This is a genomic window from uncultured Microbacterium sp. (assembly GCF_937927635.1).
Lineage (GTDB): Bacteria > Actinomycetota > Actinomycetes > Actinomycetales > Microbacteriaceae > Microbacterium.
Window position 1 is genome coordinate 1 of record NZ_CALBRW010000024.1, and the last position, 54,022, is coordinate 54,022.

64 protein-coding genes and 1 pseudogene (1 of these 65 cut by a window edge) are annotated in these 54,022 nt (G+C 68.8%); 36 read left to right on the forward strand and 29 right to left on the reverse strand.

The window, feature by feature from the left end:
• Window positions 1-464 precede the first annotated feature (464 nt).
• From Q0568_RS11555 to Q0568_RS11600, 10 genes are all read left to right on the forward strand, one after another.
• The gene (locus Q0568_RS11555) at window positions 465-1,109 is read left to right on the forward strand and encodes a hypothetical protein (RefSeq protein WP_298866607.1); all 645 of its coding nucleotides are present in this window, start codon (window positions 465-467) and stop codon (window positions 1,107-1,109) included.
• A gap of 105 nt (window positions 1,110-1,214) precedes the next feature.
• A complete protein-coding gene (locus tag Q0568_RS11560; RefSeq protein ID WP_298866609.1) occupies window positions 1,215-1,691 on the forward strand; it encodes a hypothetical protein in 477 nt (158 codons plus the stop codon).
• A gap of 148 nt (window positions 1,692-1,839) precedes the next feature.
• Window positions 1,840-2,286, forward strand: a complete 447-nt coding sequence (locus Q0568_RS11565) for a hypothetical protein (protein ID WP_298866611.1) — start codon at window positions 1,840-1,842, stop codon at window positions 2,284-2,286.
• A gap of 149 nt (window positions 2,287-2,435) precedes the next feature.
• Complete coding sequence (locus Q0568_RS11570; protein ID WP_175627525.1) at window positions 2,436-2,609, forward strand: hypothetical protein; 174 nt, start codon at window positions 2,436-2,438, stop codon at window positions 2,607-2,609.
• 58 nt (window positions 2,610-2,667) lie between these two features.
• The gene (locus Q0568_RS11575) at window positions 2,668-3,012 is read left to right on the forward strand and encodes a hypothetical protein (protein ID WP_298866618.1); all 345 of its coding nucleotides are present in this window, start codon (window positions 2,668-2,670) and stop codon (window positions 3,010-3,012) included.
• Window positions 3,009-3,491, forward strand: coding sequence for a hypothetical protein (locus tag Q0568_RS11580; protein ID WP_298866620.1), 483 nt, complete (start codon window positions 3,009-3,011; stop codon window positions 3,489-3,491). The genes Q0568_RS11575 and Q0568_RS11580 overlap by 4 nt, the downstream gene beginning before the upstream one ends.
• Before the next feature lie 145 nt (window positions 3,492-3,636).
• Window positions 3,637-4,197, forward strand: coding sequence for a hypothetical protein (locus Q0568_RS11585; protein WP_298866622.1), 561 nt, complete (start codon window positions 3,637-3,639; stop codon window positions 4,195-4,197).
• Window positions 4,198-4,339: 142 nt separating this feature from the next.
• Complete coding sequence (locus Q0568_RS11590) at window positions 4,340-5,347, forward strand: DUF4192 family protein (RefSeq protein ID WP_298866624.1); 1,008 nt, start codon at window positions 4,340-4,342, stop codon at window positions 5,345-5,347.
• A gap of 665 nt (window positions 5,348-6,012) precedes the next feature.
• Window positions 6,013-6,765: a hypothetical protein gene (locus Q0568_RS11595; RefSeq protein ID WP_298866626.1), complete on the forward strand. Its 753-nt coding sequence runs from the start codon at window positions 6,013-6,015 to the stop codon at window positions 6,763-6,765.
• Window positions 6,766-6,890: 125 nt separating this feature from the next.
• Window positions 6,891-7,097 (forward strand): hypothetical protein, encoded by a 207-nt coding sequence (locus tag Q0568_RS11600; protein ID WP_298866628.1) that lies wholly within the window; start codon window positions 6,891-6,893, stop codon window positions 7,095-7,097.
• A 60-nt stretch (window positions 7,098-7,157) separates the two neighbouring features.
• On the opposite strand, the gene Q0568_RS11605 is transcribed toward Q0568_RS11600, so the two are convergent.
• On the reverse strand, window positions 7,158-7,742 hold the full coding sequence (locus Q0568_RS11605) for a hypothetical protein (RefSeq protein WP_298866630.1): 585 nt from the start codon (window positions 7,740-7,742) through the stop codon (window positions 7,158-7,160).
• Window positions 7,743-7,892: 150 nt separating this feature from the next.
• Between Q0568_RS11605 and Q0568_RS11610 the strand changes: the two genes are divergently transcribed.
• Complete coding sequence (locus Q0568_RS11610; RefSeq protein WP_298866632.1) at window positions 7,893-9,128, forward strand: hypothetical protein; 1,236 nt, start codon at window positions 7,893-7,895, stop codon at window positions 9,126-9,128.
• Window positions 9,129-9,292: 164 nt separating this feature from the next.
• The gene (locus tag Q0568_RS11615) at window positions 9,293-10,216 is read left to right on the forward strand and encodes a DNA-processing protein DprA (protein WP_298866634.1); all 924 of its coding nucleotides are present in this window, start codon (window positions 9,293-9,295) and stop codon (window positions 10,214-10,216) included.
• 104 nt (window positions 10,217-10,320) lie between these two features.
• Here the strand turns inward: Q0568_RS11615 and Q0568_RS11620 are convergent, their stop codons facing one another.
• The 3 genes from Q0568_RS11620 to Q0568_RS11630 form a co-directional block, all read right to left on the reverse strand.
• On the reverse strand, window positions 10,321-11,184 hold the full coding sequence (locus Q0568_RS11620; RefSeq protein WP_298866636.1) for a hypothetical protein: 864 nt from the start codon (window positions 11,182-11,184) through the stop codon (window positions 10,321-10,323).
• Between the two features lie 169 nt (window positions 11,185-11,353).
• Window positions 11,354-11,719 (reverse strand): hypothetical protein, encoded by a 366-nt coding sequence (locus tag Q0568_RS11625; protein WP_298866638.1) that lies wholly within the window; start codon window positions 11,717-11,719, stop codon window positions 11,354-11,356.
• 98 nt (window positions 11,720-11,817) lie between these two features.
• Window positions 11,818-13,107 carry a hypothetical protein gene (locus Q0568_RS11630; protein WP_298866640.1) on the reverse strand — a complete coding sequence of 430 codons (1,290 nt, stop codon included), beginning with the start codon at window positions 13,105-13,107 and terminating at the stop codon, window positions 11,818-11,820.
• 163 nt (window positions 13,108-13,270) lie between these two features.
• On the opposite strand from Q0568_RS11630, the gene Q0568_RS11635 reads away from it, so the two are divergent.
• From Q0568_RS11635 to Q0568_RS11705, 15 genes are all read left to right on the forward strand, one after another.
• Window positions 13,271-13,618 carry a hypothetical protein gene (locus Q0568_RS11635; protein WP_298866642.1) on the forward strand — a complete coding sequence of 116 codons (348 nt, stop codon included), beginning with the start codon at window positions 13,271-13,273 and terminating at the stop codon, window positions 13,616-13,618.
• Between the two features lie 230 nt (window positions 13,619-13,848).
• Entirely contained in the window at window positions 13,849-14,595 is a 747-nt protein-coding gene (locus Q0568_RS11640) for a DUF1524 domain-containing protein (protein ID WP_298866646.1), read from the forward strand.
• Between the two features lie 2 nt (window positions 14,596-14,597).
• Window positions 14,598-15,077, forward strand: coding sequence for a hypothetical protein (locus Q0568_RS11645; protein WP_298866648.1), 480 nt, complete (start codon window positions 14,598-14,600; stop codon window positions 15,075-15,077).
• Between the two features lie 221 nt (window positions 15,078-15,298).
• Window positions 15,299-16,090 carry a hypothetical protein gene (locus Q0568_RS11650; protein WP_298866650.1) on the forward strand — a complete coding sequence of 264 codons (792 nt, stop codon included), beginning with the start codon at window positions 15,299-15,301 and terminating at the stop codon, window positions 16,088-16,090.
• 572 nt (window positions 16,091-16,662) lie between these two features.
• Window positions 16,663-17,091 carry a DUF4113 domain-containing protein gene (locus tag Q0568_RS11655; protein ID WP_298866652.1) on the forward strand — a complete coding sequence of 143 codons (429 nt, stop codon included), beginning with the start codon at window positions 16,663-16,665 and terminating at the stop codon, window positions 17,089-17,091.
• A gap of 137 nt (window positions 17,092-17,228) precedes the next feature.
• Window positions 17,229-17,762, forward strand: coding sequence for a hypothetical protein (locus Q0568_RS11660; protein ID WP_298866654.1), 534 nt, complete (start codon window positions 17,229-17,231; stop codon window positions 17,760-17,762).
• Entirely contained in the window at window positions 17,759-18,001 is a 243-nt protein-coding gene (locus Q0568_RS11665) for a hypothetical protein (protein WP_298866656.1), read from the forward strand. Before Q0568_RS11660 ends, Q0568_RS11665 begins: the two co-directional genes overlap by 4 nt.
• A 179-nt stretch (window positions 18,002-18,180) precedes the next feature.
• Window positions 18,181-18,693, forward strand: coding sequence for a hypothetical protein (locus tag Q0568_RS11670; RefSeq protein ID WP_298866658.1), 513 nt, complete (start codon window positions 18,181-18,183; stop codon window positions 18,691-18,693).
• Between the two features lie 2 nt (window positions 18,694-18,695).
• On the forward strand, window positions 18,696-18,974 hold the full coding sequence (locus Q0568_RS11675; RefSeq protein ID WP_298866660.1) for a hypothetical protein: 279 nt from the start codon (window positions 18,696-18,698) through the stop codon (window positions 18,972-18,974).
• A gap of 175 nt (window positions 18,975-19,149) precedes the next feature.
• Complete coding sequence (locus Q0568_RS11680; RefSeq protein WP_298866662.1) at window positions 19,150-19,809, forward strand: type IV toxin-antitoxin system AbiEi family antitoxin domain-containing protein; 660 nt, start codon at window positions 19,150-19,152, stop codon at window positions 19,807-19,809.
• Complete coding sequence (locus Q0568_RS11685) at window positions 19,802-20,377, forward strand: nucleotidyl transferase AbiEii/AbiGii toxin family protein (protein ID WP_298866664.1); 576 nt, start codon at window positions 19,802-19,804, stop codon at window positions 20,375-20,377. Before Q0568_RS11680 ends, Q0568_RS11685 begins: the two co-directional genes overlap by 8 nt.
• Before the next feature lie 66 nt (window positions 20,378-20,443).
• On the forward strand, window positions 20,444-22,108 hold the full coding sequence (istA, locus tag Q0568_RS11690; RefSeq protein WP_298866667.1) for an IS21 family transposase: 1,665 nt from the start codon (window positions 20,444-20,446) through the stop codon (window positions 22,106-22,108).
• Window positions 22,105-22,929: an IS21-like element helper ATPase IstB gene (gene istB, locus Q0568_RS11695; RefSeq protein ID WP_298866669.1), complete on the forward strand. Its 825-nt coding sequence runs from the start codon at window positions 22,105-22,107 to the stop codon at window positions 22,927-22,929. Before istA ends, istB begins: the two co-directional genes overlap by 4 nt.
• Before the next feature lie 83 nt (window positions 22,930-23,012).
• Window positions 23,013-23,555: a GNAT family protein gene (locus Q0568_RS11700; protein ID WP_298866672.1), complete on the forward strand. Its 543-nt coding sequence runs from the start codon at window positions 23,013-23,015 to the stop codon at window positions 23,553-23,555.
• Window positions 23,556-23,625: 70 nt separating this feature from the next.
• The gene (locus Q0568_RS11705; protein ID WP_298866674.1) at window positions 23,626-24,528 is read left to right on the forward strand and encodes a ketopantoate reductase family protein; all 903 of its coding nucleotides are present in this window, start codon (window positions 23,626-23,628) and stop codon (window positions 24,526-24,528) included.
• Between the two features lie 300 nt (window positions 24,529-24,828).
• Here Q0568_RS11705 and Q0568_RS11710 read toward each other — a convergent pair whose 3' ends face one another.
• The 5 genes from Q0568_RS11710 to Q0568_RS11730 form a co-directional block, all read right to left on the reverse strand.
• Window positions 24,829-25,188 carry a thioredoxin family protein gene (locus Q0568_RS11710; protein ID WP_298866676.1) on the reverse strand — a complete coding sequence of 120 codons (360 nt, stop codon included), beginning with the start codon at window positions 25,186-25,188 and terminating at the stop codon, window positions 24,829-24,831.
• A 54-nt stretch (window positions 25,189-25,242) separates the two neighbouring features.
• Window positions 25,243-25,698: a heavy metal-responsive transcriptional regulator gene (locus tag Q0568_RS11715; protein ID WP_298866678.1), complete on the reverse strand. Its 456-nt coding sequence runs from the start codon at window positions 25,696-25,698 to the stop codon at window positions 25,243-25,245.
• 161 nt (window positions 25,699-25,859) lie between these two features.
• Window positions 25,860-26,006, reverse strand: a complete 147-nt coding sequence (locus Q0568_RS11720; protein ID WP_298866680.1) for a hypothetical protein — start codon at window positions 26,004-26,006, stop codon at window positions 25,860-25,862.
• Window positions 26,007-26,291: 285 nt separating this feature from the next.
• Entirely contained in the window at window positions 26,292-28,757 is a 2,466-nt protein-coding gene (locus tag Q0568_RS11725) for a cation-translocating P-type ATPase (protein ID WP_298866694.1), read from the reverse strand.
• Window positions 28,754-29,011, reverse strand: coding sequence for a heavy metal-associated domain-containing protein (locus tag Q0568_RS11730; RefSeq protein ID WP_298866696.1), 258 nt, complete (start codon window positions 29,009-29,011; stop codon window positions 28,754-28,756). Before Q0568_RS11730 ends, Q0568_RS11725 begins: the two co-directional genes overlap by 4 nt.
• A 414-nt stretch (window positions 29,012-29,425) precedes the next feature.
• On the opposite strand from Q0568_RS11730, the pseudogene Q0568_RS11735 reads away from it, so the two are divergent.
• Window positions 29,426-29,605: pseudogene (locus Q0568_RS11735) on the forward strand (helix-turn-helix domain-containing protein); the annotation flags it as partial.
• Window positions 29,606-29,689: 84 nt separating this feature from the next.
• Here the strand turns inward: Q0568_RS11735 and Q0568_RS11740 are convergent.
• Window positions 29,690-30,007: a VOC family protein gene (locus Q0568_RS11740; protein WP_298866698.1), complete on the reverse strand. Its 318-nt coding sequence runs from the start codon at window positions 30,005-30,007 to the stop codon at window positions 29,690-29,692.
• Window positions 30,008-30,120: 113 nt separating this feature from the next.
• On the opposite strand from Q0568_RS11740, the gene Q0568_RS11745 reads away from it, so the two are divergent.
• From Q0568_RS11745 to Q0568_RS11755, 3 genes are all read left to right on the forward strand, one after another.
• Window positions 30,121-30,696, forward strand: a complete 576-nt coding sequence (locus Q0568_RS11745; RefSeq protein ID WP_298866701.1) for a nucleotidyl transferase AbiEii/AbiGii toxin family protein — start codon at window positions 30,121-30,123, stop codon at window positions 30,694-30,696.
• Between the two features lie 87 nt (window positions 30,697-30,783).
• The gene (locus Q0568_RS11750; RefSeq protein WP_298866703.1) at window positions 30,784-31,140 is read left to right on the forward strand and encodes a DUF3846 domain-containing protein; all 357 of its coding nucleotides are present in this window, start codon (window positions 30,784-30,786) and stop codon (window positions 31,138-31,140) included.
• Window positions 31,137-31,571, forward strand: coding sequence for a hypothetical protein (locus tag Q0568_RS11755; RefSeq protein ID WP_298866705.1), 435 nt, complete (start codon window positions 31,137-31,139; stop codon window positions 31,569-31,571). The genes Q0568_RS11750 and Q0568_RS11755 overlap by 4 nt, the downstream gene beginning before the upstream one ends.
• Before the next feature lie 7 nt (window positions 31,572-31,578).
• Here the strand turns inward: Q0568_RS11755 and Q0568_RS11760 are convergent, their stop codons facing one another.
• The 17 genes from Q0568_RS11760 to Q0568_RS11840 form a co-directional block, all read right to left on the reverse strand.
• Entirely contained in the window at window positions 31,579-32,181 is a 603-nt protein-coding gene (locus Q0568_RS11760; RefSeq protein ID WP_298866707.1) for a hypothetical protein, read from the reverse strand.
• A gap of 2 nt (window positions 32,182-32,183) precedes the next feature.
• Complete coding sequence (locus Q0568_RS11765) at window positions 32,184-32,723, reverse strand: hypothetical protein (RefSeq protein ID WP_298866709.1); 540 nt, start codon at window positions 32,721-32,723, stop codon at window positions 32,184-32,186.
• Window positions 32,723-33,532: a hypothetical protein gene (locus Q0568_RS11770; protein WP_298866711.1), complete on the reverse strand. Its 810-nt coding sequence runs from the start codon at window positions 33,530-33,532 to the stop codon at window positions 32,723-32,725. The genes Q0568_RS11765 and Q0568_RS11770 overlap by 1 nt, the downstream gene beginning before the upstream one ends.
• Entirely contained in the window at window positions 33,529-34,071 is a 543-nt protein-coding gene (locus Q0568_RS11775) for a DUF6611 family protein (RefSeq protein WP_298866713.1), read from the reverse strand. Before Q0568_RS11775 ends, Q0568_RS11770 begins: the two co-directional genes overlap by 4 nt.
• Window positions 34,071-34,235, reverse strand: a complete 165-nt coding sequence (locus Q0568_RS11780; RefSeq protein WP_298866715.1) for a hypothetical protein — start codon at window positions 34,233-34,235, stop codon at window positions 34,071-34,073. The genes Q0568_RS11775 and Q0568_RS11780 overlap by 1 nt, the downstream gene beginning before the upstream one ends.
• Window positions 34,235-34,807, reverse strand: coding sequence for a hypothetical protein (locus Q0568_RS11785; RefSeq protein WP_298866717.1), 573 nt, complete (start codon window positions 34,805-34,807; stop codon window positions 34,235-34,237). The genes Q0568_RS11780 and Q0568_RS11785 overlap by 1 nt, the downstream gene beginning before the upstream one ends.
• Before the next feature lie 4 nt (window positions 34,808-34,811).
• On the reverse strand, window positions 34,812-35,105 hold the full coding sequence (locus tag Q0568_RS11790; protein ID WP_298866720.1) for a hypothetical protein: 294 nt from the start codon (window positions 35,103-35,105) through the stop codon (window positions 34,812-34,814).
• 21 nt (window positions 35,106-35,126) lie between these two features.
• Window positions 35,127-36,173 (reverse strand): hypothetical protein, encoded by a 1,047-nt coding sequence (locus tag Q0568_RS11795; protein WP_298866723.1) that lies wholly within the window; start codon window positions 36,171-36,173, stop codon window positions 35,127-35,129.
• 99 nt (window positions 36,174-36,272) lie between these two features.
• Window positions 36,273-38,714, reverse strand: a complete 2,442-nt coding sequence (locus Q0568_RS11800; RefSeq protein ID WP_298866725.1) for a DNA translocase FtsK — start codon at window positions 38,712-38,714, stop codon at window positions 36,273-36,275.
• Window positions 38,715-39,015: 301 nt separating this feature from the next.
• Window positions 39,016-39,531, reverse strand: coding sequence for a hypothetical protein (locus tag Q0568_RS11805; RefSeq protein WP_298866727.1), 516 nt, complete (start codon window positions 39,529-39,531; stop codon window positions 39,016-39,018).
• 177 nt (window positions 39,532-39,708) lie between these two features.
• Entirely contained in the window at window positions 39,709-40,878 is a 1,170-nt protein-coding gene (locus Q0568_RS11810) for a M23 family metallopeptidase (RefSeq protein ID WP_298866729.1), read from the reverse strand.
• Window positions 40,878-42,884, reverse strand: a complete 2,007-nt coding sequence (locus tag Q0568_RS11815; protein WP_298866731.1) for a hypothetical protein — start codon at window positions 42,882-42,884, stop codon at window positions 40,878-40,880. Before Q0568_RS11815 ends, Q0568_RS11810 begins: the two co-directional genes overlap by 1 nt.
• A complete protein-coding gene (locus Q0568_RS11820; protein ID WP_298866733.1) occupies window positions 42,881-45,448 on the reverse strand; it encodes an ATP-binding protein in 2,568 nt (855 codons plus the stop codon). Before Q0568_RS11820 ends, Q0568_RS11815 begins: the two co-directional genes overlap by 4 nt.
• 5 nt (window positions 45,449-45,453) lie before the next feature.
• Window positions 45,454-46,047 carry a hypothetical protein gene (locus Q0568_RS11825; RefSeq protein ID WP_298866735.1) on the reverse strand — a complete coding sequence of 198 codons (594 nt, stop codon included), beginning with the start codon at window positions 46,045-46,047 and terminating at the stop codon, window positions 45,454-45,456.
• A gap of 33 nt (window positions 46,048-46,080) precedes the next feature.
• Complete coding sequence (locus tag Q0568_RS11830; RefSeq protein ID WP_298866736.1) at window positions 46,081-46,314, reverse strand: hypothetical protein; 234 nt, start codon at window positions 46,312-46,314, stop codon at window positions 46,081-46,083.
• 23 nt (window positions 46,315-46,337) lie between these two features.
• Entirely contained in the window at window positions 46,338-47,363 is a 1,026-nt protein-coding gene (locus tag Q0568_RS11835; RefSeq protein WP_298866738.1) for a conjugal transfer protein, read from the reverse strand.
• Window positions 47,364-47,366: 3 nt separating this feature from the next.
• Complete coding sequence (locus Q0568_RS11840) at window positions 47,367-47,600, reverse strand: hypothetical protein (protein WP_298866740.1); 234 nt, start codon at window positions 47,598-47,600, stop codon at window positions 47,367-47,369.
• A gap of 281 nt (window positions 47,601-47,881) precedes the next feature.
• On the opposite strand from Q0568_RS11840, the gene Q0568_RS11845 reads away from it, so the two are divergent.
• The gene (locus Q0568_RS11845) at window positions 47,882-48,655 is read left to right on the forward strand and encodes a hypothetical protein (protein WP_298866743.1); all 774 of its coding nucleotides are present in this window, start codon (window positions 47,882-47,884) and stop codon (window positions 48,653-48,655) included.
• A 169-nt stretch (window positions 48,656-48,824) separates the two neighbouring features.
• On the opposite strand, the gene Q0568_RS11850 is transcribed toward Q0568_RS11845, so the two are convergent.
• A complete protein-coding gene (locus Q0568_RS11850) occupies window positions 48,825-49,259 on the reverse strand; it encodes a hypothetical protein (RefSeq protein WP_298866745.1) in 435 nt (144 codons plus the stop codon).
• On the reverse strand, window positions 49,256-50,254 hold the full coding sequence (locus Q0568_RS11855; RefSeq protein ID WP_298866747.1) for a ParA family protein: 999 nt from the start codon (window positions 50,252-50,254) through the stop codon (window positions 49,256-49,258). Before Q0568_RS11855 ends, Q0568_RS11850 begins: the two co-directional genes overlap by 4 nt.
• A gap of 523 nt (window positions 50,255-50,777) precedes the next feature.
• Here Q0568_RS11855 and Q0568_RS11860 point away from each other — a divergent pair.
• The 4 genes in view from Q0568_RS11860 to Q0568_RS11875 are tightly spaced (at most 46 nt apart) and all read left to right on the forward strand, a layout consistent with a single transcriptional unit that may run on beyond the window.
• Entirely contained in the window at window positions 50,778-51,236 is a 459-nt protein-coding gene (locus Q0568_RS11860; protein ID WP_298866748.1) for a hypothetical protein, read from the forward strand.
• A 46-nt stretch (window positions 51,237-51,282) separates the two neighbouring features.
• On the forward strand, window positions 51,283-51,951 hold the full coding sequence (locus tag Q0568_RS11865; protein ID WP_298866749.1) for an SAF domain-containing protein: 669 nt from the start codon (window positions 51,283-51,285) through the stop codon (window positions 51,949-51,951).
• Window positions 51,952-51,953: 2 nt separating this feature from the next.
• Window positions 51,954-52,754, forward strand: a complete 801-nt coding sequence (locus tag Q0568_RS11870; RefSeq protein ID WP_298866751.1) for a hypothetical protein — start codon at window positions 51,954-51,956, stop codon at window positions 52,752-52,754.
• Window positions 52,751-54,022: the 5' portion of a CpaF family protein gene (locus tag Q0568_RS11875; RefSeq protein WP_298866753.1), read on the forward strand. Its footprint extends 324 nt past the window's final position; the window shows 1,272 of its 1,596 coding nt (coding positions 1-1,272); its start codon is at window positions 52,751-52,753; the stop codon falls past the right edge of the window. The genes Q0568_RS11870 and Q0568_RS11875 overlap by 4 nt, the downstream gene beginning before the upstream one ends.

The following is a 54,022-nucleotide window of genomic DNA, read 5'->3' on the forward strand; positions in this document are numbered from 1 at the left end:
CCGGCTAGGGGCCTCCGGCGGGCTGCGCCCGCCTCCTCCGGGCGTCCCGGCAGGCCGGGCCGGAGCGAGGTCAGGGCGGCGCTGCGCGCCACCCTCGGGGCTGGCTGCGGTGGGGTGCGTGGCGGCCTGGGATCGGGTAGCCGGCTATCGGGTGCCCGGGTCGACCCTGCGAGGGCTTAGGCGGCTTCCTGGGGCTTCCTGCGGATTAGCGGCCCCGACCCTGTGGGCCTCTCTCCCGGTCTGGGGTGCCGTTCGGCTGTAGTTGCCTGTCCCGGCGCTTTCGCGGCCCGTGGCGGGCTTCCTGGCCCGTTTCTGCGGCGGGTTCCTCGTGGCCGGGTTCCGGGGCTGGTTTCGTCCGGGCTGCGCCCGGGAGGCAGCTGATTTCCAACCTTGTTGACAGTGTCCGGGGCTATCTCTATATTAGTACCTGTCAAGTCAACTATTCAACACTTGTGGAGGTTCTTATGAGCATGTGGACAGCTGTAACCGTGCAGGCCGAGGAGGGCACCGCGCTCCCCTCGCTCGCACGGCTGATCGCGCTGTGGAACGCGAACGTGGACGGCGAGCACCGGATCGACCTCGACGGCGACCGCGCCCGGATCCGCTCCACTGAGGCCGACATCGACGTGAATGCCGAAGGCGTGGCCTATGTGCAGTACTCCGACCGCTGGCAGACCGAGGGGCTGCGCGCACTCGCCGAGGGGCTGCGCGCACTCGCCGAACAGCTGACGACCTCTCTGCCGGGCCTGATCCTCACTCTTGAGGAGGAATGGACGGGCGATGAGCCGGGAGTCACCCGCGAGCGCTGGCAGGGCGGCAGGGTGACAGGCATCCGCACCTCTGACGGCGATCTGGAGCCGGTGGATGCGCTGGGCCGCACACCGGAGGCCGCACTGACGGCGATCCTGGCGGCCGTGGGCTCGCTCGGGGATGCGCTGATGATGACGTTCCCGGGCGAGGACTTCTGGGAGCACTTCACCTACCTGGAAGGCAACCGGCTCGCAGAGGTGTTCGAGGCCGCGGCTCTACCCGAGCGCGCCGCTATGATCCGCGAACGCTGCCGCGAGGCCGATCCCGAGGCATGGGAAGAGGTCAACGAAGCCGACTGAGACCCACGATTTCTCCCTAGAAAACGGGGGAGCCTCCCAATGTCGGAGGCTCCCCCTATATTCGTAAGCGTCAAGTCAACTATTCGACGTTCTAGGGAGGACATCATGACTGACATCACCACTCAGGCGGTCACCGGCTTCGAGGGGCTCACGCTCCCCCGCCCGGCCATCATCGGCGAGCTGGCGCGGGTAGAGGCTTCCACGCGCGCAGCGCTCGCCCGCGCCGAGCAGCTCGAGGCGGAGATCGCCACGGCGCGGGCTGAGGAAATCACGGACGGCGCGGACGCCCGCCTGGTCGAGTTCTGGGACGCGGCGGGCGAGGTCGCCACCGACCATGACATGTGCGGTGAGTACGACCGCATGGTCGCCGCCGTGGACGGCATCACGCGCGAGCGCGACTTCGAGGTCGGGATGGACATCACGATCAGCCTGCGGGTCTACCGGACGGTCACCGCCACCAACTACGACGCCGCTATCGAGGCCGCCGAGGAGGACGTTGACCGTTACGACGTGGCCGAGGCGATCCGCGAGAACGGCTGGGACGACATCGACTGGAACGGGTCGAGCGCCGAGCCGGTCTGACACGGCATCACGCGAGGGGCGGGGCTTCGGCCTCGCCCCTTTTTCGTGCCCTGCGGCGAGCGCCGATCCAACCGGGTTGACAATGTCGGAGCCTGCCCCTATATTGGTACATGTCAAGTCAACTATTCGACGGTCTAGGGAGGACATCATGACTGACATCACCACCACCGACAACCGGGTCGCCGGGCAGACCGAGCTCGCCCGGGCGCAGGAGTCCGAGCAGGCCGCGCTCGCCCGCGTCGTCACCCTTGAGGCCGAGCTGGCGCGGCTGCAGAACGATCAGATCGAGGCGAGCGACCCGCGCCTGACGATGCTCTGGGCGAAGGTGCGCCGGATCGCCGACCACGCCGGATATGAGACCTACTACGACACGCTCGCCGAGGAACTCGGCGGCGTCCAGCGTGACCGGAAGTACACGGTCACCTACCGCGTGACCGTCGAGGTCGACGTGCCGGTCGAGGTCACCGCGATCAACACCGAGACCGCCGAGGAGGCCGCCCGCCCCCTGCTCACCCCCGAACGGGTCGCCACCGTCCTGCACGGCCCCGGCTGGCGCGACATGACCGTCGAGGAGCACGACATCATCGAGGACTGATCGACCGGGAGGGGCGGGCCGCCCGCCCCTCCCGGCGTCATTCCTGCGGCGAGCGCAGCCGATCCGATCCAACCGGGTTGACAATGTCCGACCCCTGGCCTATATTGGTACATGTCAAGTCAACTAAAACCTGTTTTGAGGAGGACGCAATGACCGCCGCAACCCTCGCCGAAATGGTGGCAGCTCGCGACCTGGTCAACGAGACCGGCGAGACCCTCGCCTACGCGATCGCCGCGGGCGAGAGCGACCAGGCCCTCCGCACCCTGCGGCGCAAGTACAACGCCGCCATCAAGGCAGAGACCGCGCTGCGGTTCCGCCCGTAGCCCCGACCACGGCGAGGCCGTGCGCACGGCCTCGCCGGCCCCCACCGAGAGGAGCACCATGAGCACCACCACCAAGCGCTACACCGGCCCGCTGGCGCCGGGCGCGTACATCGCCACCGACACCGACCCGTGGCTGCAGGACGCCGCCACCGGCGCGCGCGTCGACCTTCGCCCCTTCGAGCCGACCGCACCTCGCACCCTGGCCGCCGACGACTGCGAATGCATCGCGTGGGCGATCCTTCCCGGCGTCTTCGCACCCTGTAACGACGAGTTCGGGATCGAGGCGCACGACGACTGCCGCGAGTTCGCGGGCGACATCCAGGCCGCCGAGGCACTCGCCGCGCACCTGGCATCCATCACCGGCCGCACCTACGAAATCTGGTACGAGGAGACCCGCCCATGAGCACCACACACATCACCCCGGCATCCGAGCCGGCCCCGATCGCCGCGGCCGATCTCGCCGACGCCAACGGGTGGCGAGACCCCGCCGCGCTCGCCGTCCCCGATACCGTCATGCTCGGCACGTTCGCCGACTGGGGCATCTGGCCGGACGACCACACACCCGACCCGCACGAGCCGCTTGGCGAGCAGTTCGCACGGCAGATCGGCGCGGGTGAGGCCGTCGAGTACTTCGAGACCTTCGACCTGATCCGCGCAATCGCCCACGCCGCCTACGCCAACGGCTACGCGCGCGGCACCGCGGCGAGCGCGATCCCGGCCGACGCATCCCCCGAGGCGGCCGCCACCACCGTGGTACGGCAGCTGGGCCTCGCCCCGCTCGCGGTCTACATCGAGCGAGGCACGCCCGAGCCGCCGCAGAACCTCGTCTGGAACGCCGTGCGCGCCGCCGTGACGGCCGCGCGATCCCAGCGCACCACGTAACACCCGCCGCGCTCGCGGCAGTCCTCCCTAGCGGGGCGAGGGGCAACCCTCGCCCCGCATTTTCGTGCGCGCAGGCCAATGTCGGACCCCCTCCCTATATTCGTAAGTGTCAAGTCAACTAACCGGATGTTCTGAGGAGGACACCATGACCACCATCACCACGGGAACAGCAGCGGAGATCATCGCCGGGTTCGAGCAGACCTTCGGCGCCATCTTCGACCGGATGAAGTGGGCCGAGGACGAGATCGCGCAGGCACGAACGCGGCACCCGGAACAGGCCGACACGCTCTATCACTCGTTCTCGCTGCTCAGCGGCGGCGAGGCGTCCGCCCGGATGGGCGTGGAGGCCGTCTTCCGGGCGCACGCGCGGGAGATCCTCGAGCGGGTCGCCACAGGCGAGGACACCCGCCCCGGTACGGCCGTCGAGGTCGTCATCGGCCTTCTCGCGGCCGCGGAGAGAGCACCGCTCTCGCACGAGGGCTTCGGGCTGTGCGCGCGGCTGTGGATCGCCGCGGGCCTGCCGGATCACGACGAGTTCGCCGACAAGCTCGACCACATCGAGGCGCTGCACGCCGCGCGGCTCGACTCCGAGGAGGCCGACGCCCGCCGCGCCTGCCGGGATGACTCCCGCCGCCTCGGCCGGATCGAGTGCGACGGCTGGCACCACGGCGCGCAGGTGCCCTGCACCTACATCGCCGCGGCCTGATCGCAGCGCGGGCCGGGGTGAGATCCCCGGCCCGCGCTCGCCGCATCCGACACCGCCGATCCAACCGGGTTGACAATGTCTGACCCCTGGCCTATATTAGTAAGTGTCAAGTCAACTAACCGGATGTTCTGAGGAGGACACCATGACCACCATCCTGAAAGCCGAAGGCAAGGGCGAGCTGCTCACCGCCGTCACCACACTGCTCGGCTACACCCCGACCGAGTCGCTCGTCATCGCCCCGTTCCGCGGCACCCGCTCGCACGGCGCGATGCGCGTCGACCTCCCCACCGCCACCGACGCCGACGCGCTCGCCGCGTACACCGCCGAATGGCTCGGCACGGTCTGCCGCCTCGGCGGCGTCACCATGATCACCGCGGCGATCTACACCGACGGCGACCAGGCACGGCACGCGCTGCTCGCCGAGACTCTGCGCACCATGTGCGACCTGCTCGGCATCGACGTCGCCGCGATCTTCTATGCGACCCCCGCCGCCTGGGGCGAGTACTTCACCGGCGAGGAGCACACCGAGCCGGCCCCGGCCCTCGCCAACGCCCCCGCGCTCGCCACGGGCGACCAGCACACCGGGATCGAACTTCCCGCCACCGATCCCGCGCTCGCCGCGGCCGTCGCCGCGGCGACCTTCCCCACGGACGACGAGGCGAGCCTGACCGGGATGCTGGAAGGCGTGCTCACCGCCGACCCGAACGCCCCGGAGCCGAGCACCCTGGCGCACCTCGCGGCCGTCATGGTGATCCCGGCGCTGCGGGACGCAGCGCTGATCCAGTGGGCCAGCGACGAGCAGACCGGCCGCGAGGCCGTCGCCGCACAGACCGCCTACTGCGCTGCAGGCGCCGCGATCCCCGAGCACCTCGCCCGGATCCTGGTCGGCGACACCATGCACCGCCCCGACCCGGCCCGCCTCGGCGCCGCGCTCGCCGCGTGCCGGATCGCCGCCGCGCACGTCACCGGTCGCGAGCACGCCGCACTGCTCGCCGCGGCCGGGTGGCTGGCGTGGGCGCTGGGCCGCTCGACCCACGCGGGCCACTACCTCGACCACGCCGCGCAGGCCGATCCGGAACTGACCTTCGTGGGGCTGCTGAGCCGCCTCGTGACGTCCGGAACCCTCCCGGCCTGGGTCTTCACCCAGTAAGCCGCCGAGGGCCCCTGAGAACCGCTCAGGGGCCCTCCCCCCGGAATCATCCTCGAGCTGCGCGCGCTCGCCGCGGGGAGCGCCATGTTCCAACCGGGTTGACAATGTCCGACCCCTGCCCTATATTGGTAAGTGTCAAGTCAACTAAAGAGAAAAGTGCGAGACATGTGCCAGATCTGCGGCTACGGAGAGTTCCCCGAGGTGACCTGCCTCATGGACAGCACCGTCCCGGCCAGCGAGTACGACGGCCCTCCGGACCCCGTCGACAGCGACGGCCGGCTGTAGAGACCCGGGGCGGGGCGATCGACACCGGTCACCCGCCCCGCACCCGCCGGCACGCTGCAGCTGGAGCGCAGCCGCCGACGTCGGCCGGCTGCGCTCGCCCCAGGCTCCGGCCGCGCAGCTCGAGCTGCGATCGACATACGGGCAGATCTCCGCAGGTCGAGAAGGTCAACAACTCGGCCCCCGCTCGCAGGGTCGCTGCTGAGGGGTGACGGCTGCCCACCGCTGGCAGGCTTTTTGCCTACTCGGCACTCCGACAGGTTCTCCGATTGGGAACTTGCACGCGGTACTCGCACGGTACTTCTATATGCTCCCGCCAACCGGGTTCTTTGAGACAAGCCTCTAGACCGTCTATCCCCCGGATCCAGGGCATCATTGATCCCATGAAACGCAAACTAGGCTTCGGCGAGCGGGAGACCATCGACGCCATGCTCGCGGCCTCAAAGCGCCCGAGCGAGATGGTGCAGATCCGCAACGCCTTCGTGCAGAAGGGCAAGAAGGGCAAGCCCTCACCCGGCGCGCTCGCCGCCATGGTCGCGAAGCACGATCGCAGCGGACTCGACCTGTTCCTGCTCCATCGGATGATGGCCAGCGCTGAGCCCTGGGATGCCGGCAAGGAAGCCGGCGTCTGGGCGCGCGCCCTCGGCCTCGCCGTCTCTGACACCGAAATGCACGCCGAGCGCGTCTCACGGATCTTCCGCCGCCTCGACGAGACGTACAACCTGGTGAGCCGCGACACCGCCCGCCGCGGCGGCAAGGTCACATCGCTGCTCGAGGACGGCACGCGCGAACCGTACACCTCCCCCAACAAGCGCTACTTCCGGCTGCCGTTCGCCTACTGGCAAGACGACTTCCACCGACGCCTCAGCATGCCCAGCAAAGCCGTGCTGCTGATCGGCCTCACGCAGGAGCCCGGCTTCGTGGTTCCCCCCTCGCAGGTGAAGAACTGGTACGGGATCTCCGACGACACCTGGGCGACCGGCGTGCGAGAACTCGAGGACGAGAAGGTCATGACCAGCAAGCGCGGCAAGGAGCGCAACTGGATGAAGGGCCTCGCGTACAACTACGACCTCGAGTACACCCTGCTGCCACCGTTCGACACCCGCACGCAGCCCGGTTTCAAGGGAGGCAGATGACCTGAGTCCGAACGGCCGCCCACCCGACAACCAAACCCTCGAGCCGGCGAACGCCACAAAGGCGAACGCCCGGTGCTGGAACACCGAGCGCTCAAACCCAAACCGTGCCCTAGGAGGACACGTTCATGCATGATAACTCGCCAGAGGCACCAGTGCCAGGCCACCCCAATGGGGTCAACGTCACCGTCAACGTCAACACCAATCCCGCCCCGGCGCCGGCGCCGCCCCCGGCCCTGCGCCTGCTCGGCTACGCGGCCATCGGACTGCTGGTCATCGGCTTCATCGTCGGCCAGCTCGTCGTGGGCGGCATGATCACCTTCACCCTCCCGTGACCACCACACCGCGGCGAGCGCCACACAACGCCGACGTCGGCCGGCTGCGCTCGCCGCGGGTCAGGGTGCTGTGATCTCCGGGGCCGGCTCTTCGAGCTCGGCGGCGCGGAGGATGGTGAGGCCGGCGAACGCGGTCGCGGCATCGCGCAGCGCCGCCGGGTTGATGCAGCACCAGACGTCGTCGAGGCGGCCGCCGGACACGGTGCCGTCGGCGTACCTGCCGGGGAATCCATTGCCGGTGAGCGGCGCGATCTCCTCGATGAACCGCTCGCACCACTGGCGCTCCTCAAGCGTGAGGTCCGCGTACACGCCGCCGGCGATCGCGCCGGCCATCTTGACAGCGAGCGAGTGCCGATGCTTCCCGCTCTGGGACACGTCCACGCCGGCGCGATCGTTCGCGACGTCGAGGGCGTTCTCGCAGAGCTGGTGCACGGCGAACAAGATCGGCCGGCTAAGTCCCCATCCGTCGCCGGACGCGTCGGCGGCATCCACGAGCACGCGCAGCGCGGTGGCGTACTGATCGACGATCGCGACCCGGTCCTCCTCCCGGGTCGCGCCGCCGAGCCAGGCGCAGTGACCGGCGTCCGGGTGCTCGCCCTCGTCGTCGGCCGGGTAGGCAAGGTGCTCAAGGGATGGCAGGGTCACGGGTCTCCTCGGTCATCTGGGCTCTCCCCCATCCTCCCGTGGCTGGCGGCGGCGGGCTCCGATATTTCCAACCGGGTTGACAACGTCCGACCCTGCGCCTATATTGGTACATGTCAAGTCAACTAACCGGAACAAGCGCAGGAGGCCGACATGGACACCGAAGAGCAGCAGACCAAGCAGCAGCCCACCAGCTGGACACTCAGCCCCGCCGAGCTCGCCGCCACCCAGGAGCGCGCCGCCAAGATCAACACCCGCGCCACCAAGCGCGGCTTCACCGGCCACCTCGAGGTCACCGGCACCGCGCGCGAGATCTCCGAAACCGACGAGGCCGGCCTCAACCGCACCCGCCTCGTCTACGACGTCCAGATCACCGGCGAAGCCCCCAGCTACAACGGCTGGACCTTCCTCGCCGCCGTCGACACCATCGAGACCGCCACCGGCACCGACTTCATCCTCCGCACCGCCCCCGGCGTCGACGAGTCCGGCGTCGACCGCACCGCGCTCGCCGCAGGCCGCTGCGAGCACTGCAACACCGTCCGCGCGAACCGCCGCTACACCTACCTGGTGCGCCACACCGAGACCGGCGAGATCCGCCAGGTCGGATCCACCTGCATCAAGGACTTCACCGGCTGGGCCGGCCGCCCCGTCTTCATCTGGGCCGACGACGTCGCCGACGAGCTGCACGAGCTCCTCGGCGGATTCGCCTCGAGCGGACCCGAGTACACGCCCGAGACCGTCGTCGCGGCCGCATGGGCGATCAGCCGCCGCTTCGGCTGGGTCCCCGCCTCCGCCACCTTCGGCCGCTCGACCCGCGACCTGGTCAGCAGCTACCTGTACGGCACGAGCCGCGCCGACCGCGAGCTGCGCGCCGACGTCGCCGCCGCCGTCGCCGAGGCCGCCGGCATGGGCGCGACCATCGTCACCGCCCTCCTCGAGGGACTCACCGACCCCGGGGACTACGTCGCCAACCTGAAGGTGTGCCTGCGCGCGGCATCCGTCTCCCACCGCCACCTGGGCATCACCGTCTCGGCCGTCACCGCCTATGAGCGCATGATCGGCGACCGCGTCCAGCGCCAGACCACCGAGAAGACCCGCAAGGAATCCGCCTACGCCGGCGAGATCGGCCAGAAGCTCACCATCACCGGCACCGTCACCCGCCTCAAGCCGATCGAGCAGCACTACGGCTACACCCCGACCACCTCGATGCTCGTCATCATCGAGTCCGGCACCACCGTCGCCAAGACCTTCACCGCAGCCGCCTGGGCCTGGGACGTCGCACAGGGCGACGAGATCACGATCACCGGAACCGTCAAGGCACACGAGGAGTTCAACAACACCAAGGAGACCGTCCTCACGCGCCCCAAGCGCATCGACCCCGCCGCATAACCCGCGCACGAACCACACCCGCCCGTGTGCCCCATTTGGGGGACACGGGCGGTTTCATGCGCTCGCCGCAGCGCCCGGATTTCCAACCGGGTTGACAATGTCGGAGCCCTTCCCTATATTGGTACATGTCAAGTCAACTAAAACCCTGTTCTGAGGAGGACGCCATGACCACCATCACCGCCACCAAGGTCGCCGAGATCACCGACGCGAAGGAGCGCCACGCTCGCGCGGCCTGGTCGATCATCACCGAGCCGGGCGACGGCCACGCCGGGGCGCTCGTCGAGCAGTTCGGCCACGTCGCCGCGCTGGCCGCACTCAAGGGCAAGCGCGCGGACCTCGACAAGATCGTCCCGGGCCTCGCCGCGCAGGCGCAGCGCTGGATGCCGCGTCTGCGCACCGACGCGATCGCCACGGCGCTGCGCACGGCCGAGGAGAACGGGATCCGCCTGGTCGACCCGGCTACCGTCCCCGGCCTCGCCAACCTCGGCCCGCACGCCCCGCACGTGCTCTGGGTCCGCGGAGACATCGACGCCCTCGGCGCCGAGCGGCGGATCGCGATCGCGGGCGCACGGGCGGCCACCAGCTACGGCGAGTCCGTCTGCGCGGACATCACCGGCGACATGGTCACGGCCGGGGTCACCGTGCACAGCGGCGGCGCATACGGCATCGACGGCGCAGCGCACCGCGCGGCGCTCATGAGCGGCGGGGCGACCGTCGCCTGGCTCGCCGGTGGCGTCGATCGGATGTACCCGATCGGGCACGCGCAACTCGCGGACCGGATCGCCAGCGCCGCCGGATCCGCCCTCGTCTCCGAGGTCGCCCCCGGCTCCTCGCCGACCCGCTGGCGCTTCCTGTCCCGCAACCGGCTGCTCGCGGCGGCGACGCAGGCGACCGTGATCGTCGAGGCGGGCTTTCGCTCCGGATCCCTCAACACCGCCGGACACGCGGCCAGCCTCGGCCGTCCGCTCGGAGCCGTGCCCGGCAACGTCACGTCCGCCGCAAGCGCCGGATGCCACCGGCTCCTGCGGGAGTACGACGCCCGGGTGATCACGACCGGCGCGGACGCACTCGAGCTGATCACCGCATGACGCGGTGGGCCGGGCGGGGAGATCTCCGCCCGGCTCACGCTGAGGGCCTGCCGGCGTCGAGCTCGGCAGGCCCTCTCTGCTGAAACGGTATGTCCCCCGAAGGGTCAGAAGTGGCCCTCCGGGAGGATCCGGCCCGTGACGAGCATGAGCCGCGCGCGGTCCTCGAGCGCCGCGGCCCGGTCGGGTGCGAGCATCGGGCGCAGCCCGTGCAGGTCCGGGGTGCGCAACAGGATCACGAGCCGGTCGAGCTCATAGGTCGTCAGCTCCGGCGCATCCCTGAAGCGGCGCAGCTGGAAGACGGACATATTGACCGGGTCATCCGGTCGGGCGAACGCGAACCCGTGGTCGATCAGATGCAGCTCCTCGCCAGCGTTGTGGGTGAGGAAGTTCCCGGTGTGGCGGTCCTGCTGGCCCGTGAGCGCGTCAAAGAACGCGGCCGCGTGCACGTCACTGTCGGGCACCTGCACCGGGCCGGCGGTGCTGCCGGGCTGGCCGAGGGCGAGCGAGCCGAGGGACCCGTCGCGGACGGTGAGCACGCAGGGCGGCACGAGCCGCTCCCACTCCGGACCGAGCGCGCGGGCAGTGTGCCATGCCGCCACCTCGTGGATCGGCTGCCAGGGCTGCTCGTGGCCGTAATCCTCGGCGGTCTCCTCGTCGATCCCGTCGATCGGCTTGAAGTAGGCGTCGCTGCCGTCGTCGAGGATGAGCCGGCGGGTGGTGTTCACGCCCTCGTCTTCGTAGTCGTCGTGGACCACGTTCACGTTCAGCAGCGCGGCCTCATCCGGGTGCGCGCCCTGAGCTCGTGCGATCGCCGCGACCTGGTCGACGATGCCGGCGCTGGCCCAGCTGGCATCCCGCAGCCCAGTGGCGGTCGGCTTGAGGCGCGGCTGCTCACCGTGCTGCAGGGTCGGCGCGCCGGCGTGCTCTGCCCACTCTTTCGCGACCGTGGGCAGGGCAACGGCGAGCACGTCGAGCGCGAGCTCGACGTGCTCGCCGTTGCCCTGCCCAGGAGACGACGGCGGCGCGCGTGGACCTGTTCTCGCGCCGGCGGGTGTTATGCGCGGCGCGGGCCTCCGGGCTGTTCGAGCCGGGGCAACGGCGCCCGCCCTCGGCGCACGAGTCGCACATGACGTGCGCTCAACTCTCGCCGTCGGCCGGCAGGGTGTCCTCGGTGATCACCGGGACGATGTAGCCGGCCCTGAAGGCCTTGTGGCTCTTGCGAGCCCACCGCACGGGATCAGCGGCCAGGGTGAGCCGGCCGCCAGGCGCTGCGCGATCGAGGATCGAGATCTCCTCGAGGGGAAGGTCGCCTGCCACGGCGTATGTGTGGTCATCAGCGACGGTGAGCGTTGCGACGACGCGGCGCGCGTCGCTGTTCGGGTCACGCTCGCGGAACTCCACGGTGATCATCTGTCTGTCACCTCCTCTCAAGCTCTCGACTGCAGTTGCAGCTGCGGTTTCGGCGATGGCGGTCAGGGCTGCATGGTCGCTCATGCCCTCCATAGGTACGAGCGTGGCCGCAGATCGGACAACCAGGTTGACACCTGTTGTGCATCAATCCCTATATTAGTACACTTCACATGTACTTGAAAGAGGGCGGATCAGGCGGCGTCGATGAGCTTCGCGGCGAGGTCGTCGGGGAAGTCGAGGTAGTCGTCATCCCCGACCACCACGATGTGGAGCGTGTCGGCCGGCTCGTCACCGAAGAGATCGAACTCGCGAGAGCCCATGTGCTCGCGGAGGGAGAGCAGCACTCGCGCGACGGACTGCAGGCCGCTGTCGAGGTCGTCGAGGAACTCGAGATCTGCGAGCTCCGTCTCTTCGGGATCCGGGACGGGCTCGCTGTGCATGCGCAGCAGCGTGCCCGCGGGGAGCTGCTCGAGCTGCACGTCACCGGACGCGGTGACGGTGAGCACGCGGATCGAACGATCCGGATCCGCCAGCTTGCGGGGGAACTGGTGCTCGGCGACGTGCTCCGAACGCTGCTCGTCCTCCCACTGCAGGCGCTGCTGCGGGGAGAGCGCAGCAAGCTGGTACTCGACCTTCACCTCGAGCAGGACAGGGACGAGCATGTAGCCGATCAGGCCGACGAGCACCACGAGCAGCGCGAGGACGATCGAGATCGTCTGGATCATGGCGAAGTCGAAGGCCGGCGCCGGCTCTCCCGTGGTCTCGCCGAGCGTCGTGAAGACAAGGCGCATGAGGACCGGGGTGATCAGGACGGCGAAGACGGCGACCGCGCCGAGGATCAGCGGACGGAACGGGCTGAAGCTGCCGTAATTGAGATCGGCAGCGAGTCGCGCAGCGGTGGCCTTCTTCATCACGTACTCGACGCCCTCGGGGCTGGCGGGATGCCCGTTCGCCACGGTGCGGCGGCGGAGGGCGGCGCGGTACTTGACGGTCGCCCACGGGACGAGCGTGAGCGCGACGATGCCGACGGCGGCGGCACCCAGGGTGAGACTCATCCCCTCGAGCTCGGGCTTGAGCTGGGAGATCCAGTAGCCGGCGAGGAACCCGGCACCGTAGGCCATCAGCGCCACGAACACGACGAGCGTGAGGGTGACCCGCACGGACGACCTCCGCCCCTCCTGCTCGGCATCCGTCGTCGTGGCGAGCCGCGGCCGCAGCCCCTTGAACGTGGTGATCGCCGACAGGACCATGAGCGCGGTGATGAGCACGAGCGGGATGATCAGCCCGGTCGCGCCGTCGAGGACCGACCGCCCCAGGTTCACCAGGACGGTGCCGAAGCAGAGCACGAGGGCGGCGCCCAGCAGGATCGACATGAGCCGACGGGCGCGCTCGGTGCCCGGGTGCCGGCGCTCATAGACGATGCCGACGATGAACAGCCCGCCCGCGAGATACACGGGGAGGTAGGTCCACAGCGAGTCCATGTCTGATCTGCCCTTTCGTCGTGGTCGATGGTACGAGGAGCGACCGACGTTCGCCCCTGCAGCCGATTCTCGGCAATTTCTCCAACCGGGTTGACAACCTCTGAAATTGACTACTATATTAGTACATGTCAAGTCAACTAATAACCAATCAGAGGAGATCATCATGGCCCGCGGATTCGTCGCCCCCGTCATCCGGACCGAGTTCCACGCTCCCGGCCCGCAGGGCCTGAGTGCCACGGCGATGCAGATCCTCGTCGAGCACCCCCACGGCCCGACCGTCTCGTTCGAGCTCCCGGTCGTGCGCTACGACCGGTTCGAGTACCTCGGCGACGTCACCCACAAGTTCGTGCCCGTCGACCAGGTCCCTGCGGATCGCGTCGGCTACATGTACGGCGGCGCACTGGTCCAGGTGCGCAGCGAGCTCGCGACGGCCCTCGGCCTCCCGGCGGCGTACTACCCGCTGCACGACCGCAGCGAGTCGCGGCTCGAGTACGCGGCCAACTCCGACTGAAGCGCTCGCGCCCGGGCCGCCGGCGCTCGCCCGGCCCGGGTGCGAGACCAGGTCGCGGGGCGCGCTTGCATCCTGTTCTGGCATGCCCTATATTCGTACATGTCAAGTCAACTAAAAGAGTCCATGAGCGATCGCGGCTCCCCGCGCCGGCAACACCGACAGCCGGGCCGATGTCCGATCCGGCACCAGGTTCCGTACCTATGGGCTCCGAGAACACCGAGGAGATCCCCGTGAGCAAGAAGTCCATCGCCTTCGTCGTCCTGGGCGTCGCTGCCCTCTTCATCGCGTTCCGGATGGTCGCGCCGACGCTGACTGCCGTCGTCGGCCCCCTCGCCGCGCCGACGCCGATCGACACCGCGGTGCCGACGTCGGCGCCGCAGGCAGAGCAGCCGGCCGGGCCGGTCACTCCGGAGGCCGAGCAGGCGATCGCCGCGCTCGAGCAGATCCCCATCGCGCTCCCGGATCAGACTCCCTACGACCGCCGCCAGTTCGGGCAGGCCTGGGCCGACGTCGACCGGAACGGCTGCGACACCCGCAATGACGTTCTGCGCCGCGACCTCGTCGACACGACGCTGAAGCCCGGCACGCGCGACTGCGTCGTCCTCACCGGCGTGCTGCACGATCCGTACACCGGGAAGACGATCGACTTCACCCGAGGCCAGGGCACCAGCGAGCTCGTGCAGATCGACCACGTCGTGCCCCTCGCCTGGGCATGGCGCCAGGCCGCCGCCGATTGGACCGAGGAGAAGCGTCAGCAGCTCGCGAACGACCCGCTGAACCTGCTCGCCGTTGACGGGCCCACGAACACCTCCAAGAGCGACCAGGGGCCGGCGCTGTGGATGCCGCCGAGCGAGGGTTACCACTGCTCCTACGTCGAGCGCTTTGTCCAGGTGCTCGACTCCTACGACCTGACCGTCACGACCGAAGACCACGCCGCGCTGCAGAGCGAGCTGAGCAGCTGCACGGGAGGCGAGTGATCATGGCCGCCAAGAACCCCGACAGCGACGTCACGGTCGAGAAGGTCGTCTACATCGGCCGCCGGCTCACCGGCGACAACAGGATCGGCTACTGGTATCTGCCGCTCGTCGATGGCGACCTCACCGACAAGGCGACCGGCTCCTACAAGCCGTACCGCGCCGGCCTGCCGGTCGGCGGCATCGTCGAGATCAGCCGACCGAGCGATGCTCCCGATCGGCTCTACACCTCCGGCCCCCGCGGGCCGCGGCTCGTCGCGGCCTGGGATGACGCCGACATGGTCGCCGAGTGGCGGATGCAGGATCTCGCCGACGCACAGGTCCTCGCCCTCAGCAAGCGCGCCAAGAAGGACCTCGACGGCCTGCCCGACGAGTTCAAGGATGCGGTCGACACCCTCGCCCGACACTTCGCCCGGCTCAACCACTCACAGCGCGCAGCGCTCCTCCCGCTCGTCGAGAGCCAGATCCTCGGCAGGCCGCGATGAGCGATGCGAAGCTCTGCAGCGTCGACGACTGCGATCGCGCGATCGTCGCCCGCGGAATGTGCCGGAAGCACTACCTCCGAGCGCACCGCGCCCGCACTCTCGACGATCACCCGCTGCGCGATCGAGCGCGTCACGAGTGCCCTGCTGACCACCCACACACGCACGACACGTGCTGGCTCGAGCACAACTGCCGGTGCGAACGATGCCGGCACGATCGGCAGATGGAGCGGCAGCGTCGTCGCAACCGTCTCACCGCCTACGGACGCACCGATCAGATCCGTGGCGAGCGCGTCGCCGCCGGCCCCGTTCGCGATCACCTGGTGGCCCTGATGGACCACCGGATCGGACTCGAGCGGATCGCAGACGCCGCCGGCATCCCCCGCTCGGTGTGCCTCGATCTCAAGTTCGGGCGCCGCGGCAAGCGGTCAGAGACGAGCCGGACCGTTCAGTGGGTGCGCCGCGAGTACGCGGACCAGCTGCTCGCGCTCACCGCCGACGACATCGAGCGTGCGCTCATCGACTCCGTCGGGACCTCCCGCCGGCTGCAAGCCCTCGTCGCGATCGGGTGGACAGAGACCCAGCTGGCAGAGCGCATGAGCATGGGCGTCGCGAACTTCTGGCGGATCGTCTGCGGGATGCGGCATCGCGTCACCGCGGCGACGGCCGCACGCGCCGCTGAGATCTTCGCCGAGCTGTGGGACCAGCCTCAGACGGGCACCTATGCAGATCAGGCGCGGCGGATCGCCGAACGGCGCGATTGGCGATCGCCTCTCGCCTGGGATGACATCGACACCGACCCAACGCCGGCGGTCGTCGACGAGCCGCAGCGGATTGCGAAGGCCGACGTGTTCCTCGAGGACGTCGAGTTCCTGCTCGACGCGGGCGAAGCACCCGAGCAGGTGGCGATCATCCTGGGCCGCAAGCCCGACGCGATCGCCAAGCTCGCCGAGCGACACGACCGGCTCGACCTCGCCCGGCACTTCTGGTCGACGAAGCGGCAGGCTGCAGCATGAAGACCATGGAATGTCGGCTGTGCCACCGCATCGGCACCCGCGGATTCTTCCCGTGGGGATCCGAGGGGTGGGAGTGCAGCAACGATCGTGCCTGCCGTGCACGGCGCGAGGCTCGGGGCCTGGACGGCGGACGGGTTGTCATCCACCGGGCGCAGCCTGGCCCGCTCGGGTCACCCTCCCGCTGGTTCATCGACCCCGCCGGAGAGCGCTTCTGGCTGCTCGACAACGGCCCCGGATGGGGATGGGAGATCCTGGACGACTCAGGCAACGCCGTTCCCGACGGGGATGGGCTCCTCTCCCTCGACGAAGTCCGTCGATGGGCTACCCGGCTCCCCTCGTGAGCGGCGGAGCCACCTGATAAATTGAAGACCTGGCGCCCGGCCGTTGAGCGGAAATTCCTTCATGGATCTCCTCTCGAGTTAGTTGACTTGACACTTGATTAGCTCCGGCCGGGCGCCTTTCTCTTGCCCTCCCGCACCCGCTGCGGCACGCCCGGGACGAGAAGGTCACGACGCAGGATGGCATCCGCCAGGCGCTGTCGATCTACGCGCAGCAGGCGGCCCGCGCGCCTGGTGCGCCACTCACAGGTCGCGCGCCGCGTCGACGTGTTCGCCGGCACGAGCCACTGGACCGAGCAGAAGCACTACCCGAGCGTGCGCGTGCAGCTCCCGTTCCCCGCCGCGGACCCCGTCGAGCTCACGCGCGCCGCGCACCAGCTACTGCCCCAGATCGAGGACGGCACCAGGTACGCCCGCGCGGGCCTGATGCTCACGGATCTGCTGCCCGCCGGCGTGCACCTGCCGTTGGAGCCCTTCCGCCGCAAGCATGAGGACGCGGGCATTGCCGCCCTCGTCGACGGCGTCCAGAAGAAGGCCGGCAAGGAGGCCCTTGGCCTCGGCTGCGGCGGATTCCGCCCGGGCACGTCCTGGCAGATGAAGCGCGGGATGCTCACGCCGCGCGCGACGACGCACTGGGACGAGCTCGTGCGCGTCCGCGCCTAGCAGCCATCCGCCACCCACGACGCGATCCCTTCGCGGCCGTATCCGCACCTCTTCGGAACCAATCCTGTTGACTATCTCATATTTGTTGCCTATATTGGTTTATGTCAAGTCAACTATCAATTGAGAGGGGTTCCGCCATGGCTATCCTCCTGGCACCCAAGGACACCATCGACCTCATCGTCACCGCCGCGGTGCTCGGCACCCGCAGGGACGATGACGCAGACCACACCCGGCAGCTCGTGCAGCGCGCGGACCAGATCGGTCAGCAGCTATGGGAGGCGAACTACGCCTCGGCGAGCTACGCCCGCGGGATGGAGCTGCCGGCGCCGACATACAGCTGGGAGCCGGTCTTCGATCTCATCTGGCAGGCGTCGACCGACCAGTCCGACTACTCGCTCACCCCGCAGCAGACCCTGCAGGTGGAGCGCTGCCGGCTGTTCCTGAGCGAGAACTCCCGCGAGCACCCAGACTGGGACGACTCCGCGGCGCGACTGTTCCTCGAGCAGCTCGGCGCGGCCGTCGAGTCGCGGCTGCGCGGGTGGCCCACCAGCCCCGGCGAGGATCCCGGCGTGTTCGAGTTCCGTGGGCTCAGCAACGCTCTGCCGCGGTGGACGCGCAGCTCTGGGTTCCCGCAGCTGCGCTCGTCGACGACGCAGGAGCAGGCATCATGACCGCGCTCCCCCAGCATCGGGCGACCGAGGCCCAGCAGCTCGCCCTGCAGTCCTGGATCCGCAGGACCGGCACCACGGCGATCTTCCTGATCACCACGGCGGTGAGCATCCTGCTCGCGCTCGTCTTCGGCACCGACATCTGGCGCATCGCGCTCGCCGGCATCCTGCTCGTCATCCTGATCGCCTGCCTCGCGCTGATCATCGTCAGCGCGACGAGCTTCTTCCGGGACGACTCATGACGGCGCTGACACTCACCCACACCGCGACGGCCGGAACGCTCCTCGACGGCGCCGACAGGAGCGACCGTTCCTCGGAGCTCCTGCACTCGACCGGATGGCGGTGGTCAGCCCGAATCGCGAATTGGTATGTCCCCCGATCGCGTGGTCGGGCGCCGAGCCGGCATCTGATCGCCCGGACCGTGCAGCTGCTCGAGGAAGCCGGCTTCACGGTGGCGGTCGAGATCGGCGAGGCCCCGCATGCCGCCGACGACGCCGAGCAGCGCGCGGCAGCGACGGCGGCCGCGGATGCCGTGCGCCTCGAGCCGCAGGCCGTCGCCCATCGGATCGCGATGCTCGAGACGCAGCGGCAGAAGATCTCCCGCTCGATCGCGGGCTACCGCAACCACCTCGGTCGGCAGTTTCCGCCGGCGGCCGGCGATCAGCTGATCCGCCTGAAGGACGAGCTCGCTCACGTCGACGAGGACCTCGCGCACTGGACACGGGTGCGTGCGCAGCAGATCGCCGACGGTGCCGCGTTCGTCCTCACGCGCGACAACGTCACCCCCGGAGATCTCGTCGAGTACCGTGGCGGGTGGGTCCCGGTCCTGCGCGTCAACGCGAAGTCGGTCTCCGTCCCCAGCGCCGCCGGCGGCTCCTGGGCGGAGACGATCCCCTATCACCAGATCAGCGGGCACCAGCCGAAGCAGGTGTGATCGTGCACGTCACCATCCGATGGGAGACCCGACAGGAGCACACCGCCTTCGTCGACGTCGACGAGCTCGCGATCGCGACGTGGGTGCTTCGCTCGCTGCCGATCGGGACACTGGCCGATGACGACGAGCCTCGCCCGCCCACGCTCGAAGAGCTGCAGTCGGCGATGGCGCGGAACGGGCATCTGCGGATCCGGCTCACGCAGCTGTATGTGATCGCTCATGGCGGTGGCGAGCCTGACCCCGCGACCCGTCGAGACGGAAGGCCCACCGAACAGAGTTGACCCCCGAGAGGATGCAGCACCTCTCGGGGGTCTTGGTAATGAATGGGCTCTCAAAGTGTCTCATATGTCTTACCTGTCCTCAAGCCCCCGACTGCCGATTCGGCGGCCCACCGACAGCTCCCAACTCTGAAACGAGCTACAGCATTTGTTACCTGTTTCCGGTACAATTGCTGACATGGCTGGAAAGACGATCGCAGACCTCGGCGAGCTCGCGGCAGAGCGGTGGGGCATGTTCACCACCGCCCAGGCGGCGCGCGCCGGCGTCTCGCGCAAGACCCTCTCGGGTCTGACCTCCTCGAGGGCGATCCATCGCGTCGCGCAGGGCGTCTATCGGATGGCCGGCGCCCCGGAGCCCGAGCACGAGTTCATCTACGCACCGTGGCTCGCCCTCGGCGGTGCGACGCTGCCGACGACCGCCGACGGCGTCCCGGCGGTCGTCGTCGCCGGCGAGAGCGCGGCGATCGCCCACGGCATCGGCGACTGGTTCCCCGGCGTCGTCGACGTGATGACGCCGGCGCGGCGCACCACTCGACTTCCGGACGTCCGGCTGCGCACCCGGCGCCTCTCCCCCGACGAGGTCGTGTTCCTCAACGGGCTGCCCACGCTCACCGTCGAGCGCACGATCGCGGATCTCCTCGAGCAGTGGGCCGACCAGTCCCTCGTCGTCGACGCGCTACGCCAGGCCGCCGAGCAGGGCAAGCTCCTCTCACCTCGCCGGCTCGCGGAGTTCCTCGAGCCGATCGCGGCCGCACACGGCGCCGCGTCCAGCGGCGAGCTCGCCGCGCAGCTGATGCAGGATGCCGGCCTGGTGACCGGGGCGACGCCTCGTGGCTGACGAGGGCGGCTACCGCAGCTGGCAGGGCATCGCGCAGGCGATCAAGTCCGAGGCCGGCCGTGCGGCGAAGGCCGGCGAGAGCAGCCTCAACGTGAACGAGCAGATCATGCAGGCGAACCATGACAGGTTCCTCTCTCGCGTCTTCGCAGACGGGGCCGACTCCGAATGGCTGCTCAAGGGCGGGACCGCGATGCTCGCTCGCGTACCGAAGGCCCGGGCCACGAAGGACCTGGATCTGGCGGCCACCAACGCCGCCGATCTCGACGCCGCTCAGGAGGCTCTACAGCGCGCGGCTTCCCGAGATCTCGGTGACCACATCCGATTCCAGCTGACCGGCGCCCGGGAGACGGGGCTGGGACAGAACCAGCCCGGAGTCGAGACCCGCCGGCTGGTATTCACCGCGCAGGACGCCGACACCGGCCGCAAGCTGTTCGACGTGCCGATCGACGTCGTCGTGGGGCCTCCCCCGATCGGGACCGTGGAGACTGGTTGTGACAGTTTGGTTCGGCCCCGTTGTGACGGCCTGATCTGGCCCCGCGTGCGACTTGCCGGGGTGTTGACGGTCTGAACTGGCCCCACCCCTTCACGCTGGTCCCCATCACTGGGAACCAGTCGCGAGGGCAAGGGAGCCAAGATGGGGTCACGAGTGCAGCTGTACGCCGACATCCGCCACGACGCGCGAGTCGATGGCCTGTCCATCCGCGAGCTCGCCCGCAAACACGGAGTCCACCGCCGCACCGTCCGCCAGGCACTCGCTGCTGCCGAACCCCCACCCCGCAAGAAGCCGGTCCGCACGGCACCGCGCCTGGACCCGTACAAGCCGGCCATCGACGAGATGCTCACCTATGACCTGGCCGCGCCGCGCAAGCAGCGTCATACCGCGACCAGGATCCTGGCCCGGCTACGCGACGAGCACGGCGCCACGGACCTGTCGTACTCGACGGTGCGGGACTACGTGCGGGTCCGGCGCGCGCAGATCGATCTGGAGGCCGGGCGTCGGGTGGAGGCGATGGTGCCGCAGGACCACGCCCCCGGCGCGGAGGCCGAGGTCGACTTCGGCGAGGTCTACGTCATCCTCGACGGCGTCAAGACCAAGTGCCACATGTTCGTCTACCGCCTGTCCCACTCGGGCAAGGCCATCCACCGCGTCTACCCGACGGGCGGGCAGGAAGCCTTCCTCGAGGGACACATCGAGGCCTTCCACGCCCTGGGCGGGATCCCGACCCGCCACATCCGCTACGACAACCTCACCTCCGCCGTGGTGCAGGTCATCCACGGCGGTGACCGGCTCCGCGAGGAGAACGAACGCTGGGTGCTGTTCCGCTCCCACTACGGCTTCGACGCGTTCTACTGTCAGCCGGGCATCGACGGCGCCCACGAAAAAGGTGGCGTCGAGGGCGAGGTCGGCTGGTTCCGCCGCAACCACCTCACCCCCATGCCCGAGGTCGCCAGCCTGGACGAACTCAATGACAAGATCCGCGCCTGGGAACACGATGACAACACCCGCCGCATCACCGGCCATGCGAACACGATCGGGCAGGACTACCACGCCGAACTCGACCACCTGGCGCCGTTGCCGGCCGACGACTTCGACCCCGGCTTGATCCTCCACCCCCGGGTCGATCGCTCCGCCCTGATCACCGTCCGCATGGTCAAGTACTCCGTCCCCGCGCACCTGATCGGGCAACGCGTCCGCGTGTCCCTGCGGGCCTCGTGCGTGGTCGTGTTCGAGGGCCGCACCGTCGTCGCCACCCACCCCCGCCTCGGCACCCGTGGCGTGACCCGGGTCGAGCTGGACCACTACCTCGAAGTGCTGCGGCACAAGCCCGGCGCGTTCCCCGGCTCCACCGCCCTCGCGCAGGCTCTCGCCGCCGGGGCATTCACCGCAGCCCACGACGCGTTCTGGGCCGCCGCCCGCAGGACCAGCGGCGACGTAGCCGGCACCCAAGCGTTGATCGACGTGTTCCTGCTCCACCGATCCCTCCCGGCCGATGCCGTGATCGCCGGCATCACCTCAGCCCTGTCGGTCGGCGCCATCAGCCCCGACGTCGTCGCCGTCGAAGCCCGCCGCCACGCCACCGGCCACACACCCGCCCCAGCCAGCCCGACCAGGGGCGGGACGGTCGTGAACCTGCCACCACGACGCCCCACCGACCCGCACCAGGTCATCGCGCACCTGCCCGAGGACACCCGCCCCCTGCCCACTGTCACCGCCTACGACGAACTCCTGCGTCGTCGCCAACCCGACCCCGCCCCGGCCTCCGCCGAGGTCCACCACATCCAGACAGGAACCCCATGACCACCAGCACCAGCAACCGCCAGGGCGGTCTTCGCCGCCGTCACAGCCTCACCGAACAAGCCGCCCAAGCCGCGATCGACCAGGCCTGCCGCCGGCTCCGGCTGCCCACGATCCGCGCCGTGATCGATGACGCCGTCGCGGCCGCCGCGAAGGAACAACTCACCTATCAAGGCTTCCTCGCCGAACTCCTGCTCTCCGAGGTCGACGACCGCGACCGGCGCTCCACCCTGCGCCGCATCAAGAGCGCCGGCTTCCCCCGCGAGAAATGGCTCGCCGACTTCGACTTCACCGCAAACCCCAACATCAACCCCGCCACCATCAACGAGCTCGCCACCGGCGACTGGATCCGCCGCGGCGACCCCCTGTGCCTGATCGGGGACTCCGGCACCGGCAAATCCCACCTGCTCATCGCGCTCGGCACCGCCGCCGCCGAACAGGGCTACCGCGTCCGCTACACCCTCGCCACCCGGCTCGTGAACGAACTCGTCGAAGCCGCCGACGAGAAACAACTCACCAAGACCATCAACCGCTACGGACGCGTCGACCTCCTCGTTATTGACGAGCTCGGCTACATGGAACTCGACCGGCGAGGCGCCGAACTGCTGTTCCAAGTCCTCACCGAACGCGAAGAGAAGAACGCCATCGCGATCGCGTCCAACCAGTCCTTCTCCGCCTGGACCGACACCTTCACCGACCCTCGCCTGTGCGCAGCGATCGTCGACCGCCTCACCTACAACGCCACCATCATCGAAACCGGCACCAACTCCTACCGCCTCGCCCACACCCGAGCCCGCCACCAGACCCCCTCCACAGGCGCGTGACATTCCTAAACTGCCGATGACGGGACGTTGGGAAGCGGCCGAAATTGGTTGCCGAATCCCGCCGTTCCTGTTCCACTGGGCCGATGTTGCCCACCACCGTCCCAACCCTCCACGGACACCACGTCACCTTGCGGCCCTTCCGCGACGACGACGCACCACTGGTCCAGATGGCCGCGAGCGACCCGCTCATCCCGCTCATCACCACCGTCCCCACCTCGGGCGCGCGGGACGACGCCTTGGACTACATCGCGCGGCAACACGACCGGCTGCCCAGTGGTGCTGGCTACTCCTTCGCCATCGCCGACGCAGCAACCGACAACGCTGTCGGGCAGATCGGGCTGTGGCTCGCCGACATCCGCCACGGCAGGGCGAGCACCGGGTACTGGATCGCCGCCCCGTACCGCCGCCGTGGGCTCATGGCCGATGCGCTCCACACCCTGACCTCGTGGGCCTTGGCCTTGGGAGAAGTGAAGCGCCTGGAGTTGTACGTCGAACCCTGGAACGAGGGATCGTGGCGCACAGCCGAGTCTTGTGGCTTCGAGCGTGAAGGCCTGCTGCGGTCTTGGCAAGAGGTGGGCGACCAGCGCAAGGACATGTACATGTACAGCCAGCTTCCCGTCGGCTGAGGAGACGCGCGCTTCTGCCGCCGGTGGCGCACCGGCACTTCTGGGTCCTCTTGGCGCATAAGCTCGCACTATGGCGCGTGTGAGGGTGCTCGGGGCAGGTGTCGTTGGATCGGTCTACGCGGCGCTGCTGGCCGACGCCGGTCACGAGGTCACCCTGATCGCACGAGGATCGAGACTCGTCGACCTGCGCCGCCATGGACTGCTCGTGGGCCTCGACGGCCGGATCCTTGCGCCCGACGTGGCCGTGACGAAGTCACCGGAAGTGACAGACTCCGACGTCCTGCTGGTCGCCGTTCGCGGTGACCAGTTGGCTGCGGCCCTGGACGACATCGCAGCCAGCCCGGCTGGGTGGGTCTGGATGTTCACCAACCCCCTCGAGCTGCGCAGTGACGTGGAGGCTCGCCTGGGCTGCGACCGGCTGGTCTGGTGCTTCTCCGGTGTGGGCGGCGGCGTGAAGGACGGGCAGGTGACCGCCCACCGGGTGGGGCAGCAGCCCACCGTGGTCGAGGGCGGGGCAGCCGGCTCCAAGTTCGCGTCGCAGCTGCTCGGCGCGATCGACCCCCACCTGCGGACCGAGCCGGACATGCACGCCTGGTTGGACACCCACACGGTGTTCGTGGCCGCCATGGCCGCCCTGGTCCTGGAGCAGCCCTTGGAGACGCGATCACAGCGAGTGCGCGGCGCTGTCCTGCTGGTTCGGGCCATGCGACAGGCCTTCGACTCCCTCGAAGCGCAGGGGGCTCGCATCACACCGCGCAACCTGCGGATGATCTTCGGCCGGGTGCCCCTGCCGATCGCCGCCCTGTACTGGGCTGCGCAGCTGTCACGACCCGTCGTGCAGGTGTCCATGCTCCCCCATGCCACCGCGACCCGAACCACCGAACAGCGGGCCGTGGCCGCTCACGCCCTGGACCTCGCGGGCCACGGCCCCGGCCTCTACCGCCAGCTGCTCGCTCCTTTGGTCGGCACCTGAGAGTCCTCATGCCCCTCCTCCAGGAGGCGATCAATGAGGCAGAGCGATATGCCGCTCGGAAAGGTCTCGCAAGCGGGTTGCCCGAAATCCGCCGTCTCTCCGATAGCCTCGGGCAGGTCGGCTCGTAGCCGTGAGCTCCCAAGGCTGCGCTGACGCGGGCTTGGCCCGGAGGGCGAGGGGCCGCGCCTGCTGCGCCGACCGGATGCGGCTGCAGCAGCCCTCCTCACACCACCGGCGCCCCGGCCGCGAGATGGTCTCCACCCGGCGTCGGCGTATCCGCGCCGCCCGGCCGTGCTGTGCTCAGCCCTCGTCGTGGCCCGGAGGCTTCTGGGGGGAGTCCACGGCGGCGGTGAGGAGGCCTTCGAGGTCGGCGTCGCGGATCAGCCCGTCGAGACGGGCGAGCTCGGCGCCGTCGCGGAGCAGGACCAGGGTGGGGATGCTCATCACGTCGAACCGGGCAGGGGTGGCCTGGTCTGCGTCGACGTCGATGCGGTAGCCGGTGAACGCACGCGGATGCCGGGCCGCGAAGGCGTCCAGACGCGGTTCCAGGGCCCGGCACGGCGGGCAGGTTGCCTGCCAGAAGTCCAAGAGGACCAGTCCGCCCGCCCCGAGGGCCTCGGCCACCCGCTGCGCCGGCAAGATCGGAAACTGCTGAGTCATTTCCTCCCTCTCGTTCGTTGCGCCCCCCGCCGGCTGGCAAGCTGGCCAACGGTCTCAGGCGCTGTGGGCAAGAGAAACGGCCTGCTTGGATGCCTTCTGCTCGATGATGCGGCACACGACCGCGTCCTGGCCGGACCGACGGGCCTGATCCGCGGTGCGCCGCGCGGCGAGCAGGGACGAACGGAGCTGGCGGAGTTCGGCCATCGCACGGTCGATCTGGGTCAGATGGGCATCGAGCAGCCCGACGACCCGGCCGCAGGGCTGGGACCCGCCCCGCTGGAGGTCGAGGACGTCCCCGATCTCGGACAGGGTCAGGCCGAGCGTCTTCGCCTGACGGATGAACCGCAGAACGGAGACGTCATCGCCGCTGAAGAGCCGATACCCGGCCTCCGTGCGCTCGGCAGGGGGCAGAAGCCCCTTCTCCTCGTAGACCCGGATCGCCTTGCGGGTCACCCCAGCCTCCTCGGCTGCCCGCCCGACCGTGTAGAAGTCCCTGTCGCCAGTGCGCATCGTGCCTCCAAGATCTGTTCGCTGCTGTGCTCCAACCAGTATCAACCCGGACCTTAGGGCCGAGTTCAAGCCCGAACCTTCCTGACCCCCAAAAGGGCGCTTGTGCGGCGGGACTTCGGATTCCTGCTTCGGGGAGCGACAGAGCCGGGCCGGGCGCGGGCTTATGAGACCTTCTCCATGCTGTGCCCGCAGCAGCAGCGGGGTGCCTGGTCGCCGGTGTCGGTCTCGACGGCGCCCTTCGTCACCCTGATCTCGCACCCGCAGGCGGGGTCCGGACACCTGTACTGTTCGCCTTCCTTGAGGGCCATGGGCTTTTCCTTCCTCGTGAGTGCTCCGTTGCGGAGCGCCTGTGCTTGCATCCGATGTGTATTCCCTTGCCCCTAGGGCGGGGTCAAGGGGGCCGGCGCCGACCTTCTTGCCGGGGGCGGCTCGCCGAAGCCTGCCCCCGGTCCGGCGGGCCGTGCCGTGGCCCTGTCGACAGGCGGGCCGGCCGAGCAGAGCGGGCTGCGGAAGGCGGGCCGGCCGAGCAGAGCGGGCTGCGGAAGGCGGGGAAGACGCCCGTTGCAGTCCTCCCCCCGTTCCGCCGGGGCCGCTCACCGCTGGTGCCGGTCCTGGCCTTCGCGGGCCCGTCGGGCCTTGACGCTGGCGATCGCCTCGAACAGCAGGGCGGGCCGGGTGCCAATGGAGTTCAGGAAGATCGCCGTGACCGAGGCGGCCATCGCGACCATCGCCCAGACCGGATAGACCAGCCCCGTGACCGCCAGGGGCACCCCGATGCCGTTGAACAGGAAGGCCAGGGCGACGTTGGCCCTGGTCCGCCGGTAGGAGGAGTCGCTGATGTTCCGGGCCTCCACCACCGCGCCCAGACCGGTGCCGAGCAGGACGATGTCGGCGGACTCGACCGCGATGTCCGTGTGCTGGCCCGCGGCTATGCCGACGTCCGCCTGCATCAGGGCCGGGGCGTCGTTGACGCCGTCGCCGACCATCGCCACCCGGGTCCTGCCGGCCTGGAGGGCCCGGACGATCTCGGCCTTGCCCTCCGGGCGGACCTGTGCCCTGACCTCGTCGATGCCTAGGGCGGAGGCGACCCGGGCGGCGGCGCGGGGGTTGTCGCCGGTGACCAGGACCGGCTGCATCCCGGCCTTGCGCATCGCGGCGACGGCTTCGGCCGCGTCCGGGCGGATGCGGTCGGCCAGGGCGATCAGGCCCTCGAGGGCGCCGCCGCGGGCGAGGGCGATCACCGTGTCGCCGGCGGCCTCCCGCTGGTCGATGCGGTGCCCCAGGGGCGCCAGGTCCACGCCCTGGGAGGCCAGGAACGCCGGCGAGCCGACGATGAGCTCCTGGCCCGCCACGCTAGCGCGGACGCCGGAACCGGTCACGGACTCGAAGCCCTCGACGGGGGCGGGCGTGATCCCGCGCTCGGCCGCGGCGGCGACGACCGCGCGGGCCAGGGGGTGCTGGGAGTGCTGCTCCGCCGCCGCGGCCAGGACCAGCACCCGCTCGTCGGTGCCTACGGCCGCTTCGACCGCGGTCACCTCGGGCTTGCCCTCGGTGAGGGTGCCGGTCTTGTCCAGCACGATCCGGCGCACCTGCCGGAAGGTCTGGAACGCCTCGCCGGTACGCATCACGATCCCGTGGTCGGCGGCGGCCCCGGTCCCGCGGACGATCGCCAGCGGGGCCGCGATCCCGACCGCGCAGGGGTACCCCATCACGAGCACGCTCAGCCCGGCGAACACCGCACGTCGCACGTCCGGCTCCCCGGTCAGGGCCCAGCTGCCGGCGAGCCAGGCGGCCACGGCGAGGACCGACAGGCTCAGGATGGTCGGGGTGTACAGGCGCAGGACCCGGTCGACCAGGTGCAGGATGCCGGGCTTGAGTGCCCGGGCATCCTCGACGTGCCGGACGATCTGGGCCAGGAAGCCCTCGGCCGAGGTCGCCGTGACCTCCACCAGCAGAGTCCCGGTGCCGTTGACCGACCCGCTGAGGACCTCATCGCCGGGGCCCACGTCCGCGGGCACGGGCTCGCCCGTGACAAGGGCCAGGTCCACCGCGGAGGAGCCCTCGCGGACGGTGCCGTCCAGGGGGATCCGCTCCCCGGGCCGGATCCGCACGAAGTCCCCGACCCTGACCTGCTCAACCGGGACCTCCGCCTCGGACCCGTCCGGGCCGAGGCGGCGGGCCAGGTCGGGCTGGAGGTCCAGAAGCCGGCGCACGGACTGGCTCGAGCGGGTCTTGACCAGCAGAGAGAGCCATTCAGAGAAGATGTGGTAGTTCATGATCAGCACGGTCACAGCGAAGAACGCCGCCGTGGGGTAGTCCGGCAGGGCCCCGGTGAGCCCGATCGCCCCGCCGACGATCCCCGCGAACGCCCCGGCCTCCAGCAGCACGTGCTGGTTCAGGATCCCGCGCCGGGCCGACTGGTACGCCATGCGCAGGATGTGCGGGCCGATCCCGAGAACCGCCGCCGCGGCCAGGACCCCGGCGAGCTGCCCGACCAACGGCCCGCCCAACACCCCGGCCCCGCGCAGCGCCAGCGCCGCGACCCCCGGGGCGACGACCCCTGCCGCTCCGGCCAGGGCCCGGCCCCTGCCGGAGGAACGCAGGAGCGCATAGGACAGGGGCACCATCAGGACCACGACCGTGGCCGGGACGATCACCGAGAGCACCCCTGTCACCGAGGCGATCAGCCCGATGGCACTCAGACTGGCCGTCACCGCCGCCAGCAGCCGGATCCCTTCCCGGACGAGGGCGGACTCCTCCTCCTCGAAGGGGCGCAGCTTGCGCGGATCGTACAGCTCGTAGCCGATGTCCCGCAGTGTCCCCAGGATCTCCTCCGGTGCCACGGCGTCGGGGTCGTAGTCGACCAGTGCCTGCTCGTGGGTCAGGGACACCGCGACCTTCGCCACCCCGTCCATGCGGCCCAGGGCCTTCTCGATCGTGCCCGTGCACAGCGAGCAGTGCAGCCCGGCGATCCGGGCGCGGATCCGCTCCTGGCCCGGCTCGGCTCCTGGCTCGGACGCCCACAGCTGCGGGGCCTCCTCCTTAACCTCGGTGCTCACCGAAGACCACCCCCCGCTGCGGCTTCGGGCTCGGCGCCGACCACCTGGTACCCGGCGCGGGTGATCGTCTCCGCGAGCACCGACCAGTCGGTGCCACCCCCGCGCAGGCCGACCTCGACCCGCCCGCTCACGTGGTCCGCGTTGGCGTCCGAGACGCCGTCGACACGACGCAGCGCGTTGCGCAGCCGCTGCTCGCAGCCCGTGCACGTCATGCCCTCGACCTGCAGCACGATGGTCTCCAGTGCCTTCTCCATGGCTGTTCCTTCCTTCCGTTTCCATGGTTCCCGGGCCTCGTCCCGGATCTCCACCGATGCTAGAACCTGGCCCCTACGGCAAGGTCAAGCCCGTCTCCCGGGCATCGGGCTTCGGGGTATCCGGGTGCTGGTCCCGCTCGCTCCTCGAGGTTAGAACCCGGACCCACAGGCAAGGTCAAGCCCCGGCTTCGGCGAACACCGGCCCGACCGGCGCGCAGGGTCAGCCCGACAGTCTCAGTCCTCGTCTGACACGTCGAGCCACAGTCCGGCGTACCGGGCGTTGCTGGCGGATCGGCAAGGGGAGCCGGAAGCAGCAGGGGCTTTGCCGATGCGGATCGTCGACGTTCCGTCGCTGTGCTCGGCGTCGACCAGGCGCGTGCGGCTGATCTGGTGGGGGCGGATCCCGAAGAGGAGGGCCTAGAAGCCGCCCGCCGCGCAGGCCGCACCCCCGGCCGCAGGCCCAAGATGACACCCTCCAAGATCAGATCCGCCAGAACCCTCCTGGCCGACGGCACACCACCACGCGAAGTCGCCAAGAACCTCGGCGTCTCCATCCCCACCCTCTACCGCTGGCTCCCCGCCACCGACCGCTGAACCAAGAAACGGAGCCCCGAGTACGCCAACAACCCACTTGAAACCGGCTTAGCGTACTCTGAGCTCCCTTTTCTCAAGCCACCCCTACCACTTGTCTTCCGGCTCCATGAACAGCGGCCAGTTCGCCTCGCGGAGCTGCTTGAGTTGATCGGCAACATCGGGCACCGAAATCTGGAAGTTGATCCCGCGCCCCAACGGTGGGTCGAAGGGTGCCGTTCGCCACGTCCTGCCGATGTCGGCTTGGTCGAGCATCAGGTGGGCGTCACCCAGCGCGAGGTAGGCAAAGCCCTCCTCGGGCCTGTCGTAGAGCACCTCGAAGGCGAGCAGGTCACGCCAGAACCGGACGGACACATCGCAGTCGGTGACGGCCAGCTCTGGCACCAGAGAAGGTTCAGCACTCATGGGCACCAGCCTCTCAGAAGCATCTGCCGAACGCCCTGTGCTGCCGTTGGTCTCGCGTTAGCTGGAGCCAAGTCGGCCCGTCATCCCGGGGCCGGATGGAGTTGACATAGCCAGTGGAGACCGCAGATCCGTCGAACCGGCTGCAGCTCGGCCGCCCCATCCAAACCCACCCCTACCGCCTGTTCCCGATCGCCGATCAGATCGCGGAGAAGGTGACCGCGACGATGGGCACCTACGCCGGCCGCCCCAGCAGCCGGGTGAAGGATCTCGTCGACCTGGTCACGATCGCCAACACCCAGACCGTCAACCTGCGGGAGCTGCAGATGGCGATCGACGCCAAGCGCGCACTCTCCCGCACCCCAGCGTTCGACGAGTTCGCCGTGCCCGCCGACTGGGAGCGCAGCTATCGCCCGCTCGCGATGAAGACGCCGGCCGCGCGCGACGTCGACGCGCAGCAGGCCGTCGCCCTCGCCAAGCAACTCGTCGACCCGGCGCTCGTCGACGAGCCGGTGGCCTCCGATGTCACGTGGGTGCCCGGCCGCGGGTGGACCGATGACCCCGACGTCCTCGCCGAGGGGCGCCCGGAGCCGGCGCCGCCGGGCGGCGACGTGCACGTGACCAGCCACGTCCGAGGCGGCCATCCGGTCACCGAGCACTGGCGCGCAGCGCGCGGCTCCGGGCAGAGCTGAGTGCACATCCTCCAACCGGGTTGACAGGCGTACCGACCACCCCTATATTGGTACATGTCAAGTCAACTACCGGATAGGAGTTCCACAATGAAGGTCATCAAGCTCAACACGAATGGCACGGTCGAGCAGCTCACCATCGACGACGAGCACAAGCTCACCGGCCTGCAGCAGCTCGTCGGCGGAGACGTGCAGTCGATCGCTCTCACCGGGAAGCTCGACCTCGTCATGCACGAGGAGGCGAAGTTCATCCGCGGGCACAAGGCCAACCCGGTCGCGAGCCGGCTGCTGCGGCACTTCGACATCCCGCTGCTGCCCGGCGACTACATCGCCGGCGACGCGGCCCTGGTCGGGGTCGACGGCCCGGACTGGATCTCGGTTCCCGACTCCACTGCAGGAACGATCGAGTTCCTCGGCTTCCAGATCACCCAGAAGGACGACGCATGAGCATCGACACGACAGCGCTGAGGTCGCGGCTTCGCGGCCTCAGCGCCACCCTCAAGAAGATCGACGACGAGCAGCGGGCGCTCCGCGAGGAGCAGCTCGAGCAGCTGCGGATCGCACTCGCCCACCGCGGCACCGTCGGCGAGGTCGCACAGGCGAGCGGGCTGAGCCGCGCGTACCTGCACAAGATCGAGCTGCACCTGCAGCGCGGATCCGTCGATGACCCGGCGACGCATGACAAGGCGATCGCACGGGCGGGCGAGATCCGCGACCAGATCGCGCAGCTCGAGCAGGACGCCGGCGACGCTCGAGCAGAACGGGATCAGGTGATCCGTGAGCTCGGGCCGGCGATGAGCACGGCCGAGATCGCGACGGATGCCGGGATCTCCGGCGAGCGTGCCCGGCTGATCCTGCAGCAGCCCGCCAAGGCGTAGACGGGGTTCAGTTCTCGCAGGCGCGTTCGGCAGCGTCCAGCTGCAGCATCGCCGTGACGATGACGCGCTGCGCTCCGTCGAGCAGTTCGAGCACGTCGTCTCGCGACATGGTCCCACCGAGCGCCGCGGCGGCGCGTCGCAGCTCGTCGGCCAGGTGGAAGAGGCGTGAGCTCTGGGCGAGGCCGGACAGAGCCGCGGCGCGGGCAGCTTGCCGGTCGGCGGACTGCGCGAGGTCGGCGACCGTCTCCCGCAGGGAGGAGTGCTCCTGGCGGCGGCGTTCCTGCTCGAGCTCCGTGGGGTGGGCCTGCCGCCACGGCTCGAGGGTGTCGTCGGTGAGGATCATCAGTTCCCATCTTGAGTGATCGGGTTTGGGTCGTACCAGGTCGTGCACCGCGATCTGCACCAAGTGCCGGGCGCAGAAGAACAGCTCGCAGCCGTCGTCGACGCCATGGGCGGTGCAGCGGAAGTCGCGGCCGCGGTTAATCTCCGCGGCACAGGTGGGCCAGTCGCAGTAAGCCGGGACGCGCGAGCCCGCCCACCGGTCGGCCGACCAGTCTCGGTAGATCTCATCGCTCACGGCCGCGGCGGCCGAGTGGTGGAGGGCAGACACGATTAGCTCGCCGCCGGCTCGAAGGTCAAAGCGCCCGCCGTGCGCATGGTCTGGGCCAGCGCCGCGGCCTCGGCGACGACGTCGACCGTGACGCCGGCGGCACTGGTGTGCTCGACCTCGTCGACCAGCTGCTGCAGGGTGCGGTCGCCGTCAACCAGGCGCAGGATGCGGCCGCCCATCGCAGACACGACCGTCTCCCCGCCGGCATCGCCGAACCTCACGGTGCAGTCGGCGCCGAGGTGCTCGGCCAGGGTCAGCGGGCGCCGAGCGACGGCGACGACCGGAAGCCCGTGCGAGACCGGGCACACGGCCACGATGCTGCTGTCGTGCAGGGCGCCAAGCAGCTCCCGGTCGGTCGCGGTCAGGTCCCGGTAGAGGGCGCGGATGTCCAACGCGGTGAGGTACTCGTCGACGTCGGAGCTGATCGTGTACTCGTGCTTCGTCGCGCCGGGACGATCGCCGATCGTGAGTCGGATCCCGGCAGCGGTGCGGGTGGTGTAGCCGAGCGGCACAACCCGCACCGGCTCCGTAAAGGTGGTCATCAGAACAGCGCTTCCGCCTCGACGCGCTCCTCCACCACCGGGCGCATGAGGGTCTGGAATCGGGCATTGCGGATGCTGCCGGCGGCGCGGAGCTCCGACCGGATCGCGGTCATCACCAGATCGTCGGTCTCGTCGAGGATCGTGCGGGCGCGCTGCGCGGCAGCCGTGATGAGCGCGGCGGCGTCGGCCGTGGCGGATCCCGCGGCGGCGCGGCGGATGACGATCTCCTCGGCCGTGCGCGAGATCTCCTCGAACCAGGTGCAGCGCTGCTCGTAGCCCAGCCAGTCGTGGCTGGTGAGCGACGGGTTGGCGAGCTGCACGGTGAGGCGGTCAAAGGCCTGATCGGCTGCGGAGGGACCGCCGGTGAGCGTCACGGTTCGCGACCACTGCACGTCGCCGCCGTCGATGATCCCCAGTTGCAGGTCGAGGTCTTCGGCGCCGATCCGCTGCGCGACGACACCCTGCGCGACCAAGTCGCGGGCGATCACCGCGCGGCCGCGCCGCTCGGTGGGGTCGGCGCGCACAACGCGCATCACGGTCCGGATCAGACCGGCGATCGCGCCAACGATGGCGCCCAGCCAGAGGAAGACGGACCATGCTCCCCAGGCCTCGTAGAAGGAGGTGAACGGGATCGGGCCGGCGAGGTTCACGACCAGTATGACCAGGCCGGCGGCGGCCGTGCCGAGGATCCCGAAGCCGAAGGTGAAGAACCCGATGTAGAGCAGTGCCGCGGCGGATACTGCGGCGATGCGGCCGGTGAAGCGGGTGCGCGGGTGGGAGTCCAGCCAGGTCTGAATGCGGTCGGTCACGAGTTGCTCCTTGCTTGGTTGGTGGTGGAGAGGTCGTCGTAGGCGCGCGCCCATTCGGCTTCGTGGTCGACCGGGCTTAGGTCTGCGGACTCGAGCGCGCTGAGCCGGTCGGCGTACTGCTCGAGGAGGCCCATGTCGCCGAAGAACCGTGGCCCGCTCTTGGTTCCCCGTACTCTGACGCGGATGCCGTGGGCGTTGGTGAGCGTCGGCCGGGCGAGTAGCCAGGCCCCGGTGACGATCGCGGCGGTGACGAAGGCCCCGAACCCGAGCGACCACCAGATTCCGCCGGCGCGGATCGGTGCCGGCGGGAGGAGCACCGCGAGCACGGCGACAAACATCCACAGCTTGTTGACGACGAGCTGGCAGTAGACGCCGACCTTGGCGCGCTCGGTCGCGGTTGTTCCCGGACGGAAGACGAGCAACTGGATGGTGGCGCTCCCGAAGGTCTGCGCACTGATGCGGTCGAAGTCGATCCGTCCGCTGCGGAACGATTCCTTCGGCCTTGAGGGGCGTGGGTCTCGGTTGTGGAAGGTGACCATCAGCGCACCGCCCCTGCGAGAGCGAGCTGTGCCTCGTCCGACCGGCGAGCGGCTTTGCAGTCCTCGCACGTGACGGTGGCCCAGCTGTGGTCAATCGCGGAGTCTCGTCGGCCGCACGCGGCGCGGCTGCCCTCCATGGGTCCGTGGATCTTGCTGTCGCTCATCAGTGCTCTCCTCGGTGAATGACGACGACCTGGCCGCCGGTCTGGGCGTCGTAGAAGGTCGCGATGCCGGCGGCGGACGAGGCGGCGCGGGCGGCGCTGGCGTCCGTGTAGCGGTCGGCGCCGGACTCGGTCAGGACGTAGAACCCGAGCGCCGGCGTCTCGGTGACCTCGGCAGCAGCGGCAGGGTGGCGGAGCCGGCGCACCGCCTTGTCGGCTTCGCGCGCCTCGTCGACCGCGGATCCGCCGCGGGCACGGGCGAGCGCTCGCTTCTGATCGACGCGGGTGATCCGCCCGATCGCGAGGCGGGTGCGCAGCTCGTCGACGTCGACCGCGGAGGGATCATCGGCGGCGGCGATCGCGGCGCGCAGATCGGACTGGCCTCGAGGCGAGGAGTCGTAGGCGGCGAGCTTGCGAGCGGCCTTCTCCTCCGCCAGCTGCAGGCGCTGCTGGGCGGCGGCGTCGTCGGGTCGCTCGGCCGCCTCGAGCTGCGCCGTGGTGCGGCGCTCCTCAGCAGCCTGCAGCTCCTTGATCGTGTCGGCGCTGCAGCGGGCTCCGGGGCGCGGGTCGCACATCGAGTTACCGCCCTTCGCGGCGGCGGCGAGAGCGGGCGATCGCGATCGACCCGGCCACGAACAGCATGAAGATGCCGGCGAGGATCAGGGTCCGCCAGATGTCCAGGCCGACACCGTCCATGAGCGGGATCAGAACCGCATCGCCGCGGACGAGGACGCCCCACTGGACGGCGAGCTCACGGGCCGGGGCGACGAAGGTGCCGAGGGAGAACAGCCCCATGCCGGACACTCCGGTGAGGAGCATCAGGAGGGCGATCCAGTCGTCTGTGGTGTCGGGCTGCTGCTGGGTGTTGGCCATGGTCCGGTTCCTTTCGGGTGGTCAGTGCTCGGTGATCTCGTTGCCGAGGACGGCGATCGTGCTCGTGGAGCACTGCTCCTTGCTGATCGGCTTCTGGATCACGAGCGGGGAGTTGTAGATCGTCGTGGTGCAGGTCTTCTCGGTTGTGAGCTGCCAGTCGTCTCCGTACCTGTAGCGCGACGTCGAGAAGGTGCGGACTCCGTCGTCGGTCTCGACCAGGCCGGAGACCTCGGCCGAGGTGCCACCGAGGAAGATGCCGAAGTAGCTGCCGGACTTGAAGGTGACGGACAAGGGGACGATCGTCTCGGTGGTGACGGCGGTCGGCTGCGGCTCACCAGGCGCCTCGAACCAGATCCGGAACATGGGCGCGGACAGCCCGAGGCCGACCGCGGCGACGACGAGCGCCATGGCGCCGGCACTGAGCATCAGCCAGAACCCGCCCACATCGAGCCGCCGGCCGAGGGACTTCTCGCGAAGGGCCTTGCGCAGGATCGCAGGGACGGTGAGGGCGACGAGGATCCCGATCGCCCACCAACCCGCCGCGGTGAACCCCTGCACGTTGTCCGTGCCGGGGAACCTCCACCCGGCGAGCAGCAGGAGCGTGATGATGGCTGCTCCGACGATGACGACTCCCCGGCCGATCGCCTTTCGCTCGTCGAGGTCCTCGAGCTCGTCGAGGAAGCGCGCCGGCTGTTCGGTGGCTGAGGGCGATGAGGCGGGGTCGTCGGATCCGGATGCAAGGGTTTCAGGAGTGGGCGCCGGGTCGATCGTCGCTGTGGCTGCTGGTGGGAAGTAGTCGAAGATGTCCGCGCGCGACTCCGCAACTCGGGGTGTGTGCACCGAGCGTGCATCGACGTCGAGGTACCGGGTCTTCGCGGGCGCGGCGGCTGCCTGCTGCACGGGAGAGGGCGACTCAGTGCGGGGCGCAGGCTTCGAGATAGGAGGACGGCGCAGCGCGAGATACAGCAGACACAGCGGGAGGCCGGCGAGGAGGAGGTATGGGAAGTACTCGTAACCGGCGAAGGCGGTGCCGAAGAGGTCGACCTCGTCTGTGGCCTGAGCGAACATCCGTGACGCTCCTATGGGTGGTGCGGTCGCGGGGTTGCGACCGTCACCACCCATAGGTGCGTGGATCGGCTCAGATCGGACAGCCGGTTTCGTCTTTTTTCAGGAGAGGATCGCGGAGACGCTCTCGGCCTCGGGGACGGTCATGGTCCGGCCGTCGCCGTCCTCGGTGATGTAGGAGATCGAGAGGCAGTCGGGCCCGTTGGTGTCGACGTCGATGGCGTCGATCGTGGCGCGGCAGGAGATCCCGTCGACGTCGACGAGGATGTCCATTCCCACTTCGAGCTCTGCGACCGCGACGTCGAAGGTCTGGATGTCGGTGCCGCCGCGGTCGGTGATCTCTTCGACCTCGGTCGGCACGAACCTCACGTTCTCGGACGGGCGGGGACGGCGCCGCTTCGCAGGCGTCTCGACGGGTGCCGGCGACGCGGGCGGCGCCGTCGGCTCGGCGGCGGGTTGCGGCGCTTCGCCGCGCAGCTGGGCGAGGACGGTGGGGAGCTCGTCCGGTCCGACAAGGACCTCGCGCCCCTTCGAGCCACGAGCGCGGCCGAGGATCTTCTGCTCCTCGAGCAGCTCCGTGATCCGGGTGGCCTTGGCGAATCCGACGCGGAGCTTGCGCTGCAGCATGGCGGTGGATCCGAACTGGGACGTGATGATGAGCTCGGCCGCGGCGAGCAGCAGCTCGAGGTCTTCGCCGGTGGCGACTGGTTCGGCGCTCTCCTGGTCGTCGGCACCCTTCTCGACGTCGTCGACCTGGTCGTCGGACTCGTCAAGGTCGTCGAGCTCGTCGAGCTCGTCATCGTCGTCGTGTTCGTCGTCGACGACCACACGCGCGCGGGGATCCACGAACCCGGGATCGTCGGGGAGCAGGATGCCGAGGCCGTGGAGGATCTCGCGGTCGGCGTCGTTGATGCCGGGTGCCAGCTTCGGGGTCCAGTAGATCTGCGCGTGCTCGGGCTGCATGCCCATGCCGACGCTGACCCAGGCGCGGCCGGGTCGGTTCTCGAGGCCGGAGACGGCGGCGAGGCTGCCGAAGGTCATCATCGACGTGGACTGCTCGAGGTTGCGCAGCGCGATGCGGACCGCGAACTGGGATCGGCTCGAGGTGCTCAGCCAGGACGAGGCGGCCTGCTGGGAGGCGAGGATGACGTGCACCCGTCCCTCTCGGCCGAGGCGGAGGATGGATCCGAATGCGGTCATCACCGGGTGGGTGCTGCCGGTGGGTGCCTTCTCGAGGCCGAACCGCTGCATCCAGTCGAGTTTGCCGTCGCCGGATCGCCACCAGTCGTTGAGCATGTCGACCATCTCCTCGCCCTCGTCGACGACGAGGATGAGCGGGTTGAGCTCAGCACGCAGGTGGGGGCCGTTCTTCTCGAGGTACTCGTAGCGGTCGTCCATCTTCTGCTTGACGCCGAGGATGTAGTCGACGATCGCGGACTCGCGGGTGGCGGCGCGCTTGGCGCCGGGGATCAGGTCGAGGTTGAACAGGCCGAGCCTCTTGGGGTCGATCGGCCAGACCTCGGCGGCGATCGCCTCTTCGTCACGGACCCACTGGCCGAAGGCGTCTCGACGGAGCCCGTTCGGGAGGGCGGTGAGGATCGACAGCAGCAGGACGGTCTTTCCACCACCGGTGCCACCGACGATGAGGACGTGCGGGAGCGGGTCGTCGAGGTTCCAGATGCAGGGGGTGCCGTCGCGGAACTGTCCGAACGCGACCTTCATCGGCTCGGCGTCATCGCGGGCCGGGTGAGGAATGACATCCGGGAACGGGACGAGCGGTGCGGACACTGCCCGCTCCTGGGTGAAGTCGAACTCGGTGTCGAAGGGCTCGCCGACGGCGATCTGGATCGCGTCAGTCAGTTTCTTCTGGATGAACTTCGTGCTGACGCGGGAGGTCTGCGACGAAGGCCAGCGCAGCTGGATCGCGGAGATCTCGTCGGTCTCGCTGCGGGTGATGTCTCGAACGGTCATGCCCGGGACGATCGACTGGACGATGCTCTCCATCTTCGAGTGATCCCGGTCGGGGGCGGCGGCCTCCTCCGTGGTGTCGAGCTCGAGGGTGACGACGCACGTCTTGGAGTTGTTCTTCTTGATCCGGTACGGGATGCCCATCCGGTTCGTGACCTGCCCGACCAGCGACTCGAGGAACTTCGGGTCGGCATCGACGACGTCGGCCGGGTAAGTGATTCTGATCCGGGTCGGATATCCGATCCATCCGCCCTTCCATCGTGACGGGCGGACCAGATCGCGGGTCGGCGCGGCGGCGCGGACGACAGCGTTGACGGCCTCGATCATCTTGTCGATGGAGCGACCCCGCATCCACCGGCGCACACCGAAGACGATCACGAGCGCGCTGGTCACTGCGGCGGCCGTCATCGTGATCGGGATCATCTTGTCGTTGCCGGTGACCCCGTAGATCCCGATCACGATGACCGAGGCACCGAGGATCAGAGCCAGCCGGCCGGGCCAGATCCATGGGCGACGCGGTAGCGCCCGGACGGCGATTTCCTCGACCACTTCGGGCCGGATCTCGGTGCGCAACATCGTCTCCTCGCATCCCGACGCCAACATGGCGCCTCTTAGATGCATAGGTATCGCCAACCCCTCTAGATCGGACACGCCAATGAGAAATCAGGGCTTGCCTACTTGGCACCTACTTGACAGCTGTGTTACGCTCGCCTGCGTTCGAAGATAAGCGGAGCGAGCGAATCCCAGCAGCAAGAGAGATAGAAGCGAGACGCCTCCCAGACGTTCAAGGGTCGCCAGGTTCACGCCAACTCGCTGCATACCTCGCATCCACCAGGCGCAAGCCCTCTCGCCGTCTCGTCTGAGACGGGAACCCCAGCTACTTCTTGGAACGCCGCTTCTGCCAGATCCTCGACATGGTCTCGCCCTGCTGACGAGCGACGGCTGGGTCGACGCCACGCGCACCAGGCGGCGCCGGCGGGAACAGATTCCCGGCATTGAACTCCCGCTCAAGCCTGGCGGCTTCCGCCTCGAGGAGCTCAGCGGCCCGGGCGGACACGGACGCCGCGGCGTCCGGCTGGGTGCGGGTGCCTGCCCAGGCGGAGACGAATCGCTCGTGCACGGCGAGGGGCAGGTAGTACGTGTGACTCTCGCCGTCGACGCCACGAGCTCGCGGCCCGAGCGGCGCAGTCGCGATCGGGAACGGATGCCCGTCGTTGTGCTCGCGCTCGAGTCGGGCACTCTCGGTCTCGAACACGGAGGACACCACGGCGCTCAGGGTCGGGTGCTCACGGGTCGCCCACCATCCGGCCTTCAGGCGCGCGTGCAGGCCCTTGGGTAGGTAGTAGGTCTTGCCGGCTTTGGCAGCGGCTTGGGGGGAGCCATCGGCGGGCATCCGCGCACGGCCTCCTTGCGGGAGTCTGGAAATTTTCGGATCGGACGAGTCGGGTTTCGTCTTTTTTCCGTGAGGATGTCCAGGATACCGAGCCGCCCGCGAATCCCTATGAATCCGCGGGCGGGGGTGGTGCCACCGAGAAATTTCGAGAGCCTCGAAGAGCCGATTTCCAGATGGTCACGGCCGCCGGCAACTGTCTGGCGGGCAGACCTCGATGCCGTAGAGACGTAGGAACTCTTCGGGGTCGACGTAGCCGGCGTACATCGCCGGGGCGCCGAGATCCGTCGCTTCCTGCAGGGCTGCGACGGCGGAGTTGGTGGTGCCGTTCTTGTTGATGCGCAGGTCGAGGTGGCAGCCTCCGCTGGGCTGCACGTTCCCGGTGACACCGATCTGCTGGCCGGCTTGGATCTCGTCGCCAACGTCGACGAGGCGCTGGCTCTTGTACATGTGCAGGTAGCTCACGATGAAGCCGTCTGGGTGGCGGATGGACAGCCACAGCTCGGTGCTGACGGTGACGGTGCCGGGGAGGATGGCGTAGACGGGGTCGTTGCAGTTGTTGGGCCAGTGCTGCAGGTCGATCGCGGTGTGCCAGGTGGAGGCGCCGGGTACGTCGATGTCTCGGGGTCCGTATCCCGACGTCATGTTATAGCCGGGAGAGAGCGGGTAGGCGGCTTGCCCGATGACCTGGCCGCTGTCGCAGCTGATCGAGCCGGACATGCTGTTGATGATCGTCTCGGCGGCGCCCTCCCACTGGTCGTAGGCGTCCGGGAAGGCGCTCACCTGGACCCGCTGAGCGGCCTGGCCGGGTGGCATCGTGTCCCAGCCCTTAATGTCGAGCAGGCCTCGTGGAGATCCGCCGTTGGGGCCGTTAGGGCCGCCGAAGAACGCGCGGACGGCGTACCTGGCGTCCATGAGATCCGCGAGCTTTCCCCAGTGGGGGCGCTGCTGGAACATGTTGACCGAGTCGTGGTCGCTGCCGACGCCTTCGTGTGGGTAGTCAAGCGATGCGGGAACCGTGGAGTTCGCGAGCATCCGCAGCTTCGACTCCTGCAACGCGGTCATCAGCGCGACCTTCAGGCCGGCGGCGGGGACCCCGGCCTGTGTCCCGACGGTGATGATCGTCGCAGCGTTGGCGAGCTGCTTCTCGTCGAGGGTGAGTGAGTCGCCTCCGGTGGTGGTGACAGTCAGCGCGGTGCCGGCATCTCCCACCGTGCAGGCGCCGGTGCCGGCGTTCGCGGATGCGGCCTGCCCGCCGATGATGGCGAGCAGGCCGAACGCGATCCCACCGATCACGAGCACCGGGACCAGGACAACGGCCGCGATGATCGAGAGAAGGCGAGGGTTCATCAGGCGGCCTTCGCGTCGGCGAGCCGCGCGCGGAAGGCTTCGCTACGGGCGGTGCGGGCGGAGTCCGGGGGGAGCGAAGTCACGTCGGCGACGCCGTCGACGATCGGGGCGGGGCGCACGATGTGGCCGGTTCCGGACTCGTCAACGACGATCCGGCGGGACGGGACGACGAAGCTGGCCGGCTGCGCAGGCTGGGTCTGAGGATGCGGCTTGGGGCCCGCGATCGAGTTCAGCGCCCGGTTGCCGGCCTTGGAAGCGACACGACCGCCGACCTCGAGCGCCGCGGCGCCGACCAGGCCCGGGACGCCGCCTGCGGCGCCCTTGACGAGCCTGGTGGCCGTGAACGCGACATCCGCCGTCTTGCCGACCTTGCCAGCCGTACCCGGTCCGACGGCACGAGGCGCGCCCCCGGAACTGCCGGAAGGCAGTGGTGCCGGGGCGTGGCCTCCTCCGGTGGGCGGAGGGGTCATCGGGGTCATGGGCGTGCTGGGTCCGCCGGAGTTCGCGCCACCGGGGCCGAAGAAGTTGATCGAGCGGCCGTCGACGGCGGTGCTGCGGTCGGGGCGGCGCAGCGCGGCCGCCGCGACCGTGGCGCCCATGGACATGATCGCGAGGGCCTTGGTGCCGTCGCGCTGGCTGCCGCTACTGCCACTGGACAGGCCAACGCGGGAGAGGTGGTCGGCGAGGCTCTGCCCGACCTTCTTGGCGCGGATCTTGGCGCGGATGAGCATCACGATGAGCACCAGCAGGAAGATGCTGGCGAGCATCATCACGGCGGTGATCGGGACGCCCATGCCGTTGAGGCCGGTGAGGAACGCGACCATGAGCCGCAGCGAGGCGGCCATCAGGACGATCAGGAAGACGATCGTCGCGGCGCCGACGAACATGCCGCCGAGCGAGCTCCACAGGGCGTGCCGGTTCACCGGCAGGATGCCCCAGTAGACGTTCCACATCGTCTTCAGAGCATCGAAGAGTGTCTTGATCGCAGTGCTGAAGAACAGCACGAGCAGTGCGATCGGGAAGCCGAAGATGACCATGCCGCCGGGGGCGATCATGAGCGCCGAGATCACCTGTCCGAAGTTCGGGTGCTCGACGAAGTTCTTCGCGGACTCGTCGCAGGCGCTGACCGCGTCGCGGACGTCGTTGCCGTTGCTGATGACGGGGGCCTTGGTGAGCATGGTCTCGTCGAACTTCGCAGCGCACTCCCCCTGCAGCGTGTGACCGAAGGTGAGGGCCTGCGCCGGGATCTTCACGAACACGTCGACGAGCTGCATACTGACCGTCTCGGAGAGCACGTCCTCGGTGTTGAAGTCGACCGTGTCGAGATCGTCGGTGGCGACGGCCGCGGCGAGGGTGTTGCCCCAGCTGCGTGCGGTGTCGAGCGCGCCACCGGCGCCGGTGAGGGTCGCGACGGGGTTGGCGAGCATCCCGACCGCGAGGAAGGCGAGGAAGGCGGAGACGAGCATTTCGACCCACCCGGAGGCGACCTTCTTGCCGGTGAGGATCGCGAGGCCGGCGATGCCGGCGGTGATCGACAGGGCGAACGGGATCCAGTTCAGGCGGCCGAGGGCGCTCTGCAGCAGCTCGGCGAGGGCGTTGAACGGGACGGTGAGAAGCTGCAGCCACTCGAAGCTGATCACCCAGTTGCACAGCCAGATCATCCAGGCGAAGGCGCCGATGTGGCCGGTCCAGATGAAGTCGAGCGGTGCGGTGACGATCGCCTTCCCGAAGTCGAACACTCCCCCGCGGTCCAGCGGCAGCACGATGTAGTTCGCCAGCGGGATGCCGGAGCTGTCATGGATGGACCCGCCGGGCAGGAACGGCGCGACGATGCCGTTTCCGCCGTCGGCGGCGTGTGCTGCGACGTTGCCGAAGATCATCAGCAGCAGGTCGAGCGCGAGCACGGTGAGGATGCGCCGCCACCACTTGTGCTCGGCGAACCAGACCCGCGACGACCACAGCAGCCGGGAGACAAGATCGAGCGAGGACAGCGCGTAACGGATCATGCGGCGACCGCCTCGCTCGGGGTCGAGAGGACGGCCGCACGGCGTTCGGGGTTTTCCGGGAGGGTCTTCTGGAAGATGCCCATCCGGCCGGCGACGTCGAGCATGAGGCCCTCGCCACGGCGGTGCGGGGGCACCTTGCCTGTCGACGGGTCCAGCGGGCTCAGGTTCTTGGTGACCAGGTCGAGCATGGCCTCGTCGGTCTCTAGGCCGTCGGAGAACCAGTGCAGGCCGCGGCGGGCGAGGTTTCGGTCGCGCTGGCGCATCAGGTAGCGGGTGGCGATCAGGCCACGGGCGCGCTCATCGCCGAAGTCCTCGGGGTCGTGTGAGCCGACTGCCGCGAAGGCGTTGTGCTTGCGGTCGTCGCGGTAGAAGTCGGTGAGCTCGGCGGCACCCTCGGGGCTGGCCGTGATCGCGTGGCACTCGTCGAAGAACGCGCCGGTGAGGGTGCTCTTGTCCCGGAAGCACAGCTGCTTCACGACCGCGGTCAGCATCGCGTAGACGGCGCGGCCGAATCGCTTCTCGATCGGCATCTCCTGGAACAGGTGCTTCTGCTCGAGCTCCATGCTCTTCGGCAGCGTCAGACCGGCGGTGAGGAACACGATGCCGGTCGCGCGGGTGTCGACCGGGGGCAGGGCGTCGTTGAAGAGCACCTCGCCGATGTCCTTGCTGGCGATGACCTTGATGAGCATGCGCAGCTCGTTGGCCTCGGGAGACCCCGACAGGTCGCGCTCGAGGTGCTGCAGCAGCTTGCGGGTACTGGTGATGCCGTGGCCGGCGAGGTACTCGCCTTCGAGGAGGCTGGACAGGAACACGCCCTGCTCGCTGAGGACGGGGATGCCGAGCATCGCCGCGAACAGGCTCTGCAGGATGCGGGCGCCCTGGCGGGGGCCGAACATGAGCAGCGGGTCGATGTTCCACTCGGGGCGGACCAGGGTGCCGTCCTCGTCCTCGAACTCGAGCAGGTTCGCGATGACGGTGTGGTCGGGGCGCAGCGCCTTGGCGAACGTGCCGTACTCGTGGGCGACGGTCCGGTCGATCGCGTAGCCGCGGCCGCCGCGATCGACGGTGGTGCCGAACTCGCACTTGAGGAGCACGGACTTGCCGGCGCCCTTCTCGGCCACGACTCCGAATGACCCGCTGATGTCGGACTTGTTGTTGCCCTCGATGTCGCGGAAGATCTGGCCGCGGCGGCCGTTGGTGATGTTCACGCCGAACCGGGCGCCGCGGATGTCGCCGAGCTCGCTCGAGACGATCGGGGTGCCGGAGGCGAGCTCGCGGCCTGTGGTGATCTGCGCGAGTTCTCGCACAAGCCGGGTGGTGGGCACGCCGGGCTGCATCGCCCACCAGAGCTCTTCCTGGCCGCCCAGGGGCGCCTCGAGAAGGAAGTCGTGGGCCTTGTACTGGTCGGCGAGAACGCGGGCGCGCAGCTTGGCTTCCTCGGGCGTGGTACCGGCGACGGCGAAGATCACCGTCACCTGGGCCTCCACCTCCTTGTCGGAGTGGTTGAGGCTCTCGTGGTACGCCCTCAGAGCCTCGGCGACCTCTGCCAGGTCGTTGCCGGTGCCGGTGATGCTGTTGGTGCCCTCCTGCTGCGAGACCTGGTCCTTGAGAGCGTCCTCGGCGCGCTTGTTGCGCTTGCGGACCTCGGCGGCCGGTGAGATCTGCAGCCGCAGCGCGAAGTCGACATCCATCGGGAGGTTGTCGACGGCGCTGATCCACTCGACGCCCGGGGTACGCCATCCGGCCTTGGGGCCGGTGACGATCGCCTGCAACACCTGGTAGCTGGCCTCGTCGGCATAGGGGCTCTGCACCTTGAGGTACTTCCGCTTGAACGGAAGGAATTGCTGGCCCTTGGCCAGGTCGCTCTGCCCGCCCTCGTCGAGCCACGGGTTGGGCATGCCAGCGGGTAGCTGGAACTGGGTGAGGTCGGTCTCGAACAGGCGTGCGTCCTCCTTGGCTACGGAGGGCAGCGGGACGGAGCCGTCGACGGCGAGGCCGCGCTGCTGGTTGTGCAGCGCGATCCAGATGTTCTCAGCCGGTGTCGCAGGTGTGGCCTCGAAGATCGCGGGGATGCGCTCGGAGATCTCGTTCGCCATCCGGCGGGCCGCCGCGACCTCGGTCTCGCGGGGCAGCACGCGCGGGAGGGCGCCAATGTCGCGGACCTTGTTGTCCGCGGCGCGGATCATCGACCAGGCACGGTCCTTGATGTTCGCGGAGGACATCGGCACGGACAGCCAAAAGGCCCGCTCCCCCATCGGTACCCGCTCGAGCGCGTCGAGGGTTCGCTCGACCTCGTCGACCCAGTCCTTGGTGTCTTCGTTAATCTTGACGCCCTCGAGCATCCGCTCGACGATCGTGACCGGGTCGAGGTCCGCGCACAGCCCCAGGAGCAGGCCCTCACCGCGCAGCTCCTGGAACAGGGCCTGGTGGTGCAGCTTGGTCATCGACTTCATCTGGCGGGTGCCGAATCCGCCGGAGAGCGGCTTCAGCCGCCACGTCGCCCAGGTGATCCCGGACCGGGTCCACATCAGGTGATCCGCCATGGCGGTAGTGGGGATGCGCACGATCTCTACTCCTTCTTCGATCCGCGGGCCTGGGCGAGCAGTCGCTCGACCCCGGTGACCGGCGTGCGGGCCGAGGTGGCGCCGGCGGGCACAAGCTCGGCGGTCGGGGCGGGGGTCTCCTCGACGGTGGCGATCGCCACGGTGGGGACGGCCGGCTCCGACGTGACGGTGGTCGTGGGTGTGGTGACCGGCGCCGCGGCGACGCTGATCGTGGTGGTGCCGCCGGCGAAGTGCGGCGGACGGAGCTTGACGGTCTGCTCCTGGTACTTGCCGGCTGCAGGGCTGAACACGGCGCCGAACGCGCCGAGCACGATGCTGGCCACGTTGCGGCGGGTGGCGGGGAGGCGCCCGGCGCCCCAGGCGCCTCCCCAAGCCACCAGCAGCACGATGGGGATGTCGACGAGGATCGTCCCCGTCCCCCACAGCCCTCGGGTCACCAGACCGAGGGCGAGCAGGACGGCCGCGACGATGCCCTGGGTGACCGTGTACGGCCCGCCGGGGATCTTCGTGCCGTCGTGCAGGCGGCCGATGAGGCGCGGAAACTTGCGGCTGCGCGTGTAGAACCGCGCGACCTCGGTCTGCTGCTTCTCATCGCTCATGGCCGTCCTCCCGTCGTCGTAGCTGCGTGTCGGCTAGTTCGCGGTCTGGACGGTGTTGCCGAGCATCCCGGAGACCCAGTCGAGGCCGCCGGCGACGAAGAAGATCACGGCGGCGGCCATGATCCCCGTGAGGAGGGTGGTGCCGACGGCCCAGCGGACCTTGGAGGCGACGACGAAGAAGACGATCGCCGCGCCCAGTCCAACGACGCCGCGGAAGGCGACGCCGGCCTGGCTGACCAGGTTGTTGATGGTGTCGAAGATGTTCATTGCAGTGTTCCTTTCAGGTGACGTCACCGGGACGGCGACGGGGTCGGTGAGGGAGTCTCGGCGGAGGTGGACTTCGGGATCTCCGCCGGGGCGGGGTCGATCGCGGAAACTTCCCAGCGCGTGGCGCGGGCGCTCAGCGTGAGGGCATAGGTCGAGGTGACGGACTGATTCGTCTGCGTGGTGAGCGTCACGGTGGCGAGCACTCTCAGTTGCGTGCCGTCCTTCGGCGTCTTCGGAGCGTCGGCGTCGACGCGGAGGTCGACGGCCTCGACCGTCATGTACGGAGCCGGAATGATCGGTGAGATCTCGGATCCCGGGGATACATAGACGCTCAGGTCGCCCTTGCCGGTGGTGTAGGCGCCAAGGAACGCCATCACGGTCTGTGCGGCGGGGTCGGCAGACGGCAGCGGCTTGGCGTAGGCCAGCTGCACGGTGCCGGTCGACGTCGGCGCCGACACCGGCACGGGCAGGCCCACCGGGCGCATACCTGCGTCGGTGACGACGATCGGGACTTGGAAGTACCGGCGCGGCCAGATCTCGATCGTCTCAGCGTTCTGCGTGGGGTCGAGCCCGAGATCCTTGACGCTCGCCGAGACGACGACCGTGACGATGTCGCTGTCCTTGTTCGGCTCAATCGTCGCGACGGTCAGATCGCGGTACTCGGCTGGTGCCTCGGACAGGCCACGCAGGGTATTCACGTCGACGTAGTCGCCCAGCTGGCCGGGGTGGTCCTTCCAAGCGCCGAGCCACTCCGACACGAACCCTGCAGCGTAGGCGCCGGCCTCCTGCTGGGACGAGGAGAGTCCGCCCGAGGAGACGACCTGCGAGGCCGCGACCGGTCGGGACATCGCCTGCCACGACATGAACAGGCTGAACGGGGCACAGACGATCGCGACGAGCATCAGGATCGAGATCACGTGCGCGCCGGTCTGACGGCCCTGGGTCCACGTCGACCCCTGCGGCACGGCCTCGGTCTTGGCCGGCTTGGGCTCCCCCTTCGACTTCTTCGCCTTGGGTGCGCTGCTCGGGTTGTTCGTCCAGAAGCCCATGAGTCAGACCCCCTCGTCAGCGCTCACCCGAAGGCTCACGATCCGGCCCGCGGCCGCGTTGACCTCGTCCATCGAGGACGGGTCCAACACCCGACGCATCCGCTCCTGCGCGGCCTGGTCGAGTGGCCGGTCGGCGAGGACGGCTGCGGCATGCGGGATGTCCTCGATCGCGCGGATCACCCTCGCGGTGTCCCGGACGAAGCTCTCCGGAAACTGCTCCTCCGCTGCCTGTGCCATGGCTATCTCCTCGGTCCCAAAGGTCTGATCGGCGAGCCGATCGGCACGCTCACAGACCATGGGTGCGGAAATCAGCCCAGATCGGACAAGGCCTCAGAGATTTTTCTTCCGTCTTTTCTTGGGCACTCCTGGAAACCCTCTCGGAGCAGGGGTTTTCGAGATCGTCCAAGCGGCGTTTCCAGGCTCTCGAACGAGGCCGCCGCGAAATCGTTCAAGGATTCACACCAGAGCTCGTGAGGAGCGTGCCCTGTGTCCATGCATCGACACAGGGAGCTCCGCTCATGTCCACCACCACACCCACGCAGACCGGTCTGCTGGAAGCACTCCGCACCGAGTGGTCGGGATCTCTCACCGACCGCGAACACGACTTCGCCGGCATCGGCATCCGGTCCTGCAGCGAGCTCGAGCTCGAGCTAAAGGCGGCAGCCGGCCGCGAGCAGGACCGTCTGCTGCACGCGCTGCTCACTGCCGGCCACGATGGCGATGCCCTCGCCGAGCGGGTGGCGCTGCAGCACATGCTCCCGAAGGCCGTGCACCTGGCTCGCACCTGCCGCGGCCTGCGTGCTCTCACCCTCAGCGACCACACCCCCGTCGACGCGGTCTCGACGGCGATCGGCGCGATGTGGGAGTCGATCCGCCGCTACCCGCTCAACCGGGTTGAGAAGGTCAAGGCGAACATCGGCATGGACGCGCTGCTCATCGTGAACAAGTCGATGAGCCCGGGCGACCCCAGCGAGCACGTCACCGAGGACGTCTACCTCGAGCAGGCGCTGCAAGAGCAGGGCAAGTCCGCGACGATCGAGCCGGAGTGGGGCGACGACACGTTCCACGATCTCGTCACGGTCCTCACCTGGGCGATCGACACCGAGGCGCTCACACCCGAGGACGTCCGCCTGCTCGCCCGCTTCGACCTCGGCGAGTTGCACGAGCGTGACGAGCTGGCCGAGGACCTCGGCATCGGCCGCGCGAGCCTGACCCGCCGCGTCTACCGGATCCGCGTCAAGCTCATGGAGGCCGTTCAGGCCCACATCCGCGAGAACGGCACCTGGGAGTGAAGCCCCAAGCGGCTATCTGAGGGCCTCAAACCCTCCGGAGTGGCAATGCAGCCGGACGCACTCGTTAGGCGCTTACAGCCCCCGTCGGCGCCCTCTCCCCGATGCATAGACGTCGATGGGCCCCACCGAAATCTGGTGGAGGGCCCTTCGTCGTTTAGGACGGGAGCGGTCAGAGGCCGACCGAGCGGCGCAGGTCGGCTTCCGTGGTGCCCTGCAGCTCGTCGACGCGGGAGAGCAGCAGGTCGATGGCGACGCGGATCAGCGTGTTCTCCGTGATCCGCGGGGCCGGGCCGGTCTTCGCCTTGTTCAGGCGGCGGGCATGGGCGGTGAGCTCGCCGATCTGGCCCTCGCGCAGTCGGGTCTCCTTCCGCTCGAGGGCGAGGTAGCCGGCCTCGTCCTCGTCCGCGGAAGCCACGGCCGATCGGCGCGGAGCCTTGGGCTGGCTGGCCGGCGGGGTGACGACCTCCACGACGGGCGAGGACTCCGCCTCTGCCTGCTCGCCGACGGGCGCCTCCTCGGTCTGGCGGTTGCGGGCCAGCATCCGCTTCGGGTCGACGCGGCGGGTCGCGAGGTTCGCGATGCCGCGGGATGGCGTGTCGCTCATGCGCTTGCTCCTTCCAGCACGGTGCTCTCCGCCTCGAGGAGGCGGTCGTTGATCTCCTGTGCGATCGTCTGCAGGTCGTCGGCGACGGATCCGGCGGTCGCGCTCGTCAGCTGCTTGTTCTTCAGCTCGCCGCTGCGGATCTTCCACCAGGCGATGCCGGCCTTCGCCTCCTGCTTCGCGCGCTCGTCGAGCTCGTGAACGAGCAGCCCGGCGCGGCCGGACTGGCTGGCCACTGCCTCGCTGTGCCGGATGGACTGGGTGAAGACGATCTCGCGACCGATTCCGCCCTCCTCCCCCACCCCGAACATCGCATCCAGGTCGGCACGCGCGTCACGCTCGGCGTTCTTCATCACGACCGTGCCGTCCTTTCGCTCGGACGCCGTGCCCACCGCAAAGAGCACGACGCCGAGGAGGTCGATCGCGCGGTTCACGTCGAGGACCTGGTCGATGCGTTCGGCGACCTTCGCGACGCCCTTGATGTCCTTGGCTCCGGTCCTGGTCGGCACAAGAACCCAGCGTGCAGCGGCGAGAGCCGCGAGCTGCAGGACGCCGTCACCAGGCGGGCAGTCGAGGAAGATGAAGTCGTAGTCGTCGACGACAGGCGCGAGGATCTTCGCGAGCGCCAGCTTGGCGTTCTTCGCGTCGCTGCCCATCTTCGAGCTCAGCACCGCGGTGACGTTGTGAAGGGCGCTGCCGCCGGTCCAGACGTCGAGGTTCTCGCGGATGTTCGTGATCCCGTCGACCTTGCCGCCGAACATCAGGGCCTTGGCCAGGGACTCCCCCTGGTCGTTGCGCTCGTTGTCCGCGTACCCGAGGTCATCCTCGAGGTTGCCCTGCGGGTCGAGGTCGACCAGCAGCACTCGAGCGCCCGACAGGGCGAGATAGCCACCGATGTTCGCGGTGATCGTCGTCTTCCCAACACCTCCCTTGAGGCTCTCGACGGCGATGACTCGTCCGAACGAATCCCGGTCGATCGTGGGCTCCGTAGCTGCCATGTCTGTTCCCTCTCAGGTCGAACCAACTCTGTAAGTCCGGAACTTCCGGAGTCTGCAAGCTTCGGGTTGCCGCCCTACTTACAGACTTCCGAACTCCCGATCTTCCAGACCTACAGACTGCGTAAGTTCCAAACTTCGGATGTTCGGTAGTTGCAGAGTAACAGACTTCGGAACTTCGGCAACTACAGAGTTCGGAACTACCAGACTTCCATACTCTGTATGTTCGGCTCTTCCAGACTTCGGGACTCCGGGAATTCGGAACTCAGGGGTGGGGGGGGTATGTGAGAGCGTTGTTGGCACACTCAGCTGTCGCCTTAGCTGACCCTCCATGTATATAGCCCAGTCCAGCATGCTATTTAGCATATTCTGCCGCCTTCTTGGCGTCTTGTTGGCATCTTGTTTGCGCGTGCATTGCGTACCATTTGCGTCTGACTGCCATGTTGCTTGCGCGTGATTGGTGTTATCATGCCGTCATGCAGCAATCATCTGGGCAAGTAGTGAATGGATGCGAGGTGGCGCGGTGATGGCGACGGACGACGTCGGCGCAGCTGACACCTCGAAGGACGAGCGCGCAGTGAAGCCTGGGCGTGCTGACAAGGGCGTGCAGGTGACGCTGGAACAGCCCGTCATGGACATGCTCACCGAGTACAAGGCGCGCACCGAGATGTCGCACCCGAACATCCTGTTCGATGCGCTCGAGTTCAGCTACGACGAGCTACCGAGCCTGATCAAGGACCGAGCGACGCGGCTCGAGCCCGATCGGAAGAAGCTCTTCGAGCGTCCGTCGTCGCCGGCCAAGCACGAGGACGTCGCGACGGAGACCTTCGTGGTGCGCATGACGCAGGCCAACAAAGACGTCATCGAAGACATGTGGAAGCAGCTCGAGGCTCCTAGCCGGACCGCGATGCTCGCGGCCGCGTACAAGCACTACCTGACCGCGATGACCAAGACCGATGACCCCGAGCGGAAACGTTCGAAGTAAACCCAACGAAGCAACCCGGAGGAGAGCAGCGATGAGCGACACAGCAGTGAAGGAGAAGCAGGGGCGGCGCCGGGGGGAGAAGCCGACGCAGGAATCGGCCTCACCGGCGGTGCTGCCGCCGACGAAGAGCCGCCGGCGGCCGATGCTGATCGCGGCCGGGATCGCCCTGGCCGTCGTGGGCGGGCTCGGCTCCTGGTACTTCTTCACCACGGTGGGGAACACCACCACGGTGCTGACGGTGAACAAGGACATCCCTCGGGGGCAGCAGATCACGGCGCAGGATCTCGGGACGCTGCAGATCTCGGGGGACCAGGCGACGAACGCGCTGAAGGCCACCCAGACGAAGGAAGCCATCGGTGATGTCGCCATGGTCGACCTGCCCGCAGGCACTCTGGTGACCTCAACCAACGTGGGCGACAGCCTGGTGGTCGCGGACGGAAAGAGCCTCGTTGGTGTGGCTCTAACCGCAGCCCAGATGCCGAGCCAGACGCTCGTCGCCGGGGACAAGGTCCGTCTTGTCGACACTCCCATCGCGCAAGGCGAGCCACCCGCGACGACGCCGCAGACGTTCACCGCGACGGTGTTCTCTGTGCGTGAGGACGCGCAAAACAGCCGGTGGATCGTGGATCTGCTCGTCTCGCCGGAGAGGGCGCCAGACATCGCTGCTCGTGCCGCCACGGGTCGTGTAGCGCTCGTGCTCGATTCGGGGGAGTGACCGTGGCTATCGTCTACCTGACCAGCGTCGCCGGTTCGCCCGGTGTCACAACGGCAAGCGTGGGTCTGGCACTGTCGTGGCCGCGGCCCGTGGTGCTCGTCGAGGCTGACATCTCCAAGCCCTCGGGGATCCTGCCCGGCTACCTCCGCGGCCAGATGGATCACTCTCGCGGACTTACCCCTCTTTCTGTCCAGCACCAGAGGGGCCAGCTGACCCCTCGAGCCGTCTGGGAGCAGAGCGTGCAGCTTGGTGAGGACCGGTTCCTCGTCCCTGGGTTCTCCAACATCGTTGCCGCTGCAGGCGCCGGGGCATCGTTCTGGAACACCCTCGGCAGCACCCTCTCCGCGATCGCCGGGCAGGGCGCTGACGTCCTGATCGACGGCGGCCGGTTCGGTATCCGCGACGATCGCACCGCTCTGATGCAACTGGCAGACATGGTCGCCCTCGTGGCGCACCCCGTAATGCCTGACGTCGCTACGGTGCGTGCTCGTCGACTCGATCTCAGTGAGGCCCTGGCACACGTCGGGCACGACGACTGGCTTGGCCTGCTGCTCGTCGACGCGCACGACGAGGCATTCCGCGACGGCGAGGTCTCCAAGGCTGTGCAGCTGCCCGTGCTCGGTCGCCTGGCCAATGACCCGCGTACCGCCGCGGTGTTCTCCGTCGGCGCCGAACCGACCCCGAAGACCAAGAAGAGCGCACTGTCGCGGGATCTCACCCTCCTGCCCAACGTGCTCGAGCAGGCAATCCGTGAGCGCCGCGACAAGCTGGGCGCGATTCCCTTCGAGGAAGTGAACGCATGAGCAACGACTTCGACATCACCCGGCTGCCGTTCTTCAACGACGTCGCCCCGGACGCGATCGAGATCCCTGACGCACCGCCGGCGACCGGCCCCGCGCAGCACCTGCTCGCCGCGGCTGGCGGACAGCCAACGTCCGCCACTGAGATGTTTCCGGTTCCCGAGCCTGAGACGCCGGCGACGTTCAAGCGCCGCGCGGTGCAGAAGGTGGACGCGACCCGCGCCTACGAGCTGTCCCGCAGGCTCGACTGGGACGTGATCACGCGGCTGCGCGGCGAGGTCTCCGACATGCTGACCGCATCGGAGCAGGCGCGTGGCGGGATGTCCGACGCGGACCGGCATGAGGTCGCTCGCGCGCACATCGCCGAGGTGACCGCCCGCCATGTCGACGACATGGTCACGCACGCCGGCGAGAAGGGCGCGTGGGACGAGGAGACGATCGGTGCAGCGCAGCGCGCCGTCTTCGACAGCCTGTTCCGCCTCGGCCGGCTGCAGCCGCTCGTGGATCTCCCCGAGGTCGAGAACATCGACATCTACGGGTACGACAACGTGTGGGTCAGTTATGCCGACGGCCGCATGATCCGTCACGATCCGGTCGCGACTAGCGACGCGGATCTCGTTCGCGAGATCCAGTTCCTCGCGGCCCGTGGGGGAGAGGACGGCCGCTCGTTCACCACGACGAGCCCGATCCTCGACATGGACCTCCCCGGCGGGGCCCGTCTCGCCGCGGTGCACACGCCGATCAGCCCGCGCCCCAAGGCTGTGATCCGTCTGCACCGCTTCGTCGACATCCTCCTCGAGCACCTGGTGGAGCAGGGCACCCTCACGCAGGGCGCCGCCGATTTCCTCGCCGCCGCGATCGCCGCAGGACGCTCCCTCGTGGTCGTCGGAAACCCCGGTGCCGGCAAGACGACCCTGCTGCGCGCACTGGCGAACGTGATGGATCCGCTCGAGAAGGTCGTGACAATCGAGAAGGAGCGCGAGCTCTACCTCGACCGGATGGGCGATCGCCACCAGATCGTGACGCCGCTGCAGTACCGGCCGGGTCAGGGCGAGCGTCTTCCCGACGGCAGCCGGCCCGGCGAGATCACCCTGATCGACTGCCTCGAGGAAGCTCTCCGCCTCGACGCGCAACGCATCTTCGTGGGTGAGGTACGCGGCGGTGAGATCGACGCGATGTTCCAGGCCATGCAAGCCGGTGTCGGGTCGCTGAGCACTCTGCACGCGAACGGGACGACGGACGCGATCGAGCGTATGGCGACCCTGACGCAG

Bases quoted from the DNA above. Each gene is read 5' to 3' on its own strand.
- Q0568_RS11600 (WP_298866628.1), top strand. From the start codon at position 6,891: ATGCATGATAACTCGCCAGAGGCACCAGTGCCAGGCCACCCCAATGGG.
- Q0568_RS11805 (WP_298866727.1), bottom strand. From the start codon at position 39,531: ATGCCCGCCGATGGCTCCCCCCAAGCCGCTGCCAAAGCCGGCAAGACC.
- Q0568_RS11580 (WP_298866620.1), top strand. From the start codon at position 3,009: ATGAGCACCACACACATCACCCCGGCATCCGAGCCGGCCCCGATCGCC.
- Q0568_RS11730 (WP_298866696.1), bottom strand. From the start codon at position 29,011: ATGGAGAAGGCACTGGAGACCATCGTGCTGCAGGTCGAGGGCATGACG.
- Q0568_RS11780 (WP_298866715.1), bottom strand. From the start codon at position 34,235: ATGAGCGACAGCAAGATCCACGGACCCATGGAGGGCAGCCGCGCCGCG.
- Q0568_RS11740 (WP_298866698.1), bottom strand. From the start codon at position 30,007: ATGAGTGCTGAACCTTCTCTGGTGCCAGAGCTGGCCGTCACCGACTGC.
- Q0568_RS11860 (WP_298866748.1), top strand. From the start codon at position 50,778: ATGGCGACGGACGACGTCGGCGCAGCTGACACCTCGAAGGACGAGCGC.
- Q0568_RS11630 (WP_298866640.1), bottom strand. From the start codon at position 13,107: ATGGACTCGCTGTGGACCTACCTCCCCGTGTATCTCGCGGGCGGGCTG.
- Q0568_RS11680 (WP_298866662.1), top strand. From the start codon at position 19,150: ATGGCTGGAAAGACGATCGCAGACCTCGGCGAGCTCGCGGCAGAGCGG.
- Q0568_RS11570 (WP_175627525.1), top strand. From the start codon at position 2,436: ATGACCGCCGCAACCCTCGCCGAAATGGTGGCAGCTCGCGACCTGGTC.
- Q0568_RS11705 (WP_298866674.1), top strand. From the start codon at position 23,626: ATGGCGCGTGTGAGGGTGCTCGGGGCAGGTGTCGTTGGATCGGTCTAC.
- Q0568_RS11840 (WP_298866740.1), bottom strand. From the start codon at position 47,600: ATGGCACAGGCAGCGGAGGAGCAGTTTCCGGAGAGCTTCGTCCGGGAC.
- Q0568_RS11790 (WP_298866720.1), bottom strand. From the start codon at position 35,105: ATGGCCAACACCCAGCAGCAGCCCGACACCACAGACGACTGGATCGCC.
- Q0568_RS11765 (WP_298866709.1), bottom strand. From the start codon at position 32,723: ATGACCACCTTTACGGAGCCGGTGCGGGTTGTGCCGCTCGGCTACACC.
- Q0568_RS11830 (WP_298866736.1), bottom strand. From the start codon at position 46,314: ATGAACATCTTCGACACCATCAACAACCTGGTCAGCCAGGCCGGCGTC.
- Q0568_RS11750 (WP_298866703.1), top strand. From the start codon at position 30,784: ATGAAGGTCATCAAGCTCAACACGAATGGCACGGTCGAGCAGCTCACC.
- Q0568_RS11835 (WP_298866738.1), bottom strand. From the start codon at position 47,363: ATGGGCTTCTGGACGAACAACCCGAGCAGCGCACCCAAGGCGAAGAAG.
- Q0568_RS11855 (WP_298866747.1), bottom strand. From the start codon at position 50,254: ATGGCAGCTACGGAGCCCACGATCGACCGGGATTCGTTCGGACGAGTC.
- Q0568_RS11775 (WP_298866713.1), bottom strand. From the start codon at position 34,071: ATGGTCACCTTCCACAACCGAGACCCACGCCCCTCAAGGCCGAAGGAA.
- Q0568_RS11595 (WP_298866626.1), top strand. From the start codon at position 6,013: ATGAAACGCAAACTAGGCTTCGGCGAGCGGGAGACCATCGACGCCATG.
- Q0568_RS11585 (WP_298866622.1), top strand. From the start codon at position 3,637: ATGACCACCATCACCACGGGAACAGCAGCGGAGATCATCGCCGGGTTC.
- istB (WP_298866669.1), top strand. From the start codon at position 22,105: ATGACCACCAGCACCAGCAACCGCCAGGGCGGTCTTCGCCGCCGTCAC.
- Q0568_RS11700 (WP_298866672.1), top strand. From the start codon at position 23,013: ATGTTGCCCACCACCGTCCCAACCCTCCACGGACACCACGTCACCTTG.
- Q0568_RS11800 (WP_298866725.1), bottom strand. From the start codon at position 38,714: ATGTTGCGCACCGAGATCCGGCCCGAAGTGGTCGAGGAAATCGCCGTC.
- Q0568_RS11715 (WP_298866678.1), bottom strand. From the start codon at position 25,698: ATGCGCACTGGCGACAGGGACTTCTACACGGTCGGGCGGGCAGCCGAG.
- Q0568_RS11615 (WP_298866634.1), top strand. From the start codon at position 9,293: ATGACCACCATCACCGCCACCAAGGTCGCCGAGATCACCGACGCGAAG.
- Q0568_RS11825 (WP_298866735.1), bottom strand. From the start codon at position 46,047: ATGAGCGATGAGAAGCAGCAGACCGAGGTCGCGCGGTTCTACACGCGC.
- Q0568_RS11845 (WP_298866743.1), top strand. From the start codon at position 47,882: ATGTCCACCACCACACCCACGCAGACCGGTCTGCTGGAAGCACTCCGC.
- Q0568_RS11710 (WP_298866676.1), bottom strand. From the start codon at position 25,188: ATGACTCAGCAGTTTCCGATCTTGCCGGCGCAGCGGGTGGCCGAGGCC.
- Q0568_RS11610 (WP_298866632.1), top strand. From the start codon at position 7,893: ATGGACACCGAAGAGCAGCAGACCAAGCAGCAGCCCACCAGCTGGACA.
- Q0568_RS11785 (WP_298866717.1), bottom strand. From the start codon at position 34,807: ATGTGCGACCCGCGCCCCGGAGCCCGCTGCAGCGCCGACACGATCAAG.
- Q0568_RS11815 (WP_298866731.1), bottom strand. From the start codon at position 42,884: ATGATCCGTTACGCGCTGTCCTCGCTCGATCTTGTCTCCCGGCTGCTG.
- Q0568_RS11810 (WP_298866729.1), bottom strand. From the start codon at position 40,878: ATGAACCCTCGCCTTCTCTCGATCATCGCGGCCGTTGTCCTGGTCCCG.
- Q0568_RS11665 (WP_298866656.1), top strand. From the start codon at position 17,759: ATGACCGCGCTCCCCCAGCATCGGGCGACCGAGGCCCAGCAGCTCGCC.
- Q0568_RS11635 (WP_298866642.1), top strand. From the start codon at position 13,271: ATGGCCCGCGGATTCGTCGCCCCCGTCATCCGGACCGAGTTCCACGCT.
- Q0568_RS11565 (WP_298866611.1), top strand. From the start codon at position 1,840: ATGACTGACATCACCACCACCGACAACCGGGTCGCCGGGCAGACCGAG.
- Q0568_RS11755 (WP_298866705.1), top strand. From the start codon at position 31,137: ATGAGCATCGACACGACAGCGCTGAGGTCGCGGCTTCGCGGCCTCAGC.
- Q0568_RS11625 (WP_298866638.1), bottom strand. From the start codon at position 11,719: ATGGAGGGCATGAGCGACCATGCAGCCCTGACCGCCATCGCCGAAACC.
- Q0568_RS11560 (WP_298866609.1), top strand. From the start codon at position 1,215: ATGACTGACATCACCACTCAGGCGGTCACCGGCTTCGAGGGGCTCACG.
- Q0568_RS11795 (WP_298866723.1), bottom strand. From the start codon at position 36,173: ATGTTCGCTCAGGCCACAGACGAGGTCGACCTCTTCGGCACCGCCTTC.
- Q0568_RS11720 (WP_298866680.1), bottom strand. From the start codon at position 26,006: ATGGCCCTCAAGGAAGGCGAACAGTACAGGTGTCCGGACCCCGCCTGC.
- Q0568_RS11590 (WP_298866624.1), top strand. From the start codon at position 4,340: ATGACCACCATCCTGAAAGCCGAAGGCAAGGGCGAGCTGCTCACCGCC.
- istA (WP_298866667.1), top strand. From the start codon at position 20,444: ATGGGGTCACGAGTGCAGCTGTACGCCGACATCCGCCACGACGCGCGA.
- Q0568_RS11650 (WP_298866650.1), top strand. From the start codon at position 15,299: ATGGAGCGGCAGCGTCGTCGCAACCGTCTCACCGCCTACGGACGCACC.
- Q0568_RS11660 (WP_298866654.1), top strand. From the start codon at position 17,229: ATGGCTATCCTCCTGGCACCCAAGGACACCATCGACCTCATCGTCACC.
- Q0568_RS11555 (WP_298866607.1), top strand. From the start codon at position 465: ATGAGCATGTGGACAGCTGTAACCGTGCAGGCCGAGGAGGGCACCGCG.
- Q0568_RS11850 (WP_298866745.1), bottom strand. From the start codon at position 49,259: ATGAGCGACACGCCATCCCGCGGCATCGCGAACCTCGCGACCCGCCGC.
- Q0568_RS11575 (WP_298866618.1), top strand. From the start codon at position 2,668: ATGAGCACCACCACCAAGCGCTACACCGGCCCGCTGGCGCCGGGCGCG.
- Q0568_RS11645 (WP_298866648.1), top strand. From the start codon at position 14,598: ATGGCCGCCAAGAACCCCGACAGCGACGTCACGGTCGAGAAGGTCGTC.